Below are 57,671 nucleotides of genomic sequence, written 5' to 3' on the forward strand. Positions count from 1 at the left end.
CCACACAGATGATTACTTAAATTTTTAAAGAACGTTTCAAGCTTTTTGGCTAGTGCCGTTTTGCTTGGGGTGTGCATAATACACCGTGATTATTTTGAGTCAAGATTTAATTTAAAAGTTTTTACAAAATTTTAAATCTAGTTTTAATTAACTCTACCAACCTAGTCGATGTCGCTACATCCCTTTAAGAATGTTGCTTTCCGTCTGTGTCGGTGGAGGCGCAGTATAGAGAGATTCTATCTCAGCGCAAGTGTTTTTTTTATCTTTTTTCACTTAAAAACTTCACAGCTACTTTAACTACAATTTACATACAAGATATTCACAAAAATCTGTGCATAACTTAGTATAAATGTCTTTCAATAAGGTATTTGCTTCATATAATCATAATTTCTATTTCCTCTACTATATATAATGCTAATATTCTGTTTATATATATGTACTCGATATTCAAGAATTAGCTCATTGCTTATTTAAATTTTCTAAATAATGAATTCACGGAATTAATATAAGATGAAAATCATCAGTTTTAATATAAACGGCTTGCGTGCTCGCCTTCATCAATTACAAGCAATCATAGACAAACATCAGCCTGATATTATCGGTTTGCAAGAAATAAAGGTTCATAATGATGCTTTTCCTGTAGCTGACGTTGAAGCTATGGGCTATCACGTTTATTTTCATGGTCAAAAAGCGCATTACGGTGTTGCTATGTTATGTAAAAAAGAAGCTGATGTAGTTCAAATGGGCTTCCCTACTGATGATGACGAAGCTCAAAAACGTATGGTCATGGTAACCACCACAAATAATGCAGGTGAAAAAGTGACAGTGTTAAATGGTTACTTTCCTCAAGGAGATAATATTAGCCATGAAACTAAGTTTCCGTATAAAAGACAATTTTATAAAGATCTGATGGGCTATTTAAATGAACACCATACTAATGATGAAAATATCGTTGTCATGGGCGATATTAATATCTCTCCTACAGACTTAGATATCGGTATTGGTGAACCAAACGCTAAACGTTGGTTAAAAACAGGAAAGTGTTCATTTCAACCTGAAGAAAGGCAATGGTTAGCAACATTGATGGATTGGGGCTTCAAAGATACATTTAGAGAGCAAAATCCAGATGTATCTGATCGCTACTCTTGGTTTGATTATCGTTCAAAAGGTTTTGTAGATAATCGAGGTTTAAGAATTGATGTTGTATTGGCGACTAATTCATTAGCACAACAGTGTATTGATACAGGTATCGATTATGAATTAAGAGGTATTGAAAAGCCATCAGATCACGCACCAATTTGGTCTGAGTTCAAATAATATGACTTTAGATTATATTTGTCCTATTTGTTCTTTAGCGCTGACATTAAGTGAGCGAACTCTTAAGTGTAGTAATAATCATAGCTTTGACTTTGCAAAAGAGGGATATGTAAACCTGTTACCTGTTCAAAATAAAAAAAGTAAAGATCCTGGCGATAATCTTGAAATGGTACAAGCGCGTCGCAATTTTTTAGCTAAAGGTCACTATGCTTTTTTACAAAGTGCAGTTGCACAAAAAGTTAAAGACTTAGGCACTGAAAAGACAATCATCGATTTTGGCTGCGGTGAAGGATTTTATACGCAAGCTTTACAGAAATCAGCACTCAATAGTAAAGTTTATGGCATAGATATCTCAAAACCTGCTGTAAAATATGCAGCAAAACGTTACCCTGACTGCCACTTTAGTGTTGCTTCCATCGCACAAGCTCCTTTTAATGATTTGCAAGCTGATGCCATAGTCAGTATTTTTGCACCATTATTTGATGATGAATTATCGCGTTTATGTAAAGATAAACTCATTGTTGCTAGCCCTGGACCTAAACATCTTTTTGAACTTAAACAGCAAATATACCAAGATGTTAATTTACATACGCCAGTTCCGTGCCCAAATGGATTTGAAAGTTTTAGTGAAGAGATTTTAACGGCAACTGTAATACTTGATATTCCTACAGCAAAAGATTTAGTTATGATGACACCCTTTGCATGGAAGTTTAGACCTGAGCACTGGCACGCTTTAGAGCAAAAAAAGAATATAGAAGTTACATTAGAATTTTACTTATCAACATTTAAAAAAATCATTTAGCTTATTTTCATTTTTAACAAAAAAGGCTTCCCTGGGTAAATCAGGGAAGCCTTTTTTAATTGTTAATAGTTGCTTAACTATTTAATAATAAATGAGCATAAATACTTGCTGCATATCCTAGTGCAATAACAGGCGTCCATTTTAAATGACTAAAGAATGTATAATACCCTCTTGCCTGCCCCATTAATGCAACACCTGCAGCTGAGCCAATCGAAAGTAAACTACCGCCAACACCTGCAGTTAAAGTCACAAGTAACCATTGTGAGTGTGGCATTTCTGGTTGCATTGTTAATACCGCAAACATGACCGGAATGTTATCTACAATAGCAGAAAGAATACCAACCAAAATATTAGCATTGGTAGCACCAAGTTCTCCGTACATAAATTCTGAAATTAAACCTAAGTAGCCAATATAACCTAAACCACCAACTGCTAAAATCACACCATAGAAAAAGAATAAGGTGTCCCACTCTGCTTTGGCTATTTTATCAAAGATATCAAAATCATCTGTTCTTGTTCGACCAGCGGGAACGTCTGATGTATTTAATTTACCTTGACCAGATTTTTTAATATAGAAACCAAACAGTTTTAAATAAGCTAAACCTAACATCATGCCAAATACAGGTGGTAAATGTAGGAAGTTATGGAATGATACTGCAGTGATGATAGTTAAAATAAATAAGCCAACTATGGTTAAGCCGCCATTTTTAATTTGAGTCACGTCACCTGCTCCAGTTTTAGGGCTGCCTTTAGGAAGGAAAAACTGCATTATAAACGCAGGGATCACATAGTTAACGATTGATGGAATAAATAACGCGAAAAACTCCGTGAATTGTACTATCCCTTTTTGCCATACCATTAAGGTTGTTATATCGCCAAACGGACTAAATGCACCACCGGCATTAGCACCAACAACAATATTTACACAACTCATGGCAACAAATTTAGGTTCATCTTTACCGACTGCAAGTACAACAGCACACATGATCAGGGCAGTTGTTAAATTATCTGCAATTGGAGAAATAAAGAAAGCAAGGATACCTGTAAGCCAAAACAACGCTCTATAGCTATAACCTTTTAATATTAAAACATCACGTAGCGCATCAAATACATTACGTTCAAGCATTGCATTTATATAAGTCATCGCGACTAATAGGAAAAAGAAAAGTTCAGCGTACTCTAGAAAGTTATGACGAATTGCAACTTCTGCCGAGTGTGGCATACCTTGAGAGTTATAGAAGGCAGCTATCAGAATCCATATAAGACCTGCGGCTAATAAAACTGGCTTTGATTTACGTAAGTGTAGTTTTTCTTCAAGAATAACTAAAGCATATGAGAGTACAAAGATTGCGAGGGCTGTATACCCTATCCAATGTGATGTTAAATCTATGCTATCGCCTCCTCCTGAAGCAAAAGTTGAACCTGAAAAGACAAGTGCGACCAGAGTGATTAAAAGATGTTTCATGTAGTTTAGCGTCCCCAAATGTTGCGATTATAATATCGAGCGATAGCACCAATAATTATGCCCACAGTAGATTGAATCTATGCGGGGCAAAGTAGCACTATTTAACTTATTTTTATTGATTTAAAACAAACAAACGATACACGGAATGATTATTATGATTTTTAGTTTGTTTTATGGTTTAAATATCATCAATGTTAATTATTTTTCTCTTCTCGTATGTTCGAGTCTCGAAAGTAAGCTTGATGTATCATGGCGACCGCCACCTAATGATTGCACTTCGCTATAGAATTGATCAACTAATGAAGTAACAGGTAAGCTTGATTGATTACTTCTTGCTTCGTTTAATGCTATGCCTAAATCTTTTCTCATCCAATCTACAGCAAATCCGAAATCATACTCACCTTTACACATCGTTTTGTAACGGTTTTCCATTTGCCAAGACCCAGCGGCTCCTTTTGAAATAGTTTCAATCACTTTCTCAGCATCCAGGCCTGCGTTGCGTGCAAAGTGTAGGCCTTCTGCTAATCCCTGTACTAAACCTGCAATACAAATTTGATTCACCATCTTGGTTAATTGACCTGAACCAATTGGACCTAATAATTGACTAAATCTCGAGTAGCAGTCCATTACAGGTTGCACTTTATCAAAAATGGCTTGTTCACCACCTGTCATCACAGTTAAAACACCATTTTCAGCCCCAGCTTGCCCTCCTGAAACAGGTGCATCTAAAAATGAGATCCCTTTGTTTTGTGCCGCTTGTGCAACTTCTCTGGCAACCTCGGCTGATGTCGTAGTATGATCAACTAAAATACTCCCTTGGGCCAAACCCGCAAGCACGCCTGATGATCCCAGTGCTACTTCACGTAAATCATCATCATTACCAACACATACAAAAACAAACTCCGCTTCAAACGCAGCTTCAGATGGGGTAGATGCCATAGCGCCACCATATTGTTCAACCCACTTTTTTGCTTTGGTTTCAGTTCTGTTAAATACAGTTACGTCAAAACCTGCATTTTTCAAATGGCCAGCCATAGGATATCCCATAACACCTAAACCGATAAAAGCGACTTTAGTTGACATTTTTTTACCTTTTTATTAAGCACTTATACGAAAAACCATTTATCTGTTTAAAAAGACAAACGGTTTTAGAATTTCATTAATTAATATTTATTATTTGAATGCTACATTAGCAAAAACTGCGGTCATTAATATTGGACAAACGTAGCGTACATACTGTGCAAACCAATAATGAAGCCCTTTTGAAACCGCTAATAACTTATTGCCTCTTTTCCATAACCAGCCAACAGTTATAAAATAAAACAGTCCCATTAATGGCAGCTGATACTGGGTAAATACTTGGATCACTAAACCAAATAACCAATCAAAATTTAAAATAATGATGCTAGATGCAACAAAAATTATAAGTGTCACTAACCATGTTGCTTTTTTTCTAGAAACGTTTTTATTTTCAACTAAAAAGGCTACTGGGATTTCAGTTGAAGAAATTGTTGAGGTGATAGATGCAATTGACATTAAAACAAAAAAGATAAAACCAACATACAAACCAACTTGGCCCATAGAGCTGAATAATTCTGGTAAAACAGCAAAGATCAACTGCCCTTCACCAATTAGTTTTCCATTTTGAAATACATCTACACCATGACTTTGAGCCACATATAACGCAGGGATTATTAATAGGCCAGCAAGAAACGCCACGCTGGTATCTAATAAGGCAACCGATAAAGTAAGTTTAGGTAAATTAGCATCAGGTTTGAGATATGAACCATAAATCATCATACAGCCAACACCAAGTGATAACGAGAAAAACGCTTGGCCCATAGCTGCGATTATAAGTTCAGGATCAGTGATCTGATTAAAATCAGGCTTTAAATAGGCACTAAAACCGGCCATTGCACCATCTAACGTGGCAATATAAGCAATAAGTAAAACCAGCAATATTAAAAGTAAAGGCATTAATCTGCGCGACCAAGTTTCAATACCCGACTTCACTCCTTTTAGAATGATACTGGCACTTAATACCAGCATGAAAGGTGTGAAAATAAAGTTACGTAGCGTTGAGTCACCTTTTAGAAACTCACTCACTTGCGTAAAGTTAAGTAAAGTTGCTATAGGTTCTAAACTATATGCAAGCATCCAACCAGCTACAATTGAATAAAAACTCAACATAACAATTGCACCTGATAAGCCGATATATCCAGCTGCAGCGCCCATGTTTTCTGAGTTTTCTTTACATGCTTGTTTTAAGGCCTCGACTGGGTTGGCTTGCGCACTGTGCCCTAAATATAATTCGGTATACAGTGCAGGTAAGGCAAGCAGAAAAATAACAAGAAAATATACCAGTAGAAAAGCACCACCACCATGATTTGCAGCTTGAGTAGGGAAACCCCAAATATTGCCAAGTCCAACAGCTGCGCCGGCCGCTGCCAGTACAAAACCTAAACGACTTTGAAAGCCATCACGTAATTCTGCCATTTTATTATTATCTCTTATTATTATTATGTATCATGCATGCCAACAGAATCGAATTTTACAGGCTTATCGGCCTATATAGCAAGTAACATAAGACAGGAACCATGATATTTAGTCCCTTTTTTAAAAATGAACTTAAAATAGAAAATAAACAAGATAAAAAGATCCTAAGCTCAGGAATAAACCTATTCATTTTATCATCACAACAAGTTGAGATTGATAAGTTTCCCTATGAAAAAATATTTTCAGAATTTGAAATTTCCACTATCGATAAACGAAAAAAGTATTCTGCAAAACAAGAGTACTTAGCTAGCCGTTATATTATAAAAAAATTAATAACCACTATAATAAACTGTGAATTTACTCAAATAGAAACTAAGTTCAATCAACAACTCAGTCGTTTAGAAGTACTTTATAATAATAAACCTTTGCCGATATCTATCTCCATTTCCCATAGTAAAGGCATGGTTTGTGTAGCGCTAAGTCAGATAAGCCAATCATTTGGCGTAGATTTAGAGCATATCAATCAAAAGCGGTCATTTATAAAATTAGCTAATCATTTTTATCATGAAAATGAAGTGCAGCTTATTTCAACTGCAAATCAGCCCCATACTATTTTTTATAGGATTTGGACTTTAAAAGAGGCACTTGCCAAAACGATTCGATTACCCATATCGCAATTATTAAGTAAAAACGTTTTTGAAGAAATCCAAAAACGTCAATTATATACAGCATCATGTCATTATGATGGTTTTGATATTACCTTGATAAATAACACGCCATTAAATAATGTTGTTCTCAAAACCATAAATATGCCTTTAAGCCTCTAACAATCTACTATGGATTGATTGAACAATATGATCTGAACGAGATTGCTCAACTAAAAAACATAGATTATGTTTACTTGCACCGTGGCAGATCATACGAATGTCAAAATCAGATAATACTTGCATCAAATTAACTTCCTGTTGCTGTAATTGAATTTGAGAACCAATTAAAGCGATAAGCGTTAGGTTATTTTCAACTGTCACATGACAAAATTCAGAAAGTAAGTCTAAGCATGCTTGATCTAATTCAGGACGACTGGCATTTGGCGCATTATCTAGTGTAAGTGCAACACTTATTTCCGAAGTCGTTACTAAATCAACTGAAATATTATATTGCGCTAAAATCGTAAATACTTTTGCTAAAAAACCGCTCGCCAATAACATTTCAGGGCTTTTTAACGTTAATAAAATTTGATTTTTACGTTGTGTAACAGCACGAATGCCACTATGTATTGTTTTTTCTTTTTCAATCCAAGTACCACCTTCATTAGGCTCACGACTTGAGCCTACAAATACAGGTATACCCGCCCGACTTGCTGGCAAAATAGTTGCAGGATGAAGTACTTTAGCACCAAAAGTTGCCATTTCAGCAGCTTCATCAAAACTCAATTTAGCGATCGGCGTTGCTTTAACACACAGTCTAGGATCTGTAGAGAAAATACCAACAACATCAGTCCAAATATGTATCGCAGAAGCATCAATTGCCTCAGCAAATAAAGCTGCACTATAATCAGAACCGCCACGCCCCAAAGTTGTGGTATTGCCCTGATTATCTGAACCTATGAATCCTTGTGTAACAACCACTTGAGATTCTAGTAAAGGACATAAATCTGTTAATGCGGCATCTTTTGTTGCTGAAATATTAGGTATTGCTTTACCATGCTGACTATCAGTTTTAAGTACATCTCTTGCGTCAAAACGTACTGCATTGATATCCAACCCTCGTAAAACTTGAGTAAATAAATATGATGATAACCTTTCACCAAAGCTTAATAATGCATCTTTGTTTTTTTCACTTGGATTATCATTTTGAGCAAGCTCTTGAAATAAATTAAGCGTTTGGTTAAAACCATCCGCTAAATCTGAATCTAAAGTGATATTTTTCAATATAGAGTTTTGAATGTCACATACTTGTGTAACGTGTTTATTACGCTCAATCTGAGTTAAATTATTTTGGCATAATGCAACTAAATGATTGGTTACACCCGCACTGGCACTCACTGCAACTAAGCGCACTTGTGAGTTGTTTTGAATAATTTGAGCGCAACGGCTCATCGCGTCGAAATCGGCAACACTTGTGCCACCAAATTTTGCTACAACATAAGATGAATTCATGGGATCTCCTAATACTTATAAGGAGAACTTGGCAGGACTAAAATCTAGATACTAAAAGTATTAAGGCTATAAAATGTCTCAGCCAGAAGCTCTCCACCTTATTAAAACTTAAATTTAAGCTTTAATACTCGGTGACAATTTTTGAGGATTCAGCCTCAAAAACCGAAAAACAATTTCACGGCGAAATCATTTCTCTCGGCGAAAGTCCCCCTCATTAGTGATCTCTGGATACCGCTCCTCACACTAATATACCTGGCTTTCGCTCCTCTTCTGTTATTTGAAGCTTAAAATGCTTCAAATAAAACCCTACCAAATAGTAGGGACTTGAAATTTACATTTTAGACGTCTAGCTGTCAATAATTAATTTGGCTGAAATTAAATTAAACGTTTGGCATTAAAAATCCGGCTAAATATGCACCAGTGTAACCTACTGTATATGCGATTAATAAATAGAAGCTCATTTTCAAATAACTTAGGAATGTAAGCTCCTTAATTTTGCTCATAGCAATAATACCGGCTGCTGAACCAATAATTAGCATAGAACCGCCCACACCTGTAGCATAAGTAAATGCAAGCCATTGTCTTGGATCCATCGCGATATCAGCTTTTAATAATGCCGCGGTTAATGGCACATTATCAACTGCTGCAGATAAAATTCCCATTAAGTAATTTGCATACTCAGGTGCTAAAATTTCATATAAATGCGTAAACTGATTTAATACCCCAACTTCTTTCATTGCACCAACAAGTAATAAAACACCTACAAAAAATAGTAAAGTATCGTATTCAATTTCACGTATATAATCGATGATTTTTTTATTCACATCTTTCTTACGCATTAAAAATTGTGCAACTAAAAACATTAAAGATAAACCAAATAAGAAAGTCAGAACAGGCGGCACTTGATACATTACACTTAAAAGCAAAGTTGCAGTAATAGTAGATAAAAATATTACCGCAATTGTAATATCTGTTTTTTCTATTCTTCTATGTGATTGCGCCTCAAATGTTAAAGTACCATTCATGTTCAATGACAGTAACCCCGCTAAAATCAGTACACTGAAAGCTGATGGCACGACTAATAAAAGTAAATGCCCTATTGTTACTTTGTCAGCTAGGAATATCATTAATGTTGTTACATCGCCTGTGATCAATGATACTCCGCCCGAATTTACGGCAAAGATAATTAAAGTTGCGTACTTGATACGTTTTTTAGCTTCTAACTTGAGTGAAAGAACAACAGCAAGAGAAATAAGTGTTGCAGTAATATTATCTGATATAGAAGAGAATAAGAAAGCTGCTAAACCGATTAAAAACATCAACTTTCTTTCAGTGATTTTCTTTGGCATCACTCTATGTACCAAGTTTTGTATAAAACCCTTTGAGTTTAAATAAGCAACAAATGTCATGGCTGACATTAAAAATAACCATAAGGTCGCTATTTCCAAAATATTATGGTCTAACTGATGCTGTACTGTTTCAGTGGTTTGACCGTTAATAGGTGAGATAAATGCAATAATCCAACATAAAGTACCAAAAAATAATGTTGTTTTTGCTTTATTAACATGAATAATATCTTCAATCACAATTAATAAAAATGCGATTGCGACCAGAGCCAATATGATGCCAGTAACCATTGGGTTTTTAACCTTTTACAAAATAATGAAAAAAATGGGGTACAAATTTGGCGCGCAGTCTAACACTTAAATTCATATAAAACTATGCGCCTTTTTGATCTAGATTAAGGCTAAAAACTTATAAAAGATATATATGAGATTAAGGTGAATATTTATTAAAAGTTTAAGTTAAATTTAAAAGAAACCAGACATAACGCGGTTAGTTAATAACTAAAAAGAGTAGAAAAAACAAAAAAATAGGAAGTTCATGCACGACAAGTGTAAAATATTTCAGTTGTATATATCAAATATAACTGTGTTATAACTATACAAAAAAACCAACCTAATAAACTTAGATTGGTTTTGGAATTATTATGTTTGAATTATTCAATGATTATTTTTGAGTATGTTTCTTCATCCAGTCAAAAACTTCACCGTACCAATGAACTCTATTATCTTTATTTAAGATCCAGTGATTTTCATCTGGATAAATAACCAATTTAGACTCAATGCCCATACGTTGTAAAGTTGTATAAGCTCCTAAGCCTTGAGCATATGGTACACGGTAATCTTTCAAGCCGTGGATCACTAACATAGGTGTTTTCCAGTTTTTAGTAAAAGAAGCTGGATTGAATTTCTTATAATCTTGGGTATCAGCCCAAAATGCGCCGCCCATATCATGCTCTGGAAACCAAAGTTCTTCAGTACTTTGATAAAAGCTATCCATATCAAATAAGCCCGCATGATTGATTAAACAGTTAAAACCGTCTGTCCAATTACCAGCTATCCAATTCATCATATAACCACCGTAAGAAGCCCCTAATGCACATGCATTATCAGCATCTAACCAAGTTTGTTGTTTTGTGATGAACTCAAAACCTTTTTGTAAGTCTTCTAAAGGTTTACCACCCCAATCTCTTGAGATTGAATCAGTAAAATCTTGTCCGTAACCCGTTGAACCATGGAAGTCTATCATCACAACGCCATACCCTTGCGCCGCCCATAATTGTGCATTCCAACGAGAACTAAATAAATTACCAAATGATCCCTGAGGGCCACCGTGTACTAAAAATGCGATTGGATACTTTTCACCTTGCTGAACTTTCTCTGCATCAAAGTTCCATGGTTTAACAAAATAACCATGCACTTTTTCATCATTCCAACCAGGGAAGTTAAACTGTTCAAACTCACCAAATTGAACATTAGCTAATGTATCTTTATTAATATCCGTTAACTGATGTAAATCAGAACCATCACGGTTAATTGAGAATATATTTTTTGGCGAATTCAAAGCATGGCGACTAAATATTATTTTATTGCCCGCTAAATGTAAGTCTCCAGCACTACCATCTGAGTATATTTTTCTCACATCACCAAAATTAGTACTGATCTCATAAATACTTTTTTGACCTACATCTTGTGCTACAACATATACAGCACGATTATTTGGGGCAAAAGTAAAGCTTGAAACACTACGATCCCAAAGAGGCGCGATTTCTTTTAATTCTGAGGTTTTTAAATCTTTTAGCATTAAAGAGAATTTATCTGCTTCAAAACCTTGTTTTTTCATGGCGAGATAAACCATAAAACGTCCATCAGCAGAAAATGCAGGTTGTGAATCCCATGCTTTATTCTCTGCAGTCAAATTTTCAACTTCGCCACCTTCAATCGATACTTTGAATAAATCATAGTTTGTTGTCCAAGCTTGATCTTTACTTGGCGCTTTAGCTGAAAATACAACATTTAAACTATCTTGTGTAAAAGTCACCTCTTCCATGCCTGCAAAAGGTTTGGCAGGAATATCTGTATCCCAGTCAGGTGTTATATCTGATGCTTGAACTGCTGCTTTAGCTGATATATCTGCAACAAATATATGGCTTCTAAATTCAGTTTTCCAAGTGTCCCAATGACGTACAGGTAATTGTTTATACACTTTTGCTGTGTGTTTTACATTTTCAAGTTCATGCTTTTTATCAACAGAACATTGAATTGTTTGACACGTTGGGAATACTTCTAAAGCCAGTGCTAACTTTTTATTATCAGGTGACAGCTTATAGCCATTTACACTTAACGCTAAATCAGTCAAAGCTTGTGCTTCGCCACCATTTAATTTTAATTGCCAAACCTGAGTCGACTCAGTTCTATTAGCTAAAAATAAAATACTGTTATTGTCATTAGTCCAAGTGACATCTGATTCTGTTGCAGGATGCGATGTTAGCTTTTTATCTTTTGTATTAGATGCTAAATCTTTTAAATATAAATCACTGCCTGATTGTGTTTTTAAAGCATAAACTAACTTAGAACCATCAGGAGAAACACTCATACTATGAACAGAATTTAATGAGTTTAACGTTTCAACTGTGAATGCTTCTTTTGTTGTTTCTTGTGCCTGAGCAACAGTTACAACTGAGCCAGCAAGCAGTGATAAAGCGAATACTTTTTTCATTTTTATCCCTTTTTATTTCGCATAAAATAAAAGCGCCGTAGCGCTTTTATTTTTCATATATTAAATCTTAAATTAAGACTTAAGTTTAGAGTCTAACTCTTCAATTTTAGCCTTCCAAATTGCAGGGCCTTGAGTATGCGCATTAGAGCCTTCACTATCTACAGCCACTGTAACTGGCATGTCTTCAACTTCAAACTCATAAATAGCTTCCATACCTAAGTCTTCAAATGCAACAACACGTGCTTTTTTGATTGCCTTAGATACTAAGTAAGCGGCGCCGCCTACAGCCATTAAGTAAACTGATTTGTTTTGCTTAATAGACTCAACTGTTGCAGGACCACGTTCCGCTTTACCTATCATGCCAACAATGCCCGTTTTCTCTAGCATTAAGTCAGTAAATTTATCCATGCGTGTTGCAGTTGTAGGACCAGCAGGACCTACAGCTTCATCGCCAACCGCATCAACTGGACCTACGTAATAGATAAATTTATTATCAAAATCTACGCCTTCAGGTAAACCTTCACCAGAATTGATCATATCTTGTAAACGTTTATGCGCTGCATCACGACCTGTTAAAATGGTACCTGATAGCAGTACTGTTTCACCCATTTTCCATTCTTGGGTATCTTCCTTCGTTAATGTGTCTAAATTAACACGGCGCGTATCTTCACCTACTTCAAAAGTCACTTCAGGCCAATCTTCTAATTTAGGTGCTTTTAAATCAGCTGCACCTGAACCATCTAAAGTGAAATGTACATGACGCGTAGCTGCACAGTTAGGGATCATCACAACGGGTTTTGAAGCAGCATGTGTTGGTGCTGTTTTGATTTTAATATCTACAACTGTCGTTAAACCACCAAGGCCTTGTGCGCCTATACCTAGTTTATTTGCACGTTCAAAAATATCTAAACGCATTTCTTCTTCAGTTGTTTGTGCACCACGCTCCATAAGCTCATGAATATCAACCGGATCCATTAATGACTCTTTTGCCAATACCGCTGCTTTTTCAGCAGTACCGCCAATGCCTATACCTAACATACCTGGTGGACACCAACCTGCGCCCATAGTTGGTAATGTTTTTTCAACCCAAGCTGCAACATCATCTGAAGGGTTAAGCATAACCATTTTAGTTTTATTTTCTGAACCGCCACCTTTAGCAGCGATCATTACTTCTACTTCAGAACCCGCCACTAAATCTACATGAACAACAGATGGTGTATTATCTTTTGTATTTTTACGTGCGCCAGCAGGATCTGAAACGATAGATGCACGTAACGGATTATCAGGATTTAAATATGCGCGACGTGTACCTTCATCAACCATTTGCTGAACTGTTAAATCAGTTTTATCCCATTTAACATCCATGCCTACTTTTACAAAACACGTTACTATGCCAGTATCTTGACATAATGGACGTTTACCTTCAGCTGACATACGAGAGTTAATCAAAATTTGTGCTATCGCATCTTTTGCCGCTTTACTTTCTTCACGGTGATATGCTTTTTCAAGTGCTTGAACAAAATCTAAAGGGTGGTAAAAAGAGATATATTGTAAAGCGTCTTCAATACTATCGATTAAATCTTGCTGACGAATAATGGTCATACTGTATCCTTTGTTGGCCAGTGACGGTGGCTTGTTTTTCAATTTTCTATATTTTAACTTAACTTAGGCCAAGGTGTAATAAATTTTAGAAAAATCTCTTTGAAATTAATTAATGACAAAAGCGCAAGAGACTAAACTCGCATCTTTTACTTCTATCAGTATAATACCCCTCCATCTTATTTACGCTATATATTTAAAGTAAAAGACTGTTAATGAATAAAGAACAATTAATCTGCAGAGAAATACACATCTCAGATACAAGCTGTGAAGTTTTTTCGCGATTTAGTGCACAGCCTTGGGCCGTTTTTTTAGATTCAGCCAATCCTAAGCACATTAACAATCGATTTGATGTGATTGCTTTCAGTCCACTGAAAACAATTGAAGCGCGTAATGGTAAATGTTTTGTCAATAATAAATTATGTCTATCTTCGCCTTTTGAATTACTTAAAACACATTTACAAAGTTTTTCATCCCTAAAGGCGCCTTATGATTTGCCTTTTAGTGGCGGTTTATTAGGACATTTTTCATATGATTTAGGGCGATATATAGAAAATATTGACAATAATTCAATTGATGATATCTCATTACCAGATATGGCTGTCGGTCTATATCCTGATGCACTTATCTTTGATCACAAAACTAACAAGTGGTTTTTTATATCCCAGCCTGATTTTAATCGCTTTGATTTATATGAATCACTTTTATTGTCAGACACACCTGATCAAGTAGAGCGTTTTCAATTGGCTTCACAATGGCAAGCTAATATGAGTAAAAGCCAATACACTAAAAACTTTAATTGCGTGCAAGATTATCTAAAATCTGGTGATTGCTATCAAATCAATTTAGCCCAAAGGTTCAGTGCCCAGTATAAAGGTGAACCTTGGCAGGCTTATTTAAAACTGAGAGAAGAAAACAAAGCGCCTTTTTCCGCCTACATAAATCACCCTAAAGGTAGTATTTTGTCAGTGTCTCCTGAGCGTTTTATTCAAATCAAAGATAGATTCATTGAAACTAAGCCTATTAAAGGCACATTACCAAGAAGTAATGATCCTGTTATTGATCACAATAATGCACTTAAGCTTGAAAACTCTGAAAAAGATCGCGCAGAGAATGTGATGATAGTTGACTTATTGCGTAATGATTTAGGAAAGGTCGCCTCCCCTGGCAGCGTGAAGGTTCCGGCTATCTTTCAAATAGAGAGTTTTGCTGCTGTTCACCACTTAGTGAGTACTGTTACAGCACAATTAGCAGATGGGAAAACAGCTATAGATCAATTAGAAGCAGCATTCCCTGGCGGTTCTATCACTGGTGCCCCTAAAATACGCGCTATGCAGATTATTGAAGAACTCGAACCTCATAGACGTTCTATATACTGTGGGTCGATCGGATATATAAGTGCCTGTGGAAACATGGATACCAGCATTACCATTCGTACTTTAATATGTGATAAAGAATCTAAGCAAATTCATTGTTGGGCTGGCGGCGGCATTGTAGCCGATTCTACACCTGATGCTGAATATCAAGAAACCTTTGATAAAGTGCATAAAATATTGCCAGTCCTCAGTGATATGAAGGCTGAAACTACTGTAAATTAATTTAGTTACATAGTGCTTGTGGCAATATGGATACTAGCATTACCATACGTACTTTAGTATGCGATAAAGACTCTAATCACATTAATACCAATTGTATTAAGTAAGTTCCTACTCAGAGTCTTTGGGGATTTTCAATTCTAGGCATGTTATCGCAGTAATGGTTATTCCCTTAAAAGATAACATAACAACGAAGTGTAAATCCCCAGAGGCTCCTGTAAGGCGGGTTTAAAAGCGATTTATACAGCGTTAAATAATTTTTAAATAGAATAACTATGGCTTCAATTATTTGCCTTGTCTAAAGCGCTTTTAACTCCCGCTGAATGGGAAGTTAATTAATACAATTGGTATAACTGCTGGGCTGGCGGCGGCATAGTTGCCGATTCAATAGCTGATGCTAAATATCCAGAATTATTTGAGAAAGTACTTAAATATTACCAGTACTCAGTGGCATTTAAACTATAATTGCTGCTTATTAGCTTTTATTATCTAAGCCTAAGCCCTAATATTGATTCCCGCATTACATTTAGCTTACGAATATGTGATACTAATTTTAGAGTTCATAATTTAATTTCATATAGGATTAAGGAGTTATGTGAACATTCATAAGTTTATACCTCAGTTTCAACTAAATGCTTTAGTAGGCGATCATGGATACCCACATAATGCGGTTAAAAGCTCTGTGCTTGTTCCGCTTTGTGATATTGAAGGAAAACTACATGTATTGTTATGTAAGCGCCCAAGTTATTTAAAACATCATCCAGGCCAAATTTGTTTTCCTGGCGGTAAGTTTGAACAACAAGACACCTCGCTTAAAGCGACAGCATTTAGAGAAACCAAAGAAGAACTCGGGATCCCAGAACATGAAATTAATTTAATTGGACAAATGAATAGCTACTGGACGCTAACAGGTTTTGAAATAAAACCATATGTTGGAGAAATAAACGCTAATTTAACTTTAAGCCCTCAAACATCTGAGGTATCTGATACTTTTTTCATTCCCTTCAACCAATTAAGCCAAAGTGATAATTGGATAGATCTTAACTTCACTAGAAATCAACAACAAGTTGTTTTGAAGGGATTTATGACAGATTATGGGCTTCTGTGGGGCGCGACAGCACAAATTATTTTAAATCTAATTAAACAAGTTACTCCTAGTAATAAAAACGTTATTTTACCTTCTGTGTAATATATCCCGATTCTTTTCTTTAATATTTTTTATGATATTGATAAATAAATACAATCGGTTTATATGAATATAATTAATTTTAATACGTTATAATTATTAATCCGTTCTAGGTATTAAGAGAATTTTTATGATCAGTGCATTCGATATGTTTAGCATTGGAATAGGTCCGTCATCTTCTCACACAGTGGGACCTATGCGTGCATCACGCTTATTTGTTAAATCATTACAACAACAAAATTTGATTAGCAAAGTTACAGAAGTAAAAGTAGAGTTATTTGGTTCTTTAGGTCAAACAGGTATCGGTCATGGCTCTGGTAAAGCAGTCATTTTAGGGCTGGCTGGTTTTAATCCTGATACGATAGATACAGATAAAGTACCTGAAATTTTAGCAAAAATTGAACAAGATGAAATAATCCATCTTGATCAAACATTCCCTGTGAAGTTCCCTAAGAAAGGTGCAGTGGTATTTCATAGAAGAAAAACGTTACCTAAGCACTCTAATGCGATGGAGCTAGTTGCTTTTGATGGAGAAACTCAGATCCATAGCCAAGTCTACTACTCTATTGGCGGCGGATTTATTGTCTTAGAAGAAGATTTCGATAACCAAAAACAACTTGAATTAGCAAAACGTGAAGAACAACCTGCGCCATTTCTATTTGATTCAGCAGATCAACTTGTTTCTTTATGTAAAGAACAAGGCTATAGCGTATCGACACTGATGATGGCTAATGAAAAAACCCTTAGGTCTGTCGATGAAATAAAGGATGAACTTTATAATATCTGGCTAGTGATGGAAGCTTGTATCACTAAAGGCATTGAGACTGAAGGTATTTTACCTGGTGGCTTAAAAGTTAAACGTCGTGCACCAAGTTTATATCTACAAATAAATGTAGAAAGTAATGATGATCCACTGCGAGCTATGGACTGGGTTGATTTATTTGCAATGGCTGTTAATGAAGAAAATGCTGCAGGGGGTCGTGTTGTGACTGCTCCCACTAATGGTGCAGCTGGAATTCTGCCTGCTGTTTTGATGTATTATAATAAATTCATTAAAACCGTTGATCGTGATATCGCAACCCGTTATTTATTAACAGCAGCTGCTATTGGCATTTTATATAAAAAGAATGCTTCAATATCTGGCGCAGAAGTAGGATGTCAAGGTGAAGTCGGTGTTGCATGTTCAATGGCAGCTGGTGCACTTGCTGAAATCATGGGTGGCAATGTAGAGCATGTTGAAAACGCTGCTGAAATTGGTATGGAACATAATTTAGGTTTAACCTGCGACCCAGTTGGCGGCCTTGTACAGGTTCCTTGTATCGAAAGGAATGCAATGGGTTCAGTAAAAGCAATCAATGCTGCTCGATTAGCGCTTCGCGGTTCTGGTGAACAAAAGGTATCCTTAGATAAAGTAATCAAAACCATGTTAGATACAGGTAATGATATGAAAACTAAATATAAAGAAACCGCTCGAGGTGGACTAGCAGTAAATATTATTGAGTGTTAGCTTTTCATTACTAGTCAGGACATAAATTAAAAAAGGCTTGATAATTCAAGCCTTTTTTATTGGTTCTGACCCCAGTAATAAGTTATCTGACAGGTAATTCTATATTTTTAAACAAGGCATCCACTTCATCTTGATTTCTTAGTAAACTTGCTCGTTCAACTAACTCTTTTGTTAGATGTGGTGCAAATCGCTCAATAAAGTCATACATATAAGTACGTAAGAAAGTGCCTTTCCTAAATCCTATTTTTGTTGTACTAGCAGCAAATAAATGGCTTGCATTAATACATACTAAATCAGTATCTGTCACTTGATCTATTGCCATAGATGCAACAACACCAACACCTAAACCTAAACGCACATAAGTTTTAATCACATCCGCATCTGTTGCTGTAAATACAATATGAGGTTCTAAACCTTGCTCATTAAAGGCTTTATCAAGCTCAGAGCGACCGGTAAAGCCAAAAACATAAGTGATCAGAGGATATTGTGCGATATCTTCAATCGTTAAATTATGGCGTTTTTTAGCTAATGGATGAGTTTTAGCTACAACAATACTTCGTGTCCAGTGATAACATGGCAACATTACTAAGTCAGAATAAAGATGAAGTGCTTCAGTTGCAATTGCAAAGTCTGCATCGCCCCTGGCTGCGGCTTCTGATATCTGTGTTGGTGTTCCTTGATGCATATGCAAAGATACTTTTGGAAATTTTTGCATAAAACCCTGAATCACTTGAGGCAGTGCATATCTTGCTTGCGTATGTGTCGTAGCAATATTTAACTTACCTTGATCTGGTAAAGTATGCTCATTAGCAACCGCTTTAATGCTTTCAACTTTTGAGTGGATTTCTCGAGCTAAATTAATAATCTCTTTACCAGCAGAAGTGACGTGCGTTAAGTGCTTGCCGCTTCTTCCAAAAATTTGTACACCTAATTCATCTTCAAGCATACGTACTTGTTTAGAGATCCCAGGTTGAGATGTATACAAATTTTCAGCTGTTGCAGAAACATTTAGGTTATTATTTAGTACTTCAACGATGTATTTTAATTGCTGTAATTTCATTATATTTAATTCTCTTGTTATTACTTATAGTTATAATCCTTTGTGCTTATTATTCCAAGTTCTAAATTGATTATTTTGCAATTATTTATGCATTCCCTTTAAACTTTAACTAAATACACCTAAATTTAAACTATGTTAAGATTTTATACGACAATATGAACAATTCACTCAACAGATATTCTGACATTTCTTTTTTAATAATTGATGACTTCTCAGAGTTTAGGTTATCACTTAAAAATATGGTAGAAAGCTTTGGCGCACGCCATGTAGATACCTGTACAAATGCTGAGGATGCGCTTGAAATATACGCCGAACATTATCATAAAATGATACTCGTTGATTATAACTTAGGCGAAGGTTTAAGCGGGTTGCAATTGCTAGAAGAATTAAATCATAGAAATTTACTTAAAGCTGATACTATTTTTGTATTGATCACCGGCGAAACCGCAATGGACTTGGTTATGGGAGCGCTTGAATACAGACCTGATGATTATTTAGCAAAACCTTTTACGCGTAATTCGTTAAAAGCACGATTAGATAAATTAATGAAGCAAAACCAATTATTACAGCCTATCTATGCTAGTTTAAATAAAAACAAACCAAATCAAGCCCTCTCTTTATGCGATGTGCTGCCATTAAAAAATAAACGCGCAGCAATGCCTTGTACCAAAATAAAAGGCGATATTCTATTAAAGTCGGGTCAGTATGCAAAAGCGGCTAATATTTATAACAGTGTGATTGAACAAAAGGAACTGAACTGGGCACTTATGGGCTTAGCAAAATCTTACGCCGGTTTAGGTATGTTACCAAAAGTAAAAGATTTATCAGAGCGGATTATTTGTAAAAATAAATACGCGCTCGCTGCATATGATTTGTTAGGGGAAACTTATTGTAATTTAGGTGATTATGAACAAGCTTTTAATTTATTAAAAACAGCCATAGAAATTTCCCCGAACTCACTAATAAGGCAAAGGCAATTAGGTTATTTAGCACTAAGATACCTAGAGATTGAAACTGCATATTCCGCTTTTAAAAAGGTACTTTTATTAGGCCGAAGCTCTATAAAAATATTGCCAGATGATTTCATTAATACATTACAAGTAATCTGTATGGTTCAACTTGGCTCTTTTGGCGCTTTATCAAGACGAGCGCCAAAAGAATATAATGCAGTTTATAGGACAATCACAAAAAATTATCCTAATAATATTCAATTAAAAACAGCCGTTGAACTACATCAACTATTACTTAAATATTTACTTGATAAAAGTGATAGTAATTTGACTGGGATCATTAACTTATTACAAAATTTATCAAGCCACCCGGATAAATTAAAACCGTTTTTAATCTCAGAAATTGCATTTATTGAAAAACACATTGAAAATAATGAAATAAAAAACATTATCGAGCAGACGATAGGTATAGAACAATCAGAACTATTTACCCAAGAAAATGCCAAGAAGTCTCAGAATTATAATAAACAAGGCATGCTTAAATTTAAGCAAAAAGACTATGTTACAGCTATGAATGCATTTAAAACCGCTTTATTGAATGCCCCAAGCAACGCAAATGTCGCATTAAACTTGCTACAATGTTTATACAAGCTTGCTTTATCTGACAATAAACAGCATGTTGAATCAGCTATTTTAACTTTATGTGCGCAATCTTTAGAAAACTTAGAGCCATCAGATCACAGATATACCCATAGCCAAAATTTATTTAACCATATAAAAGCACAGTTAGCGACACAAACTGGAAAAGTGAAATAATGAAAGAAACTGAAATTGATTTTTCTACCGTACTAGGTGCTAGCATGCATGATATGAAAAACTCATTATGTATGCTGTTACAATCCATTGATTTAATAAATGAAAAAATCGATCATGATAATCAAACCCGTGCAGAACTTGCTCAGATACATTATGAGATAGCCAGAGTAAATTCCAACCTATTACAATTACTGGCGTTATATAAAAACAATAATAAAAATTTTCCTCTCAATGTTGAAGAGCATTATATTGATGAATTAGTCGATGAGCTTTGGGCAAAAAATGAAATGTACATAGATAATAAACAAATAACATGTACATGTGATGTTGAAGAAGAGCTTGCTTGGTTTTTTGATTTAGATTTAGTCAGCAATTTACTCAATGATATTTTAGTTAATGCTTTAAGGTATACAAAATCAAAAATATTAATCACAGCTAAAATCGTAGATAAAGTACTCGAAATTAATATTTATGATGATGGTAACGGTTATCCTGATCTAATGCTAAACTCACCAACTGATAAAATGAGTTCAACCAATTTAATTAATAACCGCACTGGTTTAGGGTTATATTTTGCAAATTTAATTGCAAATGCCCATGAAACAAACAATTTAAGAGGCAGTATCGAACTCAACAATGGTGGTTTATTAGGTGGTAGTATTTTCACTTTAAAAATACCTTAGAATTAATTTAAAAATTTATCGTCTAAATTGGTATAAGTTACTATATTTATGTAAGATTAAGTTTGATTATTCGTTTTATTTAAAGAGATGCACATATGATAGTTTCTATCATCATTGTTTTGATTGTTGCTTTAGTAGTAATTGCCGTTTGGGTAAATGCTATGCAACAGCATAAAGAAAAACAAGAAGTTGAACGTAGACAAGAATTGGCAAAACATAAAAAAATAATTGAAGAAACTGAATCAGTCTTGATGAATTCTTCAAATATTCCCATGTCAAAATCAATCATTGCTGTGATGCAAAAAAGAATATTTGATTCTTTGAAATCAATGTCTGAGCTATCTCCTACCTCTAAAGAGATAAAAAGTCGCTTACGTGAAGCGACAGAAAGAGTGTCTAATCCACAGACAGGTGACAGCTCAGGTTCAGAAAAAGTTGTATTACCTGATAATGAAAAACAAATAATAGGCCTAGTACAAGGCATTAAAAAGTTACGTAACTTGCTTCGTTCTGAGCACTCTAAGGGTAGAGTCGATACGCAAATTTTCTTATCAGAAGATAAAAGATTGGAAAAAATACAGTTAAAAATAAATATAGATAGCCAAGTTAAGCGTGGTAATGCAGCACGCGCTGCAAATATGTTAGGCTCAGCTCGACAATATTTTGAAAAAGCACTTAATACGCTTGATTCCGTGTCCTATACAGATGAGTACATAAGTTCAAAGAAAGCTGAATTAGAAGGTTTCCTTTCACAAATAACAACAGATTTAAAAGCTACTAATGCAACTGATGCTAAGAAAAAGGCAGAGCAAGAGCAAGATGATCTAGATGTATTATTTGCACCTAAAAAGAAATGGTAGTTTGATTTTATTATCATATTAGAAAGCCGTTGTGTCATACAATATAAAATAATTTAACTCCAAGACCATGAGCTCTGCTTTTGGTCTTTTTTTATGTGAATGTTGAAGATATCTATTAATCTTTGTCACTGAACTCCCTACAAATCAATTTTTACGCCCGACATTATAACGCAGTAAACCTCATAAGTATCCAACTACAGGTAAACCTGTACGCCCTATAATTTAATCATCAATTAATTGCTAATAACTGGTATCTGACTTATACCAATCTTGGTTTCAGCTATTAAGCTAGTGTTCTAATATAAATTAGGATAACTTTTCAAGAGCACAGGTTTATAGCTCTAGGCTAAACTTAAGTACCTATATCCATATAGGCAAGGTGCTGGAATGAGCAATAGCGGCCTATTGGGATTAAAGAGCTTTATGGTTCCAGACTAAACCTAAGTACCTGCATCCATGCAGGCACAACACAGCTATTGTATATTTAGACCATTTAGATTGATCACATATTTATTGGAATTGATATTATACAAAACTCCGATATTCAACCATTAGAATAGAGCGTAATCCATATTAGTCGATTTTAGATTGTGATCAAAAAAGCCATATTGATTTAAGCAATATGGCTTTTATACAACAAAATTAAAGGTATTTTAACTCTCTTTTTTAGCCGCTTCTTTTTTCTTAGCCGGTGATTTTTTCTTTGCCGGGGCTTTCTTTTTAGCTGGAGCTTTTTTAGCTTTGGCTTCTTCTACCCATTTATCATCAACAAATTTGGCAGTCCATCCCGTCGCTTTACCATCAATTTCAGTCATTACATACTGAGATTTAGCTTTACGACTAAAGCGTACTACAGCTTCATTTCCATCAGGATCTTTAGCTGGGGCGTCTGCCAAATAATAGAATTTAGAAGAAATACGATCTCTAAACTTTTGAAGTTCAGAAACTTTTGGAGCTCTTGTTTCTCTTGATTTAGGGAAGCTAGATGCTGCCATAAATATACCTGCGGCACCATCTCGTAAAACAAAATAAGCATCTGATTTTTCACATGGTAATTCAGTTAAATGAACAGGATCTTCTTTAGGTGGCGCTGCTTCACCACTTTTAAGCAATTTACGAGTATTTTTACACTCTTCATTAGTACAACCGAAATACTTACCAAATCGACCTGATTTCAATTGCATATCATTGCCGCATTTATCGCATTCTATTAAAGGGCCATCATAGCCTTTAATCTTAAATGTACCTTGCTCTACAATAACACCATCACATCCTGGGTTATTACCACAAACGTGTAACTTTCGAGTCTCATCTATTAAATATGAGTCCATTGCAGTTTCACATTTAGGACAACGCTTCATTTGACGTAAACTTTCAGTTTCAGCCTCATCAGAGTCGACAGCAATAGCTTCATCACCAGAGACTAAATTCATGGTTTGAGTACAACGCTCTTTTGGTGGCAAGCTATACCCAGTACAACCTAAGAATACACCTGTTGAAGCGGTACGTATGCCCATTTTGCGTTCACAAGTAGGACAGTCGATATCGGTTTCAACCATTTCATTCAATCTCATGCCACCTTCATCTTCTTCTTTTGAAGCGACTGAAAGTTGTTCTGAGAAATTAGCATAAAACTTATCAAGTACTTGAGTCCAAATACGCTCACCCTCAGCGATGTCATCAAGTCTACCTTCCATTTTAGCTGTGAAATCAAAGTTTAGTAAATCAGTGAAATTCTCAACTAATCTATCATTAACAATCTCACCCATTTTCTCAGCAAAGAAACGTTTGTTCTCTACTCGTACATAACCACGGTCTTGAATTGTAGAGATGATAGCAGCGTAAGTTGAAGGACGTCCAATCCCACGTTTTTCAAGTTCTTTAACTAAGCTTGCTTCACCAAATCTGGCAGTAGGTTTAGTGAAATGTTGAACAGGATCAAGTTTAGTTAAATTTAACTTATCTCCAATCTCAACTGCAGGTAAGGCTTGTTCTTCTTCATTCTTTTTACGTACTGAAGGCTGAACTTGTGTCCAACCAGCAAATTTAAGTACGCGACCTTTCACTTTCAGCTCATATCCTGCTGCTTCTACTGTAATAGTCGTTAAATCATATTGTGCGGGTGTCATTTGACATGCAACAAATTGTCGCCAAATTAATTCATAAAGTCTTTTTGCATCGGCTTCCATACCATCTAAATGTCCAGAAAGCACTTCAACATTTGACGGACGAACAGCTTCATGCGCTTCTTGTGCATTTCCTTTAGAGCTATAATTAATTGCATCCTCAGGTAAGTAATTAGAACCAAAATTCGATTCTATATATTCACGACACTTACCAACTGCTTCTTGAGATAAATTTGTAGAGTCGGTACGCATATAGGTAATATGGCCCGCTTCGTATAATCTCTGAGCCATCATCATGGTCTTTTTAACACCAAAGCCTAAGCGTGTACTTGCAGCTTGTTGCATAGTAGATGTGATAAATGGCGCGCTTGGTTTACTTTTACTAGGCTTTTTATCATTAGCTTTAACAATAAAGTCAGCTTTTTTAAGTGCATCAACTGCGATTTGCGTTTGTGCTTCTGTTACTGGTTTAAATGCTTTTGCATTAAATTTAGTAACAGCTAAACGTAATGCATCTTCTTTTGAAGTTACATCAGCATGTAAATCCCAAAACTCTTCAGGAATAAAAGCTTTAATTTCACGCTCTCGCTCGACCAATAAACGCACAGCTACAGATTGCACACGACCTGCAGATAATCCTCTAGCTACTTTCTGCCAAAGTAAAGGGGATACCATAAAACCAACCACACGGTCTAAAAACCTTCTGGCTTGTTGAGCGTATACCATATCGGTATTAAGCTCTCCAGGGGCTTCAAAAGCTTGTTGTATGGCATTTTTTGTTATTTCATTAAATACAACACGTTTATATTTTTCTGGCTCACCACCAATAATTTCTTGAAGATGCCATGCAATAGCTTCCCCTTCTCTATCCAAATCGGTTGCGAGATAGATAGTGTCGGCGGTTTCAGCTAGTTTTTGTAATTCTTGTACTACTTTTTCTTTACCTGGTAATACTTCGTAATGCGGCTTCCATCCTTTTTCAGGATCAATCCCCATTCTTGTTACCAAGTTTTTATAATCTCTTTTCTTTTTATAGGCTGCTTTTTCTTCTGCACCCATTTTGCGAACCTCAGCAGGCGTTTTTGTAGCAGTAGTTTTCTTTTTGCCTGAACCTGAAGTAGGAAGATCGCGAACATGTCCAACACTGGACTTAACAACAAAGTTCTTGCCTAAATATTTATTTATTGTTTTAGCCTTTGCTGGAGACTCTACAATTACTAACGATTTGCCCATGAGAACCTATATGTGAACAATAATTATTCAAAAGTTAAATTAATACCCTATTAGGGCTGTATTATTAAAGGTATATCCATAAAGTGCCAGTGTTACAAGAAAAAAATTAAAAAAAATTGAATAAGCGCCTTAATTTGTTAGTTTTTTAACCATTTAGTTATTTTTCAATCAAAAAAAAGGCTCCATATAGGAGCCTTATGATTTTAATAAGATTAATTATCTATCATCTAATATAGTTAAAGCAGGAAGTGTAATATTTCCTTTTGGAGTTGTAATTTTAGCTTCAACTACACCCGCTAAGCTTTTATTACCTGTCCCCTCTCTAACAACACTAAAACCATAAACTTGTGGAGTTGTACTAGTTGTATTACCAACTACATCATCTGTAGGTCCAGAATACTCACCATTGCCCGCACTAAAAGTAATGGTAGTACCTTGCGGCATAGGATTATTGTAAATATCAGTAAAGTAGAAGAATACACTCATTCCTGTTAAACCTTGATCAACGTCAGGTGTCAGAGGATCACTATCATCATCTACCATAACAGCAGAAATATCTATAGACATCACATCACAAAAATCAGTAAACTCAGATTCCTCTAAGATTAAAGTAGTAGTACTACTACAATCAGCAGTCACTCCAGCAGAGTTTTTACTAACCATAAATCTTGAATATGCAGTACTACCAGACATCACTATTTCAAAGTTTCTACGTACGTCAATTAATTCTTTATTACATTTACCATCCGCTTCAGCTGCTTCAGTACAAAGTAATCCATTAAATTTACCATCGGCTAAATCATGTTGACCATTAACATTTATATCGGAGAAATACGCTTCACCGTGACCGCCATCGGTATTAATTGGATCACAAGCATCTCCTTCAGAGCCTTCAACTTCATTACAACTAGCTGCAGTTCGAGTACCATTTTCATTATTATCTATAAATGCTTCAGGTAAATCATAGCTATAATAGTATTCTCCAGAATCAAAAAGACCATTCGAGTTTAAATCAACAAAAGATTCTTCACCTTTTGAAATCGCAAGTAGCGTAGAACGTCCGCCTAAAGGAACACCATCATCAAAGAAAGCAGCATTTCTAATGCCATTTAAACAAGGTGCCCAAGCTCCATTATATAAGTCACAGTTTCTTGTGGCTTCTAAAACTACTGCATTTAGTTGTGAATTTAGTACTGCCTTAATCTCATCATGAGTTGGTTCTGCATTACCATTTGCAACTAAAAACGCTCTTTTAGCTTGATAAACTTGCTTAGGGTTATAATCTCCAACTCTATTGCCCCATTTCGTTTCATTAAATGGAATAGGGTTTTGACTTCTCCATTGTGCAACACATACTCCATCAACCGTTCTGCATTCAAGTTGAGGATTAAAAGAATCACCATCTATTGTACCTACAGCGCCGCCTTCAGTTGTAATATAAACTGCTGTACCGTCTGGGACAGGGTTATTAAACTGATCTGCAAGGTAAATACTTAAATCATCAATTACACCTGTATATTGTAACGCTTCAACATTAAGTATTTCAGGCGATGCGGTAAAACTATTATTATCAGGTAAACCAGTACTTATTGATAATAAATCAGAAACAGAAATAATTTGTTCATCTAAGCTAATTAAGTTTAATTCACCTGATGGGCAATAGTTCGGTCTTGCATCTCCCGTTAATTGGCAAGCATCATAAACTTCTTTCCAACATGTTACGTCATCAAGTTGTGATGCCGGTATTTGATCATCTGGTATGTAACAAGCATGAACTCTGATAGCCATAGGTATATACCCAGAGTTAACTTGAACTTGTGCAAAGCCATCACTATCAGTATCAGCTGAGTTACTTGATAAACTAATCCCACCATTTTCAGATGATAATTTAAAGTCTAAACGAGATTGAGTAGATGGTAGGCCTAGACTATCAATTAATTTAAATGTAACTTGCGAGTTCTCTGTTCTGCCTTGGCCGCCAGTGCCTTTTAATGCTAAAACTGTATTTGTAACGTTATCAAAAACAATAGACGCAACTGGTGCCGCAGATACAGGAATCACAGTTTCTTTTATGACAACCGAACCACCCGTTGAAACACTCGCACGAACCGTATCACCTTGACTCAGATCACAGCCCGCAGTTTTATATGTAGCTGTTGCGATTCCGCCTGTACTTGTTACTTTATCATCTAAGATAGACTTACCACTTTGGCTACAACCCGAAGAAAACTCAACTTCTAATGGAGTTTTAATCAACGCATTTTCACTATCAAGGATTTTTACTGTTATAACTGTAGTTGAACCTGCTGCTAAAGGAATAAACTCATTTTCAATCGGAACACCATCTGCATCTAATTTATTTGGTAAACCATTATCGATTGTCATCGATATTTCAGCAACGCTTGCTGAAAATGCAGTTAATTTACTTACGCCTTTTGCTGAAACAGTCACCTCACCAGCACCACCATCAACATCAGGTTGTAATTTTAATAAGGCAATACCTTGCTGATCTGTTAATGCAGCTCCTGATTCTGGAAGTAAGCGACCAGAAGTAGTCTCTGATGCGACTAAAATATTACTAAAGCCATCACCAGTATTTGTATCTGAAATCTTAGCAAAAATATCGACCAGCTCATCTGATGCAAAACGATTAACAACTTCACATCCAGTATCTGGAGATGTTGGGTCTAGTTCAACATTATCTCTATTATCATCCCAACCAGGATTACAATTGATTAATAATTTAACTTGTATTTCAGCAATAGCAGAATCAATTGGAGCGCCGTCACCCGAAGAGTAAAAAACAGCTTCATTTACAAGTTCAGAACCATTTACAGGAGCGTACTTCGCTATCACTTTACCTGCACCTTTAAAGTTTCCAGAGGCTAAATCAATTCTTGCGATACCTTGTGAATCTGTAATAGCAGTACCAGGTACGCTTGGTTTTATTTCACCTGTAAATTCAGTTGAAAAAGAAACTAAAACATTTGCAATAGCCACATCGTCTTCTGTAATTTTCGCACTTACTATGCCTTCATTATCAGATGTAATTGGATTATCTTGTGTAAAAGCATCACCGTTACTATCTGCTACAGAAACTTCTAATTTAAACGCACCTTCTTCGCCACCAGAATCGCCGTCATCACCCTTACTTGTAAATACATGTGTAACAGTAACAGTATCGTTATCAGCAGTTGTATAACTTGCTGAAACAGTGCCACCACCTGCAACTGTACCTGCTAGTAGAGCAATTTCAGCATTACCATTGTTATTTGTTTGGGCTGTACCTGATGTTGGATTTAATACACCTATGCCTTGCTCACCGATAGTAAAAGTGATTAATTGATTGCCAAATACGTTGCCATTTTTAGTTAAGTTCGCAATAAGCTTTCCTGGTACCACTTTTGATACCTCACTTATTCCATCACCTCCATCCGCACTGACCAAGGTCACTACCAATTCATATTTATCTGAAGAACCGCCTCCTGGACTTTCTAGACTACCACCACCGCCACATGCGGTTATTGCTATGCTTATCAGCATGATGCAAAAAAATCGGATTAAAGGCATTTACCTCTCCCTAGCTTGTTATAATTAGAGTTATTTACCATATATTAACCTATAAATTACAGATTTCCATTAAGTAATTGGTGCAAAACACATATTAATTACATATTTTAAAAAAAATTATCTATATTAACTGTAATAAATCTAATTGGCTGGTAGTCTATACGGCTTTTAACACGATTGAGTTTTCACGACATGACAAATGAGTTACACAATAATAAGTCACTCTCTCTCACCTCTCGTATTCTAATAGGTTTAATCCTAGGTTTACTCGTTGGTTCCATTTTTAAATGGATCATTGGTGATCAAGATGATGTATATTTTTCTTTAGGCTTTTTTGATTTAGCAATTAAAGGGTTCTTTGTTGATGGTTTATTAACCATAGGCGGAGCGATATTCGTTGCAAGTTTAAAAATGTTAGTTGTACCTTTAGTTTTTGTATCCTTAGTATGTGGTACTTGTAACTTAAGCGACCCTAGCAAATTAGGACGATTAGGCGGTAAATCAATTGGGCTTTATTTATTAACAACTGCAATTGCTATTACGATTGCAATTAGCTTAGCTAGCTTAGTAAATTTTGATAAAATACCTGGCCTTCAAACATCTGCTGAATATGCAGCAAAAGAAGCGCCTTCATTGGCTAATGTAATTATTAATATGTTTCCAACCAATCCTATTTCAGCAATGGCTGAAGGCAATATGCTTCAAGTAATTGTATTTGCATTATTGTTTGGTATTGCTATGACATTAAGTGGTGAGCCGGGAAAACGTTTAACAAATACATTTAATGATTTAAACGATGTAATTTTAAAATTAGTCACGATTTTAATGAACTTAGCGCCTATTGGTGTTTTCTGTCTGATTGCTAAACTATTTTCATCTATTGATTACGATGCTATTTATGAGCTTGTAAAATACTTCTTTGTTGTACTGATTGCCTTATTTATTCATGCACTTGTTGTATACCCTACTTTGTTAAAATCAATTACAGGGTTAAGCCCGATCACTTTCCTAACAAAAATGAAAGCGAATGCTTTATTTGCATTTAGTACTTCTAGTTCAAGTGCCACTATGCCAGTTACTTTAGAAACGGCGACTAAAAAACTAGGCGCTAAAAACTCTGTAGCTTCATTTACAGTGCCATTAGGTGCCACTATCAATATGGACGGTACTGCTATCATGCAAGGTGTTGCTACTGTATTTATTGCACAAATATTTGCAGTAGATTTAACAACATCTGATTACTTAATGGTAATATTGACAGCAACGTTAGCATCAGTAGGTACAGCAGGTGTACCAGGTGTGGGTTTGATCATGCTAGCTATGGTGCTAAACCAAGTTGGTTTACCGGTCGAAGGCATCGCAATCATTATGGGTGTTGATAGGTTATTAGATATGACAAGAACCGCAGTTAATGTAACGGGTGATTGTATGGTAACTTGTGTTGTCGCAAAAACAGAAGGTGAACTTGATGAAGACATTTTCTACGATAAACACGCTGGTGAAAAGCTTGAAGAAATGAACTTTCAGAAGAAGTAATTCTTTTTAGAGACAAGTTAATTATGTTCATAAAAAAGGCCTAGTTAAAAAACTAGGCCTTTTTTATATCTAGAATCTGCATCTTATTTTGCAATAAAAGAGGTTCTAACTTTTGAATAAATTGCAATAAAAACGCGCTCTAATGAGCAGCTTAATCCAATTGCAAACTTTTCACTTAAAGGTTTTTTGATTGCAAATTTCACTTTGTATATTTGGTTATCTTTATTATGTGATAATAAAATATCATCACTGGTCGATAGCTCATCAACTAAACCTTTTTCAAGTGCCGTAGTACCAAACCAATGCTCACCTGTCGCTACTGATGGTAAATCAAGGCTGGGTCTATGAACATTTATAAAGTCTTTAAATAACTCATGTGTCTCTTCAATTTCTTCTGAGAACTTCTCTCTTGCTTTATCTGTATTTTCACCAAATAGAGTGAGTGTACGTTTAAATTCTCCAGCTGTGATTTGCTCAAAATCAATATCATTTTTCTTTAATATTTTATTAAAGTTAGGTATTTGCGCAATCACGCCAATAGAGCCTATAATCGCAAATGGTGCACTAACGAGCCTATCTGCAATACATGCCATCATATAACCACCACTGGCAGCAACTTTATCAACACAGATTGTTAAATTTAAATTAGCATCTTTTATTCTTTGTAATTGTGATGCAGCTAAACCATAACCATGTACTACGCCACCGCCACTTTCAAGTCTGAGTAACACTTTGTCTTCTTTTGGCTTAGCTATCATTAAAATAGCGGTAATTTCTTCTCTTAAGCTATCAACTTCATGGGCATCCATACTGCCATTAAAATCTAAAACATATAAATTAGGTTTATTATCCCCTTCATTTTCTTTAGCGAGTTTTTTTTGTTCTTTGTTGTATTTCTTTAAATCATCTTTATTTAATGTATCTTGTAAAAATTGCTCTTTAAAAGTATCTAATTGCTCTGATAAATCATCTAATTCAATTTCACCACGTTTAGTTTTCGGCTTATGAGCTGCACCTGCAATTAATGCGATAATCGCGCCAATAGCGACAACAAATGTTAAAGTTTTTGCAAAAAATAAACCGTATTCGTATAAAAATTCCAAAATTAAAAATCCTACTTTTTTAAATTACCGTGAATTTATCATGTTATTCAAACATAACAAATAGTAAGGCTATATATTAAATTTTAGGTATAAAAAAAACCCGGATAAATCCGAGTTTTTTTTTTATAAAACTAAATATTAGTCTTGTTTTACAATTTCAGTGTCTTTTATGTAAATCATATGACCATTAGATGAAATGTAATTAACCATTTGCGATTGCATTTCACTAAATGCTCTTAGTGCTGTCATTGCATCTGGTGAATCACTTTGACCTGGGTTGATTAATGATGAATGATGACCTGCTGTCATACGTACAACACCTGATACCGGCATTTGTTGATCAACTAACGTCGCACCAACACCATTTAGTCCTAATAAAGCAATTAAAGGCTCTGTTCCTGAAACTGGAGAAGATGGTACAACATTAGGTAAAACTTGGTCTGGTAAATTATCACCACCATCACCTACCACTTCTTGTACAAGCAATGGTGTTTGAGTTGCTTTCAAAATTGCAGCAAAGTTCATTGGGTCACCATCATCTACTGCCATTTGGAATGCCGTAGCGGCTTCTACCATTAATCCAGCTAACGCAGCTGCATCTTCAGGAGATAAAGTTGTTTGATAAGTACCATAAGTTTGAATTAAGAAGCCTAAGAAAACAGCACCGTCAGCAGGTGTTAATCCACCAGCATTTTGTTCAGCAAAATAAGCTTGGAAACCAGCGTCACCTCCATAGGCTAATACTGATTGTAATAATGGTGCGAAGGTATTAGATTCAATAATTGCACCAAAACCTAAACCTTGCATTGGCACAGACAATGTCGCAGCTTGCACTTTAAACATATCGTTGACTTGATCTGGCTGACCTGCAACAGGCGAGTTCGCCATCGCTAAGAATGGTGCCCCACCGATAGAGCCTAATGAAATACCTGTAAAGTAAACTTTAGATTTGTCGATATCTGCGCCATTTAAGAAATTTAAACCAAAACGTAAACCTAATAAGTCAATAATTGCTTGTTTACCATTTGATGATGTTGTCGTATAACTTTGAAGATTAATGTAATCCAGTGGATTTACTGAAGCATCGATATTTTTATTACCATCACCCGTTAAATCAAAACCACGAGAGTTAAATAACGGATAATCAATTGCCACACTTGCGATACCAAATAACGAAAGCATTGCAGTTGTCGTAAGCATATCTTCTTTCTTAGATGGAATACCATGCTGCAAAATGACAACAGGCCAACCGCCTTCTGGTTTAACTAAAGGCGGTAAACCTAATCCAGGTCTAATAGCATTGGCAACATTAACATCTGGTGTTGTCATCTGAACATCAATGTCTTGAAAGCTATTTATTTTTGGAATTGGATTAAATTTAGTTAAATTACGTTCAGTATCTAAGTTTGCCAATACCGGGTTTTCAGAAGTACTGAAATCACGTAAGCCAAAAGACATACAAATCGCATCATTTGTACTAATTGGTGCTTCAGGAATTAATTCTGGATAAGCAGCAGTTAACCCTGCAAGTGCAGCTCCTGAATCACATAGTGCATTCATCCACGTGTTTAAAGGTGCCATAGGATTTTCTACACTTGGCGTATGTAAGTAATACGGTAAACTTACACTGCCTCGTAAATAATTAGCTGAGCTGTATAAAGCAATACTTTGTGCATCACTCGGATCAAGCGCCCCAGCACCCACTAATACATCAGCAACTGACATAGTCGTATCTTGTACATTTATCACAGGCATTGGCACAATCGGAGTAGCTGAAAGCCCAGATAGTAAAAGTTGCTTAGCAACACTTGTCACTTGACCTACAGATTGCGTTGTCATTGCCATAGAATAAATAATGTTTTCTTTAGCAATTCCTTGAGTCGAAATCACTGACTCAAAGCTATTAATTAACCCTTGCAACTGTAATTGCGCATCTGTAATTAAAGGTAAAGTATTGATATCTTGCTTAACTAAATTATAACTTGATGAACCATCAACCGCACTACCCGTGCTATCTTTTAAATTATTTGTAAGCGTCAATAAGTACGTTGTAGCTGCTTTAAGTGGTTTAAGCGGAATAACAGCAACATTGTCACCACTTACTTTAGTGACATAATCAACACCAAAAGTTAACTCACCAACAATTTTACAACCAGCACCTTGTGGTAAAGGGTTACAATCCGCATCCTTTAAGTCTCCACCCATGATAGCTTCGTAAATATGTATAGAATCAGGGCTCTGTACACTTGCAGCATCTAAAGTCACACCTTGTGGTAAATCAATAGCAAGTGTAAAAGCTGTATTTGTTGACCAACCATCTAAACGACTTACGGCAGTTAAAGGGTCCGCAATATTAGCAGGATCTTTTACTGGGATATTTAAAGTGCCATCAGTAGTACCCTGAAACAATAAATCATTTGGGATTGATAATACACCAGCTGATGGATCAAAAATAACAGTAGATGCAGGAATGACAACTACAGCGTCTTTTTTAACTTCTTCTAGACTTTCTCCACCACACCCTAACAATGCAGCTGATATAGCCATTCCGAGTAGCATTTTTTTCATTTTTAGCTCCGTTTTCACTTTGTTCTTTTTATTTGAATTCTTGCAATTACACTTGTAAATAAGTTGTATAAATTCATTAATGAGACATTAGACCAGTTAAATTTAACGTAAACAATCTTTTTTCGCTACTTAAATTTGAATAAAAACTTCAACTTCTCGTTTTATCAACAAATTCCTATGGTAAAATAGCCATAATTTAATATTTTAAGTCCAGTAATGGCTTAGTTGTATCAAGGATTTTTCAATGAAAGACTACCAAGCAAATGTAAACGCACTAAAAGATAAAGTAATTTTAGTTACTGGGGCGGGCGATGGTATTGGCCGTGTTGCAGCCATCAACTATGCAAAACATGGTGCTACAGTTATTTTACTTGGTAAAACAGTTGCTAAACTAGAATGTGTTTATGATGAAATCGTTTCATTAGGCGGCCCAAAACCAGCAATCGTACCGCTTGACTTAAAAGGTGCAACTAAGCAAAACTACCGTGACTTAGCATCTACAATTGAAAATGAATTTGGTCAATTAGATGGTTTATTAAATAATGCTGGCGTTTTAGGTTCGCTAGGTCCACTAGAGTTTTTCTGTGTATCAACATTTGAAAAGATAATGAAAGTAAATGTCACTGCACAAGCTGTACTGACTAAATACATGTTCCCTATATTACGTAAATCAGATAATGCTTCTATCATCTTCACAACATCAAGTGTTGGACGTAAAGGTCGTGCACATTGGGGCCCATATGCAATATCAAAATTTGCAGTTGAAGGCATGATGCAAACTTGGGCTGATGAAGTTGAAAAAACAAATATTAGAGTAAATTGCATTAATCCTGGTGCAACATTAACGCAAATGCGTGATGCAGCTTATCCAGGTGAAGATAAATCAAAATTAGCCACGCCAGAATCATTAATGCCAACATACCTATATATGATGAGCGATGATTCGGTAGGTACTAATGGCCAATCGGTAGATGCCCAATAATTCTAATCCCATTTTTTAATAGCAAAAAGCCCGAGCAATGTCGGGCTTTAAAATAACTCATATTCAATACTTAAAATATATTATTTCTTTCTTTTCTTCTGTACTTGCTTAGCACGTGTTTGATGCTTTTTAACTGCTTTTCTAATACGCTGATTTTTAGCACGCTTCTCGCTGCGTTTTTCAGGCATTACAGATAATTTAGTTTCAGTTTCGTTTGGTAATTGAACTGACTTTCTAAAATAGTTTACATCTTCTAACGCTAACTCTTCCCAACCACCTTGCGGTAACTTTGGGTTAAGAGACAAACTACCGTAACGAACACGGATCAATCGTGATACGTCAACGCCTTGAGATTGCCATAAGCGTCTTACTTCACGATTTCGACCTTCTGTTAGTAATACATTATACCAACGATTTATGCCTTCACCTGGACGAGGCGTAATTTTTAAAAACTTCGCCATGCCATCTTCAAGTTCAACACCCGTTGTTAATGTTTTTAATGTCGTTGTTTCAACTTCACCAAATACACGCACCGCATATTCACGTTCAATTTCATAGCTTGGACGCATTAAGCGATTAGCTAATTCACCATCATTAGTGAACAATAATAAACCCGATGTATTTACATCTAATCGACCAACTGCAATCCAACGTTCGCCATCTAATCGAGGTAAACGGTCAAATACAGTTGGACGTCCTTCAGGATCTTTACGTGTACATAACTCACCTTCAGGTTTGTTATACATTAAAACACGGCAAACACGGTTTTCTTCAGCTTCAATTTTAACGACATGGCCATCAAGTCTAATTTGTTGATTCGGACCAACACGATCACCTAATTTTGAAACTTTACCATCAACACTAACACGACCTGCTTCAATTACTTTTTCCATCTCGCGGCGTGAGCCTTTTCCGGCACGGGCTAATACTTTTTGTAACTTTTCATCGCTTACGATTGATTCACTCATTTACTATTCGCTCTTTATTTAATAGGGTTTACCCTATTAGTTGTATCTTCTCAGATAGATATATACGTTTATTATATCAGGTAACAGCTTAAGATATCATTTGATTTATTTTACTTTCTTGCTGCTCAGGCAACGATGGCAAATTATCTAAGCCCTCAAGAGAGAAATAATCTAAAAATGCAGCTGTTGTTGCATATAACGCCGGACGACCAGGCACTTCTTTATGGCCAACGCCCTTAACCCAGCCCCGCTCTAATAATGTTTTAATAATATGACTGCTAACCGCCACGCCTCTCACCTGCTCAATTTCTCCACGGGTAATAGGTTGCCTATAAGCAATTAAACTTAACGTCTCTAACAATGCCCTTGAATATTTAGGCGTTTTATCTTGAAATAACTTACCTAACCAGGGACTTAAATTTTTACTTGCTTGAAACCGATATCCAGAACCCACTTTTACAAGCTGAATACCTCTGGTTGAGTAATGGTCTTCTATCACTTCCAAACATTCTTTAATTCTTTTCAGAGAAACATTAAACTCTTCTAATACTGTTTCTTTTAATACCATGCGCGATACAGGTTTTCCTGCAACAAATATAGCAGCTTCAATAATTTCGACCAATTGCTCATCAGAAATTCTTTTCTCACCCAATTTAAGCTACTCATTCATGACATAATTATAACGGCGTATTATGCCTGCTTTATCTTAGATAATCGAAATATTTATATTAATTTTATCTGATCAATTGCACATGAATATGTGCTCTAGGCTCTGACTGTACACATTCAATTAAACGCTCTTTAATTAACTCTAAAATAGCGATAAAACTCACAACAACGCCACTACGCCCTTCACTCAACTCAAACAGTTCACTAAACTCAACAAACTCAGATGTTTCACTTAGTTGCTGCAAAATTTTACTCATTCTTTCACGCGTTGATAACGTTTCAGCTGATATATGATGATGCGTGTAGTTTTTAGCCCTAGCCATAATATCGCCTAATGCCAATAATATATCTTTCATATCAACATTGGGTAATAAAGTGTCAGGTATGGTTTTATTGGGTATTAAAGCTTTAGCAACAAAAATATCACGCTCTAATCTGGGAATTTCATCAAGGTTTTCTGCTGCGGTTTTAAATTGCTCATATTCTTTTAAACGTTTTATAAGCTCAACTCTTGGATCAACATCTTCTTCTTCAAGTTCTTTATGAACAGGTAACAGTAATCTGGATTTAATTTGTGTGAGCAGAGCTGCCATTACTAAATATTCTGCCGCCAGCTCCAGTTTTAAATCTTTCATTAGCTCAACGTAGGCAACATATTGCTTAGTGATGGTATGAACCGATAACTCTAAAATATCTAGCTTATGTTTTTTGATCAAATACAGTAATAAATCTAACGGGCCCTCAAAAGTTTCTAAAATCACTTCAAGGGCATCAGGAGGAATATATAAATCAGCTGGTTTTTTAACCATTGCCTTACCATTCAATAAGGCTAATGGTTGGATTTGTACTTCAGATGTCACTCAAAAACACTCACATCACCTGAGCCTTCACGGATAATATTCACCGTATCTTCAGAAAAATCAATCACACTTGTCGGGTGCTCAGATAAAAAGCCACCATGAATAATCAAATCTACATGTTTTTCTAATTTAAAACGTATCTCTTCAGGGTCTGACTCAGTATGCTCTTGTCCAGGTAAAATAAGTGAGCAAGACATCAAAGGCTCACCTAACTCTTCAAGCAAAGCTAGCGTTATTTCACATTGTGGAACACGTATACCAATTGTTTTTTTCTTATCATTTAATAAACGTTTAGGGACCTCTTTAGTGCCTTTAAAAATAAAGGTATAAGGCCCTGGCGTATTATTTTTGATAACTCTAAACAAAGAGTTATCTACCCTTGCATAGCTTGCAAGTTCTGATAAATCACGACACATCAAAGTAAAGTTATGATGTTTTTCTAATCCACGAATTTTTTCAATTCGTTCCATTGATTTTTTATTACCTATACAACACCCTATTGCATAGCCAGAATCGGTTGGGTAAATAATAACCCCACCTTGGTGTATTATTTCAATTGCTTGACGGATCAATCTAACTTGCGGATTTTCTGGATGTATATGAAAAAACTGACTCATAATATTCCTTATTTTTACTAACAAAGCGTCATAAAACGCTGCTATATTATACTGCCCAGTCTTGCCATACTGGTGTACAATCCTTTGGTAAATATAGGTTCTTTCCAAGCTCAAGCCAAGTCATAGGGAAATGAAAATCAGATCCTTGTGAACATAACAGGCCATACTCTCGGCTTAAAGCACCTAAAAACTGGCGTTCTGTTGGCGCTTGTTGCGGTTGAGCGACTTCCATACCATCGCCACCATCAGCTTTAAAATCAGATAATAACTGTCGTAACCATTTATTAGACATTTTGTATCGCCCAGGATGTGCAACAACAGCCTGACCCCCAGCTGCTTGTATAGCTTCAATTGCAGTTTTCATATCACACCAAGTACTTGGTGTGTAACCTGTCTTACCTCGAGCTAAATACTTTTTAAATACCCCTTGGATATTTTTAGCCTTACCTTGATTAACTAAATACTGAGCAAAGTGCGCTCTGGTAATATGTGCATCACCTGCTAAATCTTTTGCCCCTTGGTAGGCATCAACAATACCGGCTTTTTCCAGACGTCGCCCTATTTCAAGTGCTCTGGCGTCTCTTTTTTGCTTTTGTTCACTGACTAGATTTAATAACTCAGTCGATTGAGCATCCAAATTAAGACCTACAATATGGATCTCGAAACTGTGCCAGCGAGTTGATATTTCAATACCATTAATAAGCTTTATATCTAAGTTATTTTGATTAATATGCTCATGAGCAATAGGTAACGCATCTAATGTATCGTGATCTGTGATCGCAAATATATCGATTCCTTTTTCTACGGCTCTGTCTATTAATTCTTCAGGAGATAGTCGACCATCAGAACATGTTGTATGGCTATGTAAATCGTACTTCATTTGAGCTACTTTAAATTTAGCGCTGGGATATGCGGAAAGTATACCAATTTCAGCATTATAAAACGAACATACATATGATATTTACGGTATTTATAACAATATATTTTTGTTATCTACAATCGGTTATATAAATTCAAGATAAAATTCTTGACAAGAATATACAATTTGAGCTCTACTATAGCTACTTAAATAAAGGTACATATTAATGACAAACTCAGTTCATACATTTAAAGTAAATACACTAAATATTATTTGGTGGTGGCACTCGTAATTTTCGGGTGATGAGCTGTTGTACCTAACAGATTCTAAGACCCGCAGCTAGCGGGTTTTTTTATGTCCAAACCCGCATTCACAATGCGGGTTTTTTGTTTTCTAAATAAATTACTAATACAAAATACTAGAGGAATGAGGTTTTGATATTTAGGCATATAACAAAAGCGCCAGGTGCTGTTTCAAGCATCACTTTGGCTCGGGAATATATCCAAAGTCCACTTTCGCTTTATGCGAAATTAGATAAAGAAAATAGCTTATTATTAGAGTCGGCAGAAGTTGATTCTAAAGACTGTTTAAAAAGTCTTATTTTAGTAGATGCAGCTATTAGAATCGAATGTAATGGTCAGCAGGTTAAGTTAGTTGCTTTATCAAATAACGGCATGCAGTTGCTGCCTTATTTAAAAGAAAAAGTAGCTAATTGTGATGCCGTTTTACATGATAATACGCTCACTTTAACTTATCAGCCATATCAAGCTGATTTAGATGAGTTCTCTCGATTAAAAGCAGATAACGCATTTAGTGCTCTGCGTAATTGCATTAACAATATAAAATCAACTGCTGATAACGCTTTTTCATTATTTTTAGGCGGTGTATTTGCTTATGACATGGTTGCTAACTTTGAGCAATTACCTGATGTCGAAAATAAAGATAATACCTGTCCAGATTATGTTTTTTACTTAGCTGAAACATTAGTAGTTATTGACCATCAAGAAAAAACAACTGATTTAATTGGTAATGTATTTAACGGTCCTGATGTACATGCTAATTGTTTTGAAGTTGGACAAAAACTAGAAGAACTCAATCAGTTATGTGAACAAGTAAGACCTTACACAGGTAAAGACAGTCAAATAACTAAAGCGCCTGATGTCAGTGTTGATATTAGTGATGAAGCATACTGCAAACAGGTTTTAGCACTTAAAAAGAATATCGTTGATGGTGATATTTTCCAAGCAGTGCCTTCGCGTAGCTTTAGTTTACCTTGTCCAGATGCGCTTTCTGCTTATCAGCATTTAAAACAGCAAAACCCTAGTCCATATATGTTTTATATGAAAGATCAGGATTTCACCTTATTTGGCGCTTCGCCTGAGTCTGCTTTAAAGTTTTGTGCACTAAGCCGTCAAGTAGAAGTTTATCCAATTGCAGGCACACGCCCGCGAGGTAAACATCAAGATGGCAGTATAAATCCAGATTTAGATAGCCGGATTGAACTCAATTTACGAAATGATCAAAAAGAACGTGCTGAACATTTAATGTTGGTTGATTTAGCACGTAATGATGTTGCGCGTATTTCTATTGCAGGTACTCGCCATGTTAAAGAACTGCTAAAAGTAGACAGGTATTCTCAAGTAATGCATTTGGTTTCTCGCGTTGTTGGGCAATTAAAACCAGAGCTTGATGCCCTACACGCATATCAAGCCTGTATGAACATGGGCACCTTAGTTGGCGCGCCAAAAGTAAAAGCCGCTCAACTGGTACGTGAAGTAGAACAAAAACGCCGTGGTAGTTATGGCGGTGCAGTGGGTTATTTAACAGGTGACGGCACTATGGATAGCTGTATTGTGATCCGCAGCGCATTCGTAAAAAATAATATCGCTTATGTTCAAGCTGGTGCAGGCGTAGTTCATGATTCTGAACCGCAATTAGAAGCCGATGAAACTCGTGCAAAAGCACAAGCGGTGATCAAAGCCATTATTTCTAGTTTCGAGGAGCAAAATCATGTCTAATCAAACTGATTATAAAATCTATTTTTTAGATAACTTTGACTCTTTTAGTTATAACTTAGTAGATGAATTTGAACAAATGGGCGCCGATTTAGTTGTATATCGTAACAACTTAGATGCACAGGCCATATTTGAGCAAATGTCATCAGAAACTAAACCTGTGATCCTTGTTTTATCTCCAGGTCCTGGTACGCCTAAAAGCGCAGGGTGTTTAATGGATTTAACACAGTTATGTAAAGGTAAGTTTCCTATTCTTGGTATTTGTTTAGGACATCAAGCCCTTACTCAAAGCTACGGCGGCACGGTAGGCCATGCAGGCGAAACTGTACATGGAAAATCATCAACCATTGAACTTGCACAACATGCAATATTTGAAGGATTAGGTACCCGTATGCCCGTTGCTCGCTATCATTCTTTAATGGCAACTAAAGTCCCTGATTCACTTACTATCATTGCCCATTACCAAGATATCCCAATGGCGATCTTAAATGAGCAAGATAAAGTACTCGGTTTTCAATTTCACCCAGAATCTATTTTAACACCTGATGGCGCCCAGTTATTAAAACAAAGCCTTGCCTATTTAAGCAATACAACTGTAAAAGGAATTTCATAATGAAAGATATAATCAATACTCTAATTGCACAAAAAGACTTAGACAAAACGCAATCAGAACAATTATTCAGTACAGTGATGCAAGGTGAATTATCTGAAATCGAATTAACCGCAGCTTTAATCGCACTCAAAATTAAAGGTGAAACGGCTTCTGAAATTGCAGGTGCTGCTGCGGCCATGCGCAAACATGCTATCCCTTTTAATACTGTTCTTGATATTACAGCTGATAGCTGTGGCACAGGAGGCGACGGCTCAAATACAATCAATGTATCAACAACTGCAGCTATCGTAGCTGCAGCCTGTGGCATCAATATGGTTAAACATGGCAATAAAAGCGTATCGAGTAATTCAGGCTCTGCTGATTTATTAGTGGCGCTTGGTATTAATATCAATATGCCTGTATCACTTGCCCAACAATGCCTAGAGCAAACTGGATTTACTTTTATGTTTGCACCTAATTACCATAAGGGCGTAAAACATGCGATGCCAGTACGCACAACATTAAAAACCAGAACCTTATTTAATATTTTAGGCCCATTAGCAAATCCGGCTGCACCAAAAGTACAATTACTTGGCGTATATGATCCTGATTTATGTATGCCCATGGCACAAACACTTAATATGCTTGGAACCCAACGCGCATTAGTGGTACATGGTTCTGGTACAGATGAAATTGCCTTACATGGCTCAACAAAGGTCGTTGAATTAAATAATGGTGAAATTACTGAATCAACACTCACTCCGAGTGACTTTGGTTTAGATGAGTATCCGCTTGAAGCAATTGCAGGTGAAGGCCCAGAATATAACGCACAAGCGACTTTGGCTATTTTAAAAGGCGAAGGCAAACCAGCCCACAATGCCGCTATTATCGCAAATGTTGCGGGCCTTTTATATTTAACAAACAAAGCTGATAACTTTAAACAAGCCGCTAAAATAGTAGCTGATAAACTAGCATCAGGTACTGTGATGCAAACACTTGAAAAAATAGTCTCATTAAGTAATTCAGAGGTTTAACATGGCTAACGTATTAGAAAAAATAGTTGCAGATAAAGCCATTGAGCTAAAACAACGTAAAATTGAACGTCCGTTATCAGGCTTTATTGATGACGTTAAACCTTCGACACGTAATTTTTATGAAGCATTAAAAAGCACTGATAATGGCGGCACACATTTTATTTTAGAATGTAAAAAAGCATCGCCGTCTAAAGGTTTAATACGTCCTAATTTTGATTTAGATGAAATTACGTCAGTTTATAAAAACTATGCAACGTGTATTAGTGTACTTACGGACGAAAAATACTTTCAAGGCAGTTTTGATTACTTACAAACAGTGAGAAATAAAGTAGAACTACCACTAATAGGTAAAGATTTTTATATCGATGAATATCAAGTCTATTTCGCCCGTTTGCATGGTGCCGATGCTATTTTATTAATGCTTTCGGTATTAGACAATCAAGAATACAAAGCGTTAGAATCAGTAGCAAAATCATTAAATATGGGCATATTAACTGAAGTCAGCAACGAAGAAGAAGTACATCGTGCACTTGAGCTAAACGCCGAACTTATTGGTATTAATAACCGTAACTTACGAGATTTGAGTACTGATTTAGCAACGACAGAAACATTACGTAAATTAATACCTGATAATAAAGTGGTTATCTCTGAGTCTGGCATTTATACCCATGATGATGTTAAACGTCTATCACCATTATGTAATGGCTTTTTAGTAGGTAGTTCTATCATGGCGCAAGATGATATGGAACTCGCCTGTCGAAAAATGACATTAGGTGAAAATAAAGTATGTGGATTAACGCGTTGTGATGATGCCTTAGCAGCATATAATGCCGGTACGATTTATGGCGGTTTAATCTTTTATCCTAAATCCCCACGCTTTGTTGATTTAGACTGTGCGAAAGCAATTGTAGATAGCGCGCCACTTTCTTTTGTAGGTGTATTTGTAAATGCTGATATTGACCATATAGCTGAATACGCGCATCAATTAAAACTTAGCGTTGTTCAACTACACGGCTCTGAAGATGCACAATTTATTTGTGCATTAAAAGCTAAGCTACCTAAAACATGTAAAGTATGGAAAGCTGTCGCGATTAAAGATGAAATACCTGAGCTTACACTAGAAGTAGATCGTTACTTATTTGATACCCATAGCGATAATTTACCCGGTGGTACTGGCAAAGCATTTGATTGGTCAATGTTAAAAAGTTGCAACGATGAGTTTATGCTTGCAGGTGGGTTAAGTAGCGATAACATTAAACAAGCAAGTAATTTAGGCGCTACAGGTTTAGATATCAATTCAGGTGTGGAAATTGAACCTGGCAAAAAATGTCAAACTAAAATCAATGATGTTTTCACCAAGCTAAGACAGTACTAATTTTGGGGTTTTCAAGCCCCAGATACCAAAACAGAATTAATGAATGAGGAATGAACAGTGGAATCTTTTAACAATAATACAGATAACAAACCCGGTTATTTTGGTCAGTTTGGTGGCATGTTTGTACCAGAACTATTAGTACCGGCACTAAAACAACTTGAGCAAGAATTTAACAATGCACAGCTAGATCCAGAATTTCAGACTGAATTTACGACCTTGTTAAATGAATATGCAGGTCGCCCTACTCCATTAACATTAACCCGAAACATGGTTAAAAACCCTAAAGTAAAACTTTACTTAAAGCGTGAAGATTTATTACATGGCGGTGCTCACAAAACTAACCAAGTTTTAGGCCAAGCCTTATTAACTAAACGCATGGGTAAAAAAGAAGTTATCGCTGAAACTGGCGCTGGCCAACATGGTGTTGCAACTGCGCTTGCATGTGCATTATTAGGTTTAAAATGTAAAGTTTACATGGGTGCAAAAGATGTTGAACGTCAGCAACCAAATGTATTTAGAATGAAATTAATGGGTGCAGAAGTGATACCTGTAACAGCTGGTTCTGGCACATTAAAAGATGCTGTAAACGAAGCATTAAGAGACTGGTCTGCAAACTATAAAACAGCGCATTATTTATTAGGCACGGCAGCAGGCCCTCACCCATTCCCGACAATAGTACGTGAATTTCAAAAAATGATTGGTGAAGAAGCTAAAATTCAAATCCAAGAAGCTGAAGGTAGATTACCAGATGCAGTGATTGCCTGTGTAGGAGGTGGTTCAAATGCCATTGGTATGTTTAATGATTTCATTAAAGAAGAGTCAGTTAAATTAATCGGTGTAGAACCTGCAGGTAAAGGCCTAGATAGTAAAGAACATGGTGCCACTTTATGTAAAGGCACTAAAGGCTTATTACACGGTGCTTATACTTATATTATGCAAGATGAAAGCGGCCAAATTGAAGAGTCTTACTCTGTTTCAGCTGGCCTTGATTACCCTGCCGTTGGTCCGCAACATGCACATTTACATGAAACAGGTCGTGCACAATATGTCGGTATTGAAGATGATGAAGCACTTGAGGCATTTCAAACTCTTGCAAAAAATGAAGGTATTATTCCAGCATTAGAATCAAGCCATGCACTTGCATACGCTTTAAAATATGCAGAAGAACAAACTGAAGATACCGTAGTAGTTGTCAACTTAAGCGGCCGTGGCGATAAGGATTTAGCGCACGTTCAAGACGTATTGGCAGAAAAAACAGCTAAAAAAGGAGCTAAATAATGATAACTCAAAATAGATACCAAGCAAAATTTGAAACTTTAGCTGCTAATAATCAAGGCGCATTCGTACCATTTGTAACCATTGGGGATCCAAATAAAGAATTGAGCTTTGATATCATTAAAAGCTTAATTGATGGTGGTGCCGATGCACTAGAATTAGGCATTCCTTTTTCAGATCCAGTTGCCGATGGCCCAGTTATTCAAAAGGCTAATATTCGTGCACTTGAAGCGAATTCAAATACCGATGTATGTTTTGAAATCCTTAAAAAAGTACGTGAATATAATGCAGATATTCCAATTGGCTTACTTTTATACTCCAACTTAGTGTTTGCCCGCGGTTTAGATAAGTTTTATCAAGACGCTAAAAATGCTGGCGTAGACTCTATTTTAGTTGCAGATGTACCTTTGCACGAATCTCAGTTATTTAGAGCTTCAGCTAAAAAAGCAGGTGTAGATCCTATCTTTATCGCAACACCGAATGCTGACGACGATACATTAAAAACCTGTGCATCTTATGGCCGAGGTTATACTTATTTATTATCAAGGGCAGGTGTTACGGGTACTGAAACTAAAGCAACAATGCCAGCAAGTTCAATTGTCAGTAAGCTTCGCGAATATAACGCAGCGCCATCTTTATTAGGTTTTGGTATTTCTAAGCCTGAACATGTTAAAGAAGCACTTGACTCTGGTGCCGCCGGTGCAATATCAGGCTCAGCTGTTGTAAAAATTATTGAAGATAACTTAAATGATTCAAGCACTATGCTAAGCCAATTAAAGGCTTTTACTGAGAATATGAAAGCAGCAACTTTATAGTTTGTTTAATCACTATTCGTAATTGCTAAAGGTAGATTTGATATTAAATATCAAATCTACCTTTTCCTTTTATCACTTTATTTCACCTTTACTCACCTTATTTCATATTCTCAACAAAACTAAAATACACTCTTGTCATCAAGAATAATGCATTATCTATATGACCAATTTAAATATTTTTAATCGAAAATACTGGTTTTTAAAAATCATTATTTTAGTGGCTATTAGTTTTTCATTTATTGGCAAACCTGAAAAAACACATACATTAACAAACATAGAAGGCATGCTCTCACAGCATGATGAGTCCGAATATGTAGTTTTACTTCATGGCATGTTCAGAAGTGCAATCGCCATGAAACCAGCCGAGACATTTTTAGTAGATAAAGGCTTCCAGGTTATTAATGTGGGTTATCCCTCCACCAAATATAATATTGAAACCTTAGTGAAAGAGCATTTGGCTCCACAAATAAAAACCATAGAAAACAATGGTGCTAAAAAGATTCATTTTGTAACCCACTCTATGGGTGGAATTTTAGTTAGGCATTATTTAAAAAATAACCCTATGCCTACTTTAGGACGCGTTGTAATGCTAAGCCCGCCAAATAAAGGCACAGAGCTTACTAACTTATTTTCAGATACGCAATGGTATAAAGATAAAATAGGCCCTTCAGGGAAACAACTCAGCCCAAGCCTTAATAGCTGGGTAAACCAATTAGGTGAGGTTGATTTTGAACTTGGTATAATTGCTGGTAACTATAACGCAAATTTACTCACTTCATTGTTACTACCTGGACCTGATGATGGTGTTGTATCTGTTGAAAGCATGAAAGTTAAAGGTATGGCTGACTTATTGTTAGTGTCTGAAAAACACTTTAATATAAGAAGGTTTATACCTGCTCTACAGCAAAGTGTTTATTTCATAGAGAATGGTCGATTTTATCAGTAACTATTTAATTTAACTGAAGCTACTTATCATACTTACGGTGGTAACGAGGCAGCATGGTTTCGTTACCTAACAAACCGCCTTGATGAATATATAAAATAGGATAATCAGTTGGGATATTTTGAGATTCAATATAATCAATTAATGTTAGCCAACCTAATGGGTCGTAAAGTAGCTCAAACTCAATCCTTGCCTGGGCATTTAAATCCCGCCAAATATCATAAAACTTCCGATACAGCTTACCAAAATGATATTTTTTGGCACTTGGCATAATTGTAGGATGAAAATTTTCATCAGCACACAATTCAAAAAACTGCTTTTGTAAATATGAGTCACCACCAACACAAGCGCACGTAAGCACTTCAAAGTTACTGCCCTGCTGTATAAAAGATTGCTGTAAAAATAATGCAGTTGTTCCCGTACCTGCGGGTAAAGCAACTTTAAATGCTGTTATATTGTTAACTTCTGCCCAAGAGATGATTTCTTGAGCTAAAAGTTCTATACCCTTTTTCGCATACTGGCAGCGTCCACCTTCAGGCACAAATAAGTGTTTTTTCTCATTGGGTAATATTTTACTGCCCAGATAGTGTTCAAGTGTTTTATCAGATTCAACTTCAATAATATTTGCGCCATTTTCAAGTGCAGCGCGATAATTTCCCTTAGGGTTTTGTTTCATAAAATCAGATATATGAGACACATAAAAATCAAATTTCCAACCTTTCAACTTTGCTAATGCTGATAATGAAAATAGAGAGTTTGCTTGTGCGGAGCCGTAACTAATCAACTTTTCACACTCACTAAAATCACTTTCTAAAAAAGCATAAAATTTTCGCCCTTTATTTCCCGAAAAAGATTCATGTAATAAATCATCTCTTTTAATAAAAAAAGTACGATTATTGAATATAATTTTATCAACAGGAGATGAGTTTAATAACATAGTGTGAAGTTAGATTTAAATAATTAATGAATTGTTATTTTATCAACCTTAAAGATCATTTGATAATACTAATCAAATTTTCAAAGATTAATTCATCCATTTTACCTTGTAGCACTTGTACCTCTCGTTACTTACTGGTAAAAAAGCGCATCTTAAATTTAAAAAGTTAATTATGCAGGCTTTAATAGAATATATTCCTCTGATCTTATTTTTCGCGACATTTAAACTAGTCGATATTTTTTGGGCTACAGGTGTCTTAATTGGCACATCTATATTACAAGTTGCTTATTACTATTTTAAAGATGGTAAGGTGGCGACTAAAACGTGGGTGTTTTTTGGCATTGCGCTAGTACTCGGAACAATGACACTTATCTTTCAAGATGAAGCTTTTATAAAATGGAAAGCAACAGTTATCTATTTAATACTTTGCTTAACATTACTGATCTCTAGATACGCTTTAAACAAAAACTTGATGCAAAAAATGCTGACATCAATTTTAAAAGGTGCTTCTGATACAGAGCAAGAGATTGATATTCCTAAAGCTGTTTGGGATAGAATCAATTTAATGTGGAGTGCAATCACGCTTTTCATTGCAGGTTTAAATATTTATATCGCTTACAATTTCCCTTTAGATTTTTGGGTTAACTTTAAAGTATTTGGTTTAACCGGTATTACCTTTGTATTTATCTTCATTACTATCATGATGCTATTTAAATACATACCAGACGAAGAGCAAAAAGATTAAGCTCATTCAGAGAGTGTCAGCCATATAAAGTAAAAAGGGAGCCCATAGGCTCCCTTTTTGTTATCTGCTTATTTAAATTAAAAACCTAACAAGCTATATGCGAAAAACTTACTTGAAACAGTATTTACAAATATTAGTAATAAGATCACAGGTATAAATGTAGATAAAGAGAAGTTAACGTATTTCTCAGTCCAACTACCAATATAAGAGTCACAACCTTGGCTTAGCTCTTCAGACAGTTTGGCTTTTTTCCATCGATACATAACAAATAAACATACCATCAAACCATTTAATGGCAGAATCGTATCGTAAAAAACATCATATACTAGATCAAATAAACTCTTGCTACCGCCACCATAATTCATAAATGACGTTAACCATTCCACCATGCCAAATGATAATGTACATAACACAGTTAATAAGCCCATAGTAAATGACATCATAATAAGTGCTTTTTTACGACTTACTTTCTTTTCTTCAATATAAGTGGCTGTCGGTACTTCTATAATAGAAACAAGTGACGTAATCGCAGCAAAAAATACTAATAAAAAGAAGATAAACGCGATAGCAGATGCACCAAAGTAACCAATATCCGCCTGCATCGCTAAAAAGATTTTAGGTAAATAAACAAAAATCATTGATACTGATGAAGATGAAAGCTCATCGATTTTCACATCTGGATTAAAGCTAAATATTGCTGGTATAACCATAAGGCCTGCAATTAATGCAACTAGTGAATCTGCAAGTGCTACCATTTTTGAAGCGCCAACAATATCTTCTTTTTTAGAGATATAAGATGCATAAGTCATTAATATGCCCATACCTAAAGAAAGCGAGAAGAAAGCTTGAGATAAGGCAATATTTAACACTTTACCTGTGATCTGTGAAAAATCTGGAACCAAGTAATACTCTACACCTACCATTGCATTATCTAAAGTCAGTACATAAATCACTAATCCCACTAATAATACAAACAAGGTTGGCATTAATACTTTAGCCGCCTTTTCAATGCCTTTTTTAACACCACCTAATAGAATTAAATTAACAATTATGGCTACAACGGCCATATAAACAAATAAACTATTTTGATTAATAAAGGTGCCAAAATTATTTGCATCAGCTAATTGATCTAAATTACCAAAGGCTGTTTGAGCCAAATAACCAAATATCCAAACTGTGATCACCATGTAAAATACAGCAATCATAAAAGGAGTAAATACCCCAAGTAATCCAGCGAAACTCCATTTACCATCATTACCTGACAGTTTTTTATACGCACCTAATGGATCTTTTTGTGCGTTACGGCCCATTGCCATTTCAGCCATCATCACGGGTAAACATAAAAAGATAACAAACAAAGCATAAATGACTAAAAAAGCACCGCCACCACTTTTTGCGGCAGAAACTGGAAAACCAACTAAATTACCGATACCAACAGCTGAGCCTGCTGCTGCAAGAATAAATCCTAAACGTGAACTAAAATGCTCGCGACTTGCACTCATATACAACCTTACTTTTATTATTATAACTTTCGACTGATGCTATCAGCCTTGCAGTGCCCCTTTCAAGCTTTTACATTAATTCTTCTATAACAATTCTATAAAACTGTCACAATAATGTTACTATTTAGCTTTATTATTTAATTTTGTGGAATTTTTATGTGGTACATGATCTGCTCAACAGATGTTGAAAATAGTTTAGAATTGAGAAAGCAAGTTCGCCCTGCACATATTGCACGATTAGAAGCCTTAAAAAATGAAGACAGGCTATTTGCAGCAGGCCCTTTACCAGCAATCGACTCTGAAGATCCTGGTGAAGCAGGTTTTACCGGTTCATTAGTGATTGCAAAATTCGACTCGTTAGAAGATGCGCGCGAATGGGCTGCTGCCGATCCATATGTTGAGGCCAACATATATAAAGACTCAATTGTTAAGCCTTTCAAAAAAGTTTTACCTTAATTAAAGTGGCGGCTCTACTGTCGCCTCATTCAGTTTAAATTCACCCTGAACTGTTATTCTAAGTGATAAAATTTGAATCATGCTTTAAACTTAAACAATGCGGTATTAATGTCAAATTTAATAATCGTTAAGACTTTAAAAGTACTTGGTTTCATTAAGACTCTTTATTAAACTGTTGTTCTGGAGATTTAGGCATGCGCCACATAATGTATACATTTTTAGCTTTCACTTTGATTTTTTCTACAGTAGCAGATGCTAAAGATAGAAGTGTTAAAAATTCAATGGGAAAAAAGCGAGCAGCGCATCTCGTTAAAAAGCAGTATCCAGGTAAAGTATTAAAAGTTAAAGACGCCAACAAGCATTATAAAGTACGAGTATTACAGCCAAAAGGCCGCGTGCTAGATGTGACAGTTAATAAAAAAAGTGGTTTAGTTAAAAAAGGTAAAAATTAATGCGAATTTTAGTAATAGAAGATGATTTACATTTAGCTGATAATTTAAGAGGGGCGTTAGAAAAAGAACGTTATAGTGTAGATTTAGTTCACGATGGTGAAGCTGGATTATTTCACTTAACTGAATACCCGTTAGATTTAGCTGTTGTAGATTTAGGCCTCCCAAAACTGGATGGCATTTCTGTTATTAAAAAAGCACGTGAAGCAGGCTTAGATATCCCTATTTTAATTTTAACTGCTCGTGATCGCTGGCAAGATAAAGTGGAAGGTTTAGATGCAGGTGCAGATGACTACTTAACAAAACCATTTCACGGTGAAGAGCTAATAGCACGCTGTAACGCCCTTATTCGTCGTAGTGCAGGACAAGCTAATCCAGAAATGATGGCTGGACCTATTCGTATTCATACACGCTCACAACAAGTTTGGGTAAACGATAAAGAGCTAACGCTAACAGCATACGAATATAAAGTACTTGAGTACTTAATGGTAAACCCGCAAAAAGTAATTTCAAAATCAGAATTAACTGAACACATTTACGATCAAGACTTTGATTTAGATTCAAATGTAATTGAAGTTTTTGTATTACGTTTACGTAAAAAACTAGACCCTGAAAATATATTTAAACCCATTGAAACGCTACGTGGCCGAGGATACAGGTTACAAAGTCAATGGTAACAGGTGAAATATCACTAAAAATTAGGCAAGGGTTTATACTTATATTTTTATTAGTAGTCGCCTTGCCAATTTTATTCTTTTCAATAGGTAAAGCCTACTACTCCTCACTGGTTGAAGCCACTGAAAACACCCTAGAAGCACACTTATACTCAATTTTAGCAGAAGTTGACTTTCAAGAAGACGGCATTGGCATGCCAGCCGTATTATTAACACCTGAGCTTAATCGTTTAAACTCTGATACGGTTGCCTTCATTTATTTAAATGAAGATAAACAGTGGCAATCTGAATCTGCAATCAGCAAAGAAATTCTGCCTAACATCATGCCGCTTCATGCTGGTGAAACCCAATTTGAAAAAATCACTTACCAAGATAAAGATTATTGGCAACTGAGCTTTTCTGTTATTAGTGAAATAAATAATACCTCCCATAATGTTGCCTTTTATTTATTAAAAGATGATTTAGCCCTTCGAGACATGATGCTAGGTTTTAGGCATACATTACGAGATTGGCTGATCATAATGGCATTTGCGATCACTGTCTTATTAATCATAGGGTTTATATGGAGTGCAAGACCATTGCAAAGATTAGACAAAGAAATTATCGCAATCGAATCAGGTAATAGTGATGAAATAAAGGGGACCTACCCTGTAGAACTTCAAAAAATCACGCAAGATTTAAACCTGTTATTAAACTCACAACAAAGACAAAAAGATCGATATCGTGCATCATTGAGTGATTTAGCTCATGCGTTAAAAACACCCTTAGCAGTTTTAAAATCAAGCCCTTTAGCCACTGATGCCGATGCAAATGAACAATTAGATCGCATTAATGTCATGATCGAACATCAATTAAAACGCGCAGCAACTGGCGGCACAGATACTTGGAAAAAACAAACACCAATCAAACCTGTGGTAGATTCTATACTTAATGCCATGAAAAAAGTATATCGGGATAAAGATATTCACTTTATCGCTAACGTACCAAACAAAAGTTACTTTTTAGGCGATAAAACTGATTTAATGGAATTAATTGGCAACATAATAGATAATGCATGTAAAGCCTGTGATGCAATTGTACAAATTGAAGTAATTGAAAAACAAAATACATCTATGCATATGCTCTCAATTAAAATTTCAGATGATGGGCCTGGCATTCCAGAAGAGTCAATCAAATTACTGACGCAAAGAGGCGCCAGACTAGACACTTATGAAAAAGGTCATGGTGTTGGCATGGCAATTGTTAATGATTTAGTACAATCGTATCAAGGTATGCTAAAAATATCAGATAGTGACCTAGGAGGCGCTCTGTTTAATGTTGAATTTAATTACAAACAAAACTAAAGCCTGCTGTATTTTAGTGTTAGGATTTACAAGTTTTGTAAGCCAAGCACAATTTAATGATGGCTGTGATAATGAAAAAACAACTAATTTAAGCTATTTACGCTGTTTAGATAGTAAAATTGTATTAGAAAAGCGCACAGCAGAAATGTGGGCAAATAAAATACTGTTAGATTTAGAAAAAAAACAAAATGAAACTGGAAACTTACAGTTATTAAGAGTATTTAAACGTGCAGAGCAAGAGTTCGATAAATATGTTGAAGACAATTGTAGATGGCGTTATTTAAACCGCTTACCAGATACCATAGCCGCAGCGATTGCATTTAAACGCTGTGAGCTACATTCAATACAAAAGCATATTGAGATATTAAAGCTTCAATAACAAAAAGTGTTATATAAAAACGGAGGCCTGCCCCGTTTTTTAATGCAATCTATAGCCATTAAAATCAGCTTTAAATCATGTGCTTTTTGTAGATTTAGCTTCAGCCTTACTTTGTTATGACTTTTGATTCACGCATTACGCCTGAAGGCGAACCTACAAGCGTTTTGGCTTAACATGTGCACGACGTTATCCCTTGTTTTACTCTACTACGTACATCCATGCTAGCAAAATCTCGCCTACGAAACATCTATATAAGCACGATTCTGCCACCGGACACACATATTACAGCAGTCATTCCCGAGGTGTTGTATCGGGGATCTTGTTAGTTTATATTTTACAATCTTCGCGGATGAATCCCCGCCTACAAAACATCTAAAATTATAAAAAATTAACTCGTCTTTTCTTCTTCGATGTTACCTAATAATACTGCTAACCAACGGCCTTCATCGCTTGCTTCTAGTGCAATTTTTACTATCATAGTTAATGGTACTGATAACAACATACCAACGGTTCCGAGTAACCAGCCCCAAAAAATTAATGATAAAAATACCACCAAAGTTGATAACCCTAAGCCTTTACCCATAAACTTTGGTTCAACAACATTACCCATTACTGTATTTATTGTCATATACCCCATAGCCACAATACCGGCTATTGCAGGTCCTTGTAGTACTAATGCAAGTAATACCGCAGGAATAGCGGCAATCATAGAACCGATATTTGGAATATAATTCAGTATAAAAGCTAAAACGCCCCACAATACAAAATAATCAACATCCAAAATCCAAAGGAATATACCGGCTAACACACCTGTTCCTAAACTTACTAATGTTTTAATGGCTAAATAAGAATTCACTGAATCTAAAAATCTGTCTATATGTTTCATTTTCATTTGCGGATCAGCCAAAGCTAAATGCACTTTTTTGCTTACTACAGGTGCTTCAAACAGCATAAAAATAGCCGTTAATACAATCAGAAATAAATTTGCCATTACAGAGCCTAACCCTGATAGTGTATTAGCTGCAACATCAATTACTTTTGATGGATCAAAGAAAGATAAAATCTGCTCTTTATCTATCAAAATATTATATTTAGCTGCGATATCAACTAACCATACAAATTTTTCTTGTAGTAAAACTTTATATTCTGGCAAACTTTGCGAAAAATCGTTAAGAGACTGGCCTACTAAACCTGCGACAGACATACCTACTAATAAAATAAGTATAAAAACAACTACAATAGCCAACGACTTTGGTACTTTAAACTTCGCTAAATAATTAATAAGCGGATTACAAATAATCGCAACAAATAAAGCTAACAACATAGGCACTATAATATCGCTAGACATTTTTATCCCAGCTAATATCACAACCAATGCTGCAAACATCACAAATGCTTTATTAGCACCCAACAGCTTAGACATTCTATTTCCTTGTACTTAAAATTTGATAAAAGTGATTTCTGGCTATACTTATACCCGTAGCCTATGCCTAATACAATCTATTTATTAGGCATAATAAGTTGACTATCAATTAACTACATTTAAAAAGTATCATTTAAAGCAGAGGACCTAATGAACATATTAATTACGGGTGGCACTGGGCTCATTGGCAGTGCATTGATCCCATTTTTAGATAATCATCATAAAGTCACTGTATTGTCTCGAAATGCAACTAAAGTTTATGTGAAAATTGGCTCTCATATACATGCAATTCATAAATTATCTGAAATAGATTTTAATCAATTCGATATTGTGATTAATCTTGCAGGCGAAGGCATATTAAAAAAACGCTGGAGCAAAAAACAAAAACAAAAGATAGAACAAAGCCGTTGGCAATTAACCCAAGAATTGGTTAATAAAATTAGAGATGCCGACACACCGCCCCATACTTTTATTTCTGGTAGCGCTATTGGCTTTTATGGTAGACAAAACAACCAACCAATTGATGAATCTTTTGATCAATGTAACCAAGAGTTTAGCCATACGTTATGTAAAGAATGGGAATCTATTGCACTAAATGCACAATCAGATACAACCCGTGTTTGTATAATCCGAACTGGCATCGTTTTATCTCCTCATGGTGGTGCTTTATGTAAAATGATACCCGCTTATAAATTTGCCTTAGGTGGGCCCATTGCTGATGGATGTCAAATGATGTCGTGGATACATATTGACGATATTATTGGCATGATAATGTATTTAGTTGAAGAGCAATCTTTAAAAGGTGTATTTAATGCAACTGCACCTACCCCTGTTTCGAATGCAGAGTTTTCAAGTATGTTGGCAGAATCACTAAACAGACCTAATTTTTTTAGAGTGCCTGCAAAAATTCTCACATTATTACTTGGGGAAATGGCCGAACTTTTAATTTATGGTCAAAATGTACGGCCAAACAATATTACTAAAGCAGGTTACCGCTTCCATTATCCTGAGCTAAAGGAAGCCTTTAGCCACTTATTAAGACATCACTCGGAGTAAGTCTGAGGTATTTTTCTTTAACGTTTTAGCTATCATAAAGTAACCTAAAATTGATACAAAACTGGCACCAACAACAGGCCCTACAAGCCAAATGAATGGGTGTAGTTTACCACTTAGTTCAAATAACTGTTGCTGTACTAATAACAAGGCAATATCACTAAATATTGCAGCAACTAACCCCGCAACTAAGCCAAGTAAAAAGAACTCATATAAAGTCGCTAACTTAATTAAGCGCCCTTTTGCGCCTAAGGTACGTAATATAACCACTTCTTGCATTCTTTCTTGCAGGCTTGCTTGTACTTGAGAAATCAGCACTAAGCCACCACAAAACATTACAATAATTAATACAAAGCCAATCGCAATAGATACTTGCTCTATGGTAGAACGTATTTGCTTAATAAAACTATCTACATCTATCATAGTGATAGTTGAATAAGTTTTTAATAGCGCATTAAGTGACTTTTTACTTTCTTTGGGTACATGTAACGCAGTGATATACGTTGCAGGAAAGCGACTTAACAGATCAGGACTTAATATTACAAAAAAGTTAGGTTTTAAGCTAGACCAGTTTACTTTTCTAAAACTTGTGACTTTAGCATTAAACTTTTCTGAGCCTATCAATATACCAATTGTATCACCTAATTTAATTTCTAAACGCTCTGCCATGCCTTCTTCAATAGATGCTTCACCTTTAACATCTTTATCAAACCATTTACCTTGTGTAATTTCATTTTGCGAAGGCACTTCCAATAGCCAAGTTAAATTTAGCTCTCGGCCAATTCCCGCTTTCGCTTCTTCATCTTTTTTCTCGTTATCTTGTTCAGAAAAATCCCGAGCTAACAACTCATTATTAATTTCATTTAAACGCCCTCTTACTGTTGGGTAAAAACCAGTTGTTGAGATCCCCTCTTTAGCTAACATGGTTTCAATTGGGTTTAATTGATCTTCTGTAACATTAACTAAAAATGCATTTGGTGCATCAACAGGTAACTGCGACTGCCAATCATTAA

At 35.6% G+C, this 57,671-nt stretch carries 46 protein-coding genes and 1 riboswitch (1 of these 47 running past the window's edge); of the genes, 25 read left to right on the forward strand and 21 right to left on the reverse strand.

The window, feature by feature from the left end; genetic code table 11:
• Positions 1-510: 510 nt before the first annotated feature.
• Both xthA and rlmA read left to right on the forward strand, forming a co-directional pair.
• The gene (gene xthA / locus KO527_RS00735; protein WP_216038499.1) at positions 511-1,317 is read left to right on the forward strand and encodes an exodeoxyribonuclease III; all 807 of its coding nucleotides are present in this window, start codon (positions 511-513) and stop codon (positions 1,315-1,317) included.
• A gap of 1 nt (position 1,318) precedes the next feature.
• Positions 1,319-2,119 carry a 23S rRNA (guanine(745)-N(1))-methyltransferase gene (gene rlmA / locus KO527_RS00740; protein WP_216038500.1) on the forward strand — a complete coding sequence of 267 codons (801 nt, stop codon included), beginning with the start codon at positions 1,319-1,321 and terminating at the stop codon, positions 2,117-2,119.
• Between the two features lie 73 nt (positions 2,120-2,192).
• Here the strand turns inward: rlmA and nhaD (KO527_RS00745) are convergent, their stop codons facing one another.
• From nhaD (KO527_RS00745) to KO527_RS00755, 3 genes are all read right to left on the reverse strand, one after another.
• Entirely contained in the window at positions 2,193-3,584 is a 1,392-nt protein-coding gene (nhaD, locus tag KO527_RS00745; RefSeq protein ID WP_216038501.1) for a sodium:proton antiporter NhaD, read from the reverse strand.
• 198 nt (positions 3,585-3,782) lie between these two features.
• Complete coding sequence (locus KO527_RS00750) at positions 3,783-4,667, reverse strand: NAD(P)-dependent oxidoreductase (RefSeq protein ID WP_216038502.1); 885 nt, start codon at positions 4,665-4,667, stop codon at positions 3,783-3,785.
• Positions 4,668-4,757: 90 nt separating this feature from the next.
• The gene (locus KO527_RS00755) at positions 4,758-6,080 is read right to left on the reverse strand and encodes a sodium-dependent transporter (RefSeq protein ID WP_216038503.1); all 1,323 of its coding nucleotides are present in this window, start codon (positions 6,078-6,080) and stop codon (positions 4,758-4,760) included.
• A gap of 101 nt (positions 6,081-6,181) precedes the next feature.
• Here KO527_RS00755 and KO527_RS00760 point away from each other — a divergent pair, with 101 nt between their 5' ends.
• Positions 6,182-6,907, forward strand: a complete 726-nt coding sequence (locus tag KO527_RS00760; protein ID WP_216038504.1) for a 4'-phosphopantetheinyl transferase superfamily protein — start codon at positions 6,182-6,184, stop codon at positions 6,905-6,907.
• On the opposite strand, the gene lysC is transcribed toward KO527_RS00760, so the two are convergent.
• The 4 genes from lysC to KO527_RS00780 form a co-directional block, all read right to left on the reverse strand.
• On the reverse strand, positions 6,896-8,239 hold the full coding sequence (lysC, locus tag KO527_RS00765; protein ID WP_216038505.1) for a lysine-sensitive aspartokinase 3: 1,344 nt from the start codon (positions 8,237-8,239) through the stop codon (positions 6,896-6,898). The two genes, KO527_RS00760 and lysC, sit on opposite strands and share 12 nt — an antisense overlap.
• A gap of 78 nt (positions 8,240-8,317) precedes the next feature.
• Positions 8,318-8,517, reverse strand: a riboswitch (Lysine riboswitch).
• Between the two features lie 102 nt (positions 8,518-8,619).
• A complete protein-coding gene (gene nhaD / locus KO527_RS00770; RefSeq protein WP_216038506.1) occupies positions 8,620-9,876 on the reverse strand; it encodes a sodium:proton antiporter NhaD in 1,257 nt (418 codons plus the stop codon).
• Between the two features lie 373 nt (positions 9,877-10,249).
• Positions 10,250-12,301: a S9 family peptidase gene (locus KO527_RS00775; RefSeq protein WP_216038507.1), complete on the reverse strand. Its 2,052-nt coding sequence runs from the start codon at positions 12,299-12,301 to the stop codon at positions 10,250-10,252.
• A gap of 72 nt (positions 12,302-12,373) precedes the next feature.
• Positions 12,374-13,903, reverse strand: a complete 1,530-nt coding sequence (locus KO527_RS00780; protein WP_216038508.1) for a fumarate hydratase — start codon at positions 13,901-13,903, stop codon at positions 12,374-12,376.
• A gap of 212 nt (positions 13,904-14,115) precedes the next feature.
• Between KO527_RS00780 and pabB the strand changes: the two genes are divergently transcribed.
• The 3 genes from pabB (at position 14,116) to KO527_RS00795 (ending at position 18,188) form a co-directional block, all read left to right on the forward strand.
• The gene (gene pabB / locus KO527_RS00785; protein ID WP_216038509.1) at positions 14,116-15,498 is read left to right on the forward strand and encodes an aminodeoxychorismate synthase component I; all 1,383 of its coding nucleotides are present in this window, start codon (positions 14,116-14,118) and stop codon (positions 15,496-15,498) included.
• A gap of 592 nt (positions 15,499-16,090) precedes the next feature.
• Positions 16,091-16,684 carry a CoA pyrophosphatase gene (locus tag KO527_RS00790; RefSeq protein WP_216038510.1) on the forward strand — a complete coding sequence of 198 codons (594 nt, stop codon included), beginning with the start codon at positions 16,091-16,093 and terminating at the stop codon, positions 16,682-16,684.
• A gap of 127 nt (positions 16,685-16,811) precedes the next feature.
• Entirely contained in the window at positions 16,812-18,188 is a 1,377-nt protein-coding gene (locus tag KO527_RS00795; protein WP_216038511.1) for an L-serine ammonia-lyase, read from the forward strand.
• Between the two features lie 82 nt (positions 18,189-18,270).
• Here KO527_RS00795 and cysB read toward each other — a convergent pair whose 3' ends face one another.
• A complete protein-coding gene (gene cysB / locus KO527_RS00800; protein ID WP_042145167.1) occupies positions 18,271-19,248 on the reverse strand; it encodes an HTH-type transcriptional regulator CysB in 978 nt (325 codons plus the stop codon).
• A gap of 155 nt (positions 19,249-19,403) precedes the next feature.
• Here cysB and KO527_RS00805 point away from each other — a divergent pair, with 155 nt between their 5' ends.
• The 3 genes from KO527_RS00805 to KO527_RS00815 all read left to right on the forward strand — a co-directional run bounded on the left by KO527_RS00805 (position 19,404) and on the right by KO527_RS00815 (position 22,557).
• Positions 19,404-21,014 carry a response regulator gene (locus tag KO527_RS00805; RefSeq protein ID WP_216038512.1) on the forward strand — a complete coding sequence of 537 codons (1,611 nt, stop codon included), beginning with the start codon at positions 19,404-19,406 and terminating at the stop codon, positions 21,012-21,014.
• A complete protein-coding gene (locus tag KO527_RS00810) occupies positions 21,014-21,697 on the forward strand; it encodes a HAMP domain-containing sensor histidine kinase (RefSeq protein ID WP_216038513.1) in 684 nt (227 codons plus the stop codon). Before KO527_RS00805 ends, KO527_RS00810 begins: the two co-directional genes overlap by 1 nt.
• A 95-nt stretch (positions 21,698-21,792) precedes the next feature.
• Positions 21,793-22,557 (forward strand): hypothetical protein, encoded by a 765-nt coding sequence (locus KO527_RS00815; protein WP_216038514.1) that lies wholly within the window; start codon positions 21,793-21,795, stop codon positions 22,555-22,557.
• Between the two features lie 653 nt (positions 22,558-23,210).
• On the opposite strand, the gene topA is transcribed toward KO527_RS00815, so the two are convergent.
• Complete coding sequence (topA, locus tag KO527_RS00820; protein WP_216038515.1) at positions 23,211-25,916, reverse strand: type I DNA topoisomerase; 2,706 nt, start codon at positions 25,914-25,916, stop codon at positions 23,211-23,213.
• 216 nt (positions 25,917-26,132) lie between these two features.
• Positions 26,133-29,486: a hypothetical protein gene (locus tag KO527_RS00825; protein ID WP_216038516.1), complete on the reverse strand. Its 3,354-nt coding sequence runs from the start codon at positions 29,484-29,486 to the stop codon at positions 26,133-26,135.
• 192 nt (positions 29,487-29,678) lie between these two features.
• Here KO527_RS00825 and KO527_RS00830 point away from each other — a divergent pair, with 192 nt between their 5' ends.
• The gene (locus tag KO527_RS00830; RefSeq protein ID WP_216038517.1) at positions 29,679-31,022 is read left to right on the forward strand and encodes a dicarboxylate/amino acid:cation symporter; all 1,344 of its coding nucleotides are present in this window, start codon (positions 29,679-29,681) and stop codon (positions 31,020-31,022) included.
• Between the two features lie 83 nt (positions 31,023-31,105).
• Here the strand turns inward: KO527_RS00830 and sohB are convergent, their stop codons facing one another.
• Entirely contained in the window at positions 31,106-32,125 is a 1,020-nt protein-coding gene (gene sohB, locus KO527_RS00835) for a protease SohB (RefSeq protein ID WP_216038518.1), read from the reverse strand.
• A gap of 138 nt (positions 32,126-32,263) precedes the next feature.
• Positions 32,264-34,693, reverse strand: a complete 2,430-nt coding sequence (locus KO527_RS00840; protein WP_216038519.1) for a VolA/Pla-1 family phospholipase — start codon at positions 34,691-34,693, stop codon at positions 32,264-32,266.
• Positions 34,694-34,937: 244 nt separating this feature from the next.
• Between KO527_RS00840 and KO527_RS00845 the strand changes: the two genes are divergently transcribed.
• Entirely contained in the window at positions 34,938-35,675 is a 738-nt protein-coding gene (locus KO527_RS00845; RefSeq protein ID WP_216038520.1) for a YciK family oxidoreductase, read from the forward strand.
• Positions 35,676-35,755: 80 nt separating this feature from the next.
• Here KO527_RS00845 and rluB read toward each other — a convergent pair whose 3' ends face one another.
• The 5 genes from rluB to KO527_RS00870 form a co-directional block, all read right to left on the reverse strand.
• Positions 35,756-36,643 carry a 23S rRNA pseudouridine(2605) synthase RluB gene (gene rluB / locus KO527_RS00850; RefSeq protein ID WP_042145149.1) on the reverse strand — a complete coding sequence of 296 codons (888 nt, stop codon included), beginning with the start codon at positions 36,641-36,643 and terminating at the stop codon, positions 35,756-35,758.
• An 88-nt stretch (positions 36,644-36,731) separates the two neighbouring features.
• Entirely contained in the window at positions 36,732-37,295 is a 564-nt protein-coding gene (gene scpB / locus KO527_RS00855; protein WP_216038521.1) for an SMC-Scp complex subunit ScpB, read from the reverse strand.
• 82 nt (positions 37,296-37,377) lie between these two features.
• Positions 37,378-38,121 carry a ScpA family protein gene (locus tag KO527_RS00860; RefSeq protein ID WP_216038604.1) on the reverse strand — a complete coding sequence of 248 codons (744 nt, stop codon included), beginning with the start codon at positions 38,119-38,121 and terminating at the stop codon, positions 37,378-37,380.
• Positions 38,122-38,168: 47 nt separating this feature from the next.
• Positions 38,169-38,789, reverse strand: coding sequence for an L-threonylcarbamoyladenylate synthase (locus KO527_RS00865; RefSeq protein ID WP_216038522.1), 621 nt, complete (start codon positions 38,787-38,789; stop codon positions 38,169-38,171).
• 46 nt (positions 38,790-38,835) lie between these two features.
• Positions 38,836-39,669 carry a PHP domain-containing protein gene (locus KO527_RS00870; protein WP_216038523.1) on the reverse strand — a complete coding sequence of 278 codons (834 nt, stop codon included), beginning with the start codon at positions 39,667-39,669 and terminating at the stop codon, positions 38,836-38,838.
• 413 nt (positions 39,670-40,082) lie between these two features.
• On the opposite strand from KO527_RS00870, the gene KO527_RS00875 reads away from it, so the two are divergent.
• The 7 genes from KO527_RS00875 to KO527_RS00905 all read left to right on the forward strand — a co-directional run bounded on the left by KO527_RS00875 (position 40,083) and on the right by KO527_RS00905 (position 47,700).
• Positions 40,083-41,666: an anthranilate synthase component 1 gene (locus KO527_RS00875; protein WP_216038524.1), complete on the forward strand. Its 1,584-nt coding sequence runs from the start codon at positions 40,083-40,085 to the stop codon at positions 41,664-41,666.
• Positions 41,659-42,276: an aminodeoxychorismate/anthranilate synthase component II gene (locus KO527_RS00880; protein ID WP_216038525.1), complete on the forward strand. Its 618-nt coding sequence runs from the start codon at positions 41,659-41,661 to the stop codon at positions 42,274-42,276. Before KO527_RS00875 ends, KO527_RS00880 begins: the two co-directional genes overlap by 8 nt.
• The gene (gene trpD / locus KO527_RS00885) at positions 42,276-43,289 is read left to right on the forward strand and encodes an anthranilate phosphoribosyltransferase (RefSeq protein ID WP_216038526.1); all 1,014 of its coding nucleotides are present in this window, start codon (positions 42,276-42,278) and stop codon (positions 43,287-43,289) included. The genes KO527_RS00880 and trpD overlap by 1 nt, the downstream gene beginning before the upstream one ends.
• A gap of 1 nt (position 43,290) precedes the next feature.
• On the forward strand, positions 43,291-44,664 hold the full coding sequence (gene trpCF / locus KO527_RS00890; RefSeq protein ID WP_216038527.1) for a bifunctional indole-3-glycerol-phosphate synthase TrpC/phosphoribosylanthranilate isomerase TrpF: 1,374 nt from the start codon (positions 43,291-43,293) through the stop codon (positions 44,662-44,664).
• A gap of 57 nt (positions 44,665-44,721) precedes the next feature.
• Entirely contained in the window at positions 44,722-45,942 is a 1,221-nt protein-coding gene (gene trpB / locus KO527_RS00895) for a tryptophan synthase subunit beta (protein ID WP_354668592.1), read from the forward strand.
• Positions 45,942-46,754, forward strand: coding sequence for a tryptophan synthase subunit alpha (trpA, locus tag KO527_RS00900; protein WP_216038528.1), 813 nt, complete (start codon positions 45,942-45,944; stop codon positions 46,752-46,754). Before trpB ends, trpA begins: the two co-directional genes overlap by 1 nt.
• A gap of 160 nt (positions 46,755-46,914) precedes the next feature.
• On the forward strand, positions 46,915-47,700 hold the full coding sequence (locus tag KO527_RS00905; protein ID WP_216038529.1) for a hypothetical protein: 786 nt from the start codon (positions 46,915-46,917) through the stop codon (positions 47,698-47,700).
• A gap of 19 nt (positions 47,701-47,719) precedes the next feature.
• Here KO527_RS00905 and KO527_RS00910 read toward each other — a convergent pair whose 3' ends face one another.
• The gene (locus KO527_RS00910) at positions 47,720-48,634 is read right to left on the reverse strand and encodes a 1-aminocyclopropane-1-carboxylate deaminase/D-cysteine desulfhydrase (protein ID WP_216038530.1); all 915 of its coding nucleotides are present in this window, start codon (positions 48,632-48,634) and stop codon (positions 47,720-47,722) included.
• Positions 48,635-48,806: 172 nt separating this feature from the next.
• Between KO527_RS00910 and KO527_RS00915 the strand changes: the two genes are divergently transcribed.
• Positions 48,807-49,379, forward strand: coding sequence for an inner membrane-spanning protein YciB (locus KO527_RS00915; RefSeq protein WP_216038531.1), 573 nt, complete (start codon positions 48,807-48,809; stop codon positions 49,377-49,379).
• A gap of 77 nt (positions 49,380-49,456) precedes the next feature.
• Here KO527_RS00915 and KO527_RS00920 read toward each other — a convergent pair whose 3' ends face one another.
• The gene (locus tag KO527_RS00920) at positions 49,457-50,881 is read right to left on the reverse strand and encodes a sodium-dependent transporter (protein WP_216038532.1); all 1,425 of its coding nucleotides are present in this window, start codon (positions 50,879-50,881) and stop codon (positions 49,457-49,459) included.
• A gap of 156 nt (positions 50,882-51,037) precedes the next feature.
• Here KO527_RS00920 and KO527_RS00925 point away from each other — a divergent pair, with 156 nt between their 5' ends.
• The 5 genes from KO527_RS00925 (at position 51,038) to KO527_RS00945 (ending at position 54,182) form a co-directional block, all read left to right on the forward strand.
• A complete protein-coding gene (locus KO527_RS00925) occupies positions 51,038-51,337 on the forward strand; it encodes a YciI family protein (protein WP_216038533.1) in 300 nt (99 codons plus the stop codon).
• Between the two features lie 194 nt (positions 51,338-51,531).
• A complete protein-coding gene (locus KO527_RS00930) occupies positions 51,532-51,789 on the forward strand; it encodes a PepSY domain-containing protein (protein WP_216038534.1) in 258 nt (85 codons plus the stop codon).
• Positions 51,789-52,463, forward strand: coding sequence for a response regulator transcription factor (locus tag KO527_RS00935; RefSeq protein WP_216038535.1), 675 nt, complete (start codon positions 51,789-51,791; stop codon positions 52,461-52,463). The genes KO527_RS00930 and KO527_RS00935 overlap by 1 nt, the downstream gene beginning before the upstream one ends.
• Entirely contained in the window at positions 52,457-53,803 is a 1,347-nt protein-coding gene (locus KO527_RS00940) for an ATP-binding protein (RefSeq protein ID WP_216038536.1), read from the forward strand. Before KO527_RS00935 ends, KO527_RS00940 begins: the two co-directional genes overlap by 7 nt.
• The gene (locus KO527_RS00945; protein WP_216038537.1) at positions 53,775-54,182 is read left to right on the forward strand and encodes a hypothetical protein; all 408 of its coding nucleotides are present in this window, start codon (positions 53,775-53,777) and stop codon (positions 54,180-54,182) included. The genes KO527_RS00940 and KO527_RS00945 overlap by 29 nt, the downstream gene beginning before the upstream one ends.
• Before the next feature lie 388 nt (positions 54,183-54,570).
• Here the strand turns inward: KO527_RS00945 and KO527_RS00950 are convergent, their stop codons facing one another.
• On the reverse strand, positions 54,571-55,605 hold the full coding sequence (locus tag KO527_RS00950; RefSeq protein WP_216038538.1) for an AI-2E family transporter: 1,035 nt from the start codon (positions 55,603-55,605) through the stop codon (positions 54,571-54,573).
• Between the two features lie 150 nt (positions 55,606-55,755).
• Here KO527_RS00950 and KO527_RS00955 point away from each other — a divergent pair, with 150 nt between their 5' ends.
• The gene (locus KO527_RS00955) at positions 55,756-56,661 is read left to right on the forward strand and encodes a TIGR01777 family oxidoreductase (protein WP_216038539.1); all 906 of its coding nucleotides are present in this window, start codon (positions 55,756-55,758) and stop codon (positions 56,659-56,661) included.
• Here the strand turns inward: KO527_RS00955 and KO527_RS00960 are convergent.
• On the reverse strand, positions 56,641-57,671 hold the end of the coding sequence (locus tag KO527_RS00960) for an FtsX-like permease family protein (RefSeq protein ID WP_216038540.1). The gene runs 1,507 nt beyond the window's last position; 1,031 of the gene's 2,538 nt are visible here — the last part of the coding sequence; its start codon lies beyond the right edge, outside the window — the gene reads right to left on this strand; its stop codon occupies positions 56,641-56,643. The genes KO527_RS00955 and KO527_RS00960 overlap by 21 nt on opposite strands.

It is taken from the genome of Pseudoalteromonas sp. C2R02, assembly GCF_018860845.1.
Taxonomy (GTDB): domain Bacteria; phylum Pseudomonadota; class Gammaproteobacteria; order Enterobacterales; family Alteromonadaceae; genus Pseudoalteromonas.

Excerpts from the sequence above, each read along its gene's own strand:
- xthA (WP_216038499.1), top strand. The coding sequence starts at position 511 with ATGAAAATCATCAGTTTTAATATAAACGGCTTGCGTGCTCGCCTTCAT.
- rlmA (WP_216038500.1), top strand. The coding sequence starts at position 1,319 with ATGACTTTAGATTATATTTGTCCTATTTGTTCTTTAGCGCTGACATTA.
- nhaD (WP_216038501.1), bottom strand. The coding sequence starts at position 3,584 with ATGAAACATCTTTTAATCACTCTGGTCGCACTTGTCTTTTCAGGTTCA.
- KO527_RS00750 (WP_216038502.1), bottom strand. The coding sequence starts at position 4,667 with ATGTCAACTAAAGTCGCTTTTATCGGTTTAGGTGTTATGGGATATCCT.
- KO527_RS00755 (WP_216038503.1), bottom strand. The coding sequence starts at position 6,080 with ATGGCAGAATTACGTGATGGCTTTCAAAGTCGTTTAGGTTTTGTACTG.
- KO527_RS00760 (WP_216038504.1), top strand. The coding sequence starts at position 6,182 with ATGATATTTAGTCCCTTTTTTAAAAATGAACTTAAAATAGAAAATAAA.
- lysC (WP_216038505.1), bottom strand. The coding sequence starts at position 8,239 with ATGAATTCATCTTATGTTGTAGCAAAATTTGGTGGCACAAGTGTTGCC.
- nhaD (WP_216038506.1), bottom strand. The coding sequence starts at position 9,876 with ATGGTTACTGGCATCATATTGGCTCTGGTCGCAATCGCATTTTTATTA.
- KO527_RS00775 (WP_216038507.1), bottom strand. The coding sequence starts at position 12,301 with ATGAAAAAAGTATTCGCTTTATCACTGCTTGCTGGCTCAGTTGTAACT.
- KO527_RS00780 (WP_216038508.1), bottom strand. The coding sequence starts at position 13,903 with ATGACCATTATTCGTCAGCAAGATTTAATCGATAGTATTGAAGACGCT.
- pabB (WP_216038509.1), top strand. The coding sequence starts at position 14,116 with ATGAATAAAGAACAATTAATCTGCAGAGAAATACACATCTCAGATACA.
- KO527_RS00795 (WP_216038511.1), top strand. The coding sequence starts at position 16,812 with ATGATCAGTGCATTCGATATGTTTAGCATTGGAATAGGTCCGTCATCT.
- cysB (WP_042145167.1), bottom strand. The coding sequence starts at position 19,248 with ATGAAATTACAGCAATTAAAATACATCGTTGAAGTACTAAATAATAAC.
- KO527_RS00805 (WP_216038512.1), top strand. The coding sequence starts at position 19,404 with ATGAACAATTCACTCAACAGATATTCTGACATTTCTTTTTTAATAATT.
- KO527_RS00810 (WP_216038513.1), top strand. The coding sequence starts at position 21,014 with ATGAAAGAAACTGAAATTGATTTTTCTACCGTACTAGGTGCTAGCATG.
- KO527_RS00815 (WP_216038514.1), top strand. The coding sequence starts at position 21,793 with ATGATAGTTTCTATCATCATTGTTTTGATTGTTGCTTTAGTAGTAATT.
- topA (WP_216038515.1), bottom strand. The coding sequence starts at position 25,916 with ATGGGCAAATCGTTAGTAATTGTAGAGTCTCCAGCAAAGGCTAAAACA.
- KO527_RS00825 (WP_216038516.1), bottom strand. The coding sequence starts at position 29,486 with ATGCCTTTAATCCGATTTTTTTGCATCATGCTGATAAGCATAGCAATA.
- KO527_RS00830 (WP_216038517.1), top strand. The coding sequence starts at position 29,679 with ATGACAAATGAGTTACACAATAATAAGTCACTCTCTCTCACCTCTCGT.
- KO527_RS00840 (WP_216038519.1), bottom strand. The coding sequence starts at position 34,693 with ATGAAAAAAATGCTACTCGGAATGGCTATATCAGCTGCATTGTTAGGG.
- KO527_RS00845 (WP_216038520.1), top strand. The coding sequence starts at position 34,938 with ATGAAAGACTACCAAGCAAATGTAAACGCACTAAAAGATAAAGTAATT.
- rluB (WP_042145149.1), bottom strand. The coding sequence starts at position 36,643 with ATGAGTGAATCAATCGTAAGCGATGAAAAGTTACAAAAAGTATTAGCC.
- KO527_RS00860 (WP_216038604.1), bottom strand. The coding sequence starts at position 38,121 with ATGGTTAAAAAACCAGCTGATTTATATATTCCTCCTGATGCCCTTGAA.
- KO527_RS00865 (WP_216038522.1), bottom strand. The coding sequence starts at position 38,789 with ATGAGTCAGTTTTTTCATATACATCCAGAAAATCCGCAAGTTAGATTG.
- KO527_RS00870 (WP_216038523.1), bottom strand. The coding sequence starts at position 39,669 with ATGAAGTACGATTTACATAGCCATACAACATGTTCTGATGGTCGACTA.
- KO527_RS00880 (WP_216038525.1), top strand. The coding sequence starts at position 41,659 with ATGTCTAATCAAACTGATTATAAAATCTATTTTTTAGATAACTTTGAC.
- trpD (WP_216038526.1), top strand. The coding sequence starts at position 42,276 with ATGAAAGATATAATCAATACTCTAATTGCACAAAAAGACTTAGACAAA.
- trpCF (WP_216038527.1), top strand. The coding sequence starts at position 43,291 with ATGGCTAACGTATTAGAAAAAATAGTTGCAGATAAAGCCATTGAGCTA.
- trpA (WP_216038528.1), top strand. The coding sequence starts at position 45,942 with ATGATAACTCAAAATAGATACCAAGCAAAATTTGAAACTTTAGCTGCT.
- KO527_RS00905 (WP_216038529.1), top strand. The coding sequence starts at position 46,915 with ATGACCAATTTAAATATTTTTAATCGAAAATACTGGTTTTTAAAAATC.
- KO527_RS00910 (WP_216038530.1), bottom strand. The coding sequence starts at position 48,634 with ATGTTATTAAACTCATCTCCTGTTGATAAAATTATATTCAATAATCGT.
- KO527_RS00915 (WP_216038531.1), top strand. The coding sequence starts at position 48,807 with ATGCAGGCTTTAATAGAATATATTCCTCTGATCTTATTTTTCGCGACA.
- KO527_RS00920 (WP_216038532.1), bottom strand. The coding sequence starts at position 50,881 with ATGAGTGCAAGTCGCGAGCATTTTAGTTCACGTTTAGGATTTATTCTT.
- KO527_RS00925 (WP_216038533.1), top strand. The coding sequence starts at position 51,038 with ATGTGGTACATGATCTGCTCAACAGATGTTGAAAATAGTTTAGAATTG.
- KO527_RS00930 (WP_216038534.1), top strand. The coding sequence starts at position 51,532 with ATGCGCCACATAATGTATACATTTTTAGCTTTCACTTTGATTTTTTCT.
- KO527_RS00935 (WP_216038535.1), top strand. The coding sequence starts at position 51,789 with ATGCGAATTTTAGTAATAGAAGATGATTTACATTTAGCTGATAATTTA.
- KO527_RS00940 (WP_216038536.1), top strand. The coding sequence starts at position 52,457 with ATGGTAACAGGTGAAATATCACTAAAAATTAGGCAAGGGTTTATACTT.
- KO527_RS00945 (WP_216038537.1), top strand. The coding sequence starts at position 53,775 with ATGTTGAATTTAATTACAAACAAAACTAAAGCCTGCTGTATTTTAGTG.
- KO527_RS00950 (WP_216038538.1), bottom strand. The coding sequence starts at position 55,605 with ATGTCTAAGCTGTTGGGTGCTAATAAAGCATTTGTGATGTTTGCAGCA.
- KO527_RS00955 (WP_216038539.1), top strand. The coding sequence starts at position 55,756 with ATGAACATATTAATTACGGGTGGCACTGGGCTCATTGGCAGTGCATTG.